48 protein-coding genes, 1 pseudogene and 1 riboswitch are annotated in these 50947 nt (G+C 50.1%); of the genes and pseudogenes, 18 read left to right on the top strand and 31 right to left on the bottom strand.

What is annotated here, in order from left to right:
- Both SPM24T3_RS25615 and SPM24T3_RS19960 read right to left on the bottom strand, forming a co-directional pair.
- Positions 1 to 927: pseudogene (locus SPM24T3_RS25615) on the bottom strand (hypothetical protein); the annotation flags it as partial.
- Positions 928 to 1243: 316 nt separating this feature from the next.
- Positions 1244 to 2137 carry a LysR family transcriptional regulator gene (locus tag SPM24T3_RS19960; RefSeq protein WP_009638625.1) on the bottom strand — a complete coding sequence of 298 codons (894 nt, stop codon included), beginning with the start codon at positions 2135 to 2137 and terminating at the stop codon, positions 1244 to 1246.
- Between the two features lie 99 nt (positions 2138 to 2236).
- On the opposite strand from SPM24T3_RS19960, the gene SPM24T3_RS19955 reads away from it, so the two are divergent.
- Together SPM24T3_RS19955 and SPM24T3_RS19950 are read left to right on the top strand one after the other, a co-directional pair.
- Positions 2237 to 2857 carry a glutathione S-transferase family protein gene (locus tag SPM24T3_RS19955; RefSeq protein ID WP_037379256.1) on the top strand — a complete coding sequence of 207 codons (621 nt, stop codon included), beginning with the start codon at positions 2237 to 2239 and terminating at the stop codon, positions 2855 to 2857.
- 12 nt (positions 2858 to 2869) lie between these two features.
- Positions 2870 to 3775, top strand: coding sequence for a pyridoxamine 5'-phosphate oxidase family protein (locus tag SPM24T3_RS19950; RefSeq protein ID WP_009638623.1), 906 nt, complete (start codon positions 2870 to 2872; stop codon positions 3773 to 3775).
- A 14-nt stretch (positions 3776 to 3789) separates the two neighbouring features.
- Here the strand turns inward: SPM24T3_RS19950 and SPM24T3_RS19945 are convergent, their stop codons facing one another.
- The gene (locus SPM24T3_RS19945; RefSeq protein WP_009638622.1) at positions 3790 to 4143 is read right to left on the bottom strand and encodes an MmcQ/YjbR family DNA-binding protein; all 354 of its coding nucleotides are present in this window, start codon (positions 4141 to 4143) and stop codon (positions 3790 to 3792) included.
- An 87-nt stretch (positions 4144 to 4230) separates the two neighbouring features.
- Positions 4231 to 4662 carry a secondary thiamine-phosphate synthase enzyme YjbQ gene (locus tag SPM24T3_RS19940; protein WP_009638621.1) on the bottom strand — a complete coding sequence of 144 codons (432 nt, stop codon included), beginning with the start codon at positions 4660 to 4662 and terminating at the stop codon, positions 4231 to 4233.
- 90 nt (positions 4663 to 4752) lie between these two features.
- Between SPM24T3_RS19940 and SPM24T3_RS19935 the strand changes: the two genes are divergently transcribed.
- Both SPM24T3_RS19935 and SPM24T3_RS19930 read left to right on the top strand, forming a co-directional pair.
- Positions 4753 to 5424 (top strand): TetR/AcrR family transcriptional regulator, encoded by a 672-nt coding sequence (locus SPM24T3_RS19935; RefSeq protein WP_009638620.1) that lies wholly within the window; start codon positions 4753 to 4755, stop codon positions 5422 to 5424.
- On the top strand, positions 5417 to 6412 hold the full coding sequence (locus SPM24T3_RS19930) for an MDR family oxidoreductase (RefSeq protein ID WP_009638619.1): 996 nt from the start codon (positions 5417 to 5419) through the stop codon (positions 6410 to 6412). Before SPM24T3_RS19935 ends, SPM24T3_RS19930 begins: the two co-directional genes overlap by 8 nt.
- Before the next feature lie 74 nt (positions 6413 to 6486).
- On the opposite strand, the gene SPM24T3_RS19925 is transcribed toward SPM24T3_RS19930, so the two are convergent.
- From SPM24T3_RS19925 to SPM24T3_RS19915, 3 genes are all read right to left on the bottom strand, one after another.
- Positions 6487 to 7686, bottom strand: a complete 1200-nt coding sequence (locus tag SPM24T3_RS19925; protein ID WP_009638618.1) for an amino acid aminotransferase — start codon at positions 7684 to 7686, stop codon at positions 6487 to 6489.
- Positions 7687 to 7867: 181 nt separating this feature from the next.
- A complete protein-coding gene (locus SPM24T3_RS19920) occupies positions 7868 to 8488 on the bottom strand; it encodes a YitT family protein (protein ID WP_009638617.1) in 621 nt (206 codons plus the stop codon).
- A gap of 257 nt (positions 8489 to 8745) precedes the next feature.
- A complete protein-coding gene (locus SPM24T3_RS19915; RefSeq protein WP_009638616.1) occupies positions 8746 to 9234 on the bottom strand; it encodes an Lrp/AsnC family transcriptional regulator in 489 nt (162 codons plus the stop codon).
- A 175-nt stretch (positions 9235 to 9409) separates the two neighbouring features.
- Between SPM24T3_RS19915 and SPM24T3_RS19910 the strand changes: the two genes are divergently transcribed.
- Positions 9410 to 10192, top strand: a complete 783-nt coding sequence (locus tag SPM24T3_RS19910) for a transporter substrate-binding domain-containing protein (protein ID WP_009638615.1) — start codon at positions 9410 to 9412, stop codon at positions 10190 to 10192.
- Between the two features lie 66 nt (positions 10193 to 10258).
- Here SPM24T3_RS19910 and alr read toward each other — a convergent pair whose 3' ends face one another.
- Together alr and dnaB are read right to left on the bottom strand one after the other, a co-directional pair.
- Entirely contained in the window at positions 10259 to 11338 is a 1080-nt protein-coding gene (alr, locus tag SPM24T3_RS19905; RefSeq protein ID WP_009638614.1) for an alanine racemase, read from the bottom strand.
- A gap of 45 nt (positions 11339 to 11383) precedes the next feature.
- Positions 11384 to 12793 carry a replicative DNA helicase gene (gene dnaB / locus SPM24T3_RS19900; protein WP_009638613.1) on the bottom strand — a complete coding sequence of 470 codons (1410 nt, stop codon included), beginning with the start codon at positions 12791 to 12793 and terminating at the stop codon, positions 11384 to 11386.
- Positions 12794 to 12997: 204 nt separating this feature from the next.
- Here dnaB and SPM24T3_RS19895 point away from each other — a divergent pair, with 204 nt between their 5' ends.
- Positions 12998 to 13987, top strand: coding sequence for a quinone oxidoreductase (locus SPM24T3_RS19895; RefSeq protein WP_009638612.1), 990 nt, complete (start codon positions 12998 to 13000; stop codon positions 13985 to 13987).
- Positions 13988 to 14364: 377 nt separating this feature from the next.
- Here SPM24T3_RS19895 and pspG read toward each other — a convergent pair whose 3' ends face one another.
- Together pspG and dusA are read right to left on the bottom strand one after the other, a co-directional pair.
- Complete coding sequence (gene pspG / locus SPM24T3_RS19890) at positions 14365 to 14607, bottom strand: envelope stress response protein PspG (RefSeq protein WP_009638611.1); 243 nt, start codon at positions 14605 to 14607, stop codon at positions 14365 to 14367.
- Between the two features lie 238 nt (positions 14608 to 14845).
- Complete coding sequence (gene dusA / locus SPM24T3_RS19885; RefSeq protein ID WP_009638610.1) at positions 14846 to 15901, bottom strand: tRNA dihydrouridine(20/20a) synthase DusA; 1056 nt, start codon at positions 15899 to 15901, stop codon at positions 14846 to 14848.
- A 268-nt stretch (positions 15902 to 16169) separates the two neighbouring features.
- On the opposite strand from dusA, the gene SPM24T3_RS19880 reads away from it, so the two are divergent.
- The 4 genes from SPM24T3_RS19880 (at position 16170) to SPM24T3_RS19865 (ending at position 17686) form a co-directional block, all read left to right on the top strand.
- On the top strand, positions 16170 to 16403 hold the full coding sequence (locus SPM24T3_RS19880; protein WP_009638609.1) for a hypothetical protein: 234 nt from the start codon (positions 16170 to 16172) through the stop codon (positions 16401 to 16403).
- Between the two features lie 11 nt (positions 16404 to 16414).
- On the top strand, positions 16415 to 16615 hold the full coding sequence (locus SPM24T3_RS19875; RefSeq protein WP_009638608.1) for a hypothetical protein: 201 nt from the start codon (positions 16415 to 16417) through the stop codon (positions 16613 to 16615).
- Between the two features lie 103 nt (positions 16616 to 16718).
- Complete coding sequence (gene zur / locus SPM24T3_RS19870) at positions 16719 to 17228, top strand: zinc uptake transcriptional repressor Zur (RefSeq protein WP_009638607.1); 510 nt, start codon at positions 16719 to 16721, stop codon at positions 17226 to 17228.
- Positions 17229 to 17269: 41 nt separating this feature from the next.
- Positions 17270 to 17686: a GFA family protein gene (locus SPM24T3_RS19865; protein ID WP_009638606.1), complete on the top strand. Its 417-nt coding sequence runs from the start codon at positions 17270 to 17272 to the stop codon at positions 17684 to 17686.
- A 189-nt stretch (positions 17687 to 17875) separates the two neighbouring features.
- Here SPM24T3_RS19865 and SPM24T3_RS19860 read toward each other — a convergent pair whose 3' ends face one another.
- From SPM24T3_RS19860 to SPM24T3_RS19845, 4 genes are all read right to left on the bottom strand, one after another.
- Positions 17876 to 18085 carry a CsbD family protein gene (locus tag SPM24T3_RS19860; RefSeq protein WP_009638605.1) on the bottom strand — a complete coding sequence of 70 codons (210 nt, stop codon included), beginning with the start codon at positions 18083 to 18085 and terminating at the stop codon, positions 17876 to 17878.
- Between the two features lie 135 nt (positions 18086 to 18220).
- Positions 18221 to 19582, bottom strand: a complete 1362-nt coding sequence (dinF, locus tag SPM24T3_RS19855; RefSeq protein ID WP_369699994.1) for an MATE family efflux transporter DinF — start codon at positions 19580 to 19582, stop codon at positions 18221 to 18223.
- Positions 19583 to 19719: 137 nt separating this feature from the next.
- Complete coding sequence (gene lexA / locus SPM24T3_RS19850) at positions 19720 to 20328, bottom strand: transcriptional repressor LexA (RefSeq protein WP_009638603.1); 609 nt, start codon at positions 20326 to 20328, stop codon at positions 19720 to 19722.
- A 103-nt stretch (positions 20329 to 20431) separates the two neighbouring features.
- Positions 20432 to 20800, bottom strand: a complete 369-nt coding sequence (locus SPM24T3_RS19845; protein ID WP_009638602.1) for a diacylglycerol kinase — start codon at positions 20798 to 20800, stop codon at positions 20432 to 20434.
- A gap of 128 nt (positions 20801 to 20928) precedes the next feature.
- Here SPM24T3_RS19845 and plsB point away from each other — a divergent pair, with 128 nt between their 5' ends.
- On the top strand, positions 20929 to 23409 hold the full coding sequence (plsB, locus tag SPM24T3_RS19840; RefSeq protein WP_009638601.1) for a glycerol-3-phosphate 1-O-acyltransferase PlsB: 2481 nt from the start codon (positions 20929 to 20931) through the stop codon (positions 23407 to 23409).
- Positions 23410 to 23485: 76 nt separating this feature from the next.
- Here the strand turns inward: plsB and ubiA are convergent, their stop codons facing one another.
- From ubiA to pgi, 4 genes are all read right to left on the bottom strand, one after another.
- Positions 23486 to 24364: a 4-hydroxybenzoate octaprenyltransferase gene (gene ubiA / locus SPM24T3_RS19835; protein WP_009638600.1), complete on the bottom strand. Its 879-nt coding sequence runs from the start codon at positions 24362 to 24364 to the stop codon at positions 23486 to 23488.
- A 28-nt stretch (positions 24365 to 24392) separates the two neighbouring features.
- Positions 24393 to 24926 (bottom strand): chorismate lyase, encoded by a 534-nt coding sequence (gene ubiC / locus SPM24T3_RS19830; protein WP_009638599.1) that lies wholly within the window; start codon positions 24924 to 24926, stop codon positions 24393 to 24395.
- Between the two features lie 100 nt (positions 24927 to 25026).
- Positions 25027 to 25434, bottom strand: coding sequence for a phosphate-starvation-inducible protein PsiE (psiE, locus tag SPM24T3_RS19825; RefSeq protein ID WP_009638598.1), 408 nt, complete (start codon positions 25432 to 25434; stop codon positions 25027 to 25029).
- 200 nt (positions 25435 to 25634) lie between these two features.
- Positions 25635 to 27284, bottom strand: coding sequence for a glucose-6-phosphate isomerase (gene pgi, locus SPM24T3_RS19820; protein WP_009638597.1), 1650 nt, complete (start codon positions 27282 to 27284; stop codon positions 25635 to 25637).
- A 272-nt stretch (positions 27285 to 27556) separates the two neighbouring features.
- A riboswitch (Lysine riboswitch) is annotated at positions 27557 to 27747 on the top strand.
- A gap of 108 nt (positions 27748 to 27855) precedes the next feature.
- On the opposite strand from pgi, the gene lysC reads away from it, so the two are divergent.
- The 4 genes from lysC (at position 27856) to SPM24T3_RS19800 (ending at position 31000) form a co-directional block, all read left to right on the top strand.
- Positions 27856 to 29250 carry a lysine-sensitive aspartokinase 3 gene (gene lysC, locus SPM24T3_RS19815; RefSeq protein ID WP_009638596.1) on the top strand — a complete coding sequence of 465 codons (1395 nt, stop codon included), beginning with the start codon at positions 27856 to 27858 and terminating at the stop codon, positions 29248 to 29250.
- A 116-nt stretch (positions 29251 to 29366) separates the two neighbouring features.
- Positions 29367 to 30302, top strand: coding sequence for a ketopantoate/pantoate/pantothenate transporter PanS (panS, locus tag SPM24T3_RS19810; protein WP_009638595.1), 936 nt, complete (start codon positions 29367 to 29369; stop codon positions 30300 to 30302).
- A gap of 130 nt (positions 30303 to 30432) precedes the next feature.
- Positions 30433 to 30714, top strand: coding sequence for a type II toxin-antitoxin system RelB/DinJ family antitoxin (locus SPM24T3_RS19805; RefSeq protein WP_009638594.1), 282 nt, complete (start codon positions 30433 to 30435; stop codon positions 30712 to 30714).
- The gene (locus tag SPM24T3_RS19800; protein ID WP_009638592.1) at positions 30692 to 31000 is read left to right on the top strand and encodes a type II toxin-antitoxin system YafQ family toxin; all 309 of its coding nucleotides are present in this window, start codon (positions 30692 to 30694) and stop codon (positions 30998 to 31000) included. Before SPM24T3_RS19805 ends, SPM24T3_RS19800 begins: the two co-directional genes overlap by 23 nt.
- Positions 31001 to 31053: 53 nt before the next feature.
- Here SPM24T3_RS19800 and SPM24T3_RS19795 read toward each other — a convergent pair whose 3' ends face one another.
- From SPM24T3_RS19795 to SPM24T3_RS19765, 7 genes are all read right to left on the bottom strand, one after another.
- A complete protein-coding gene (locus tag SPM24T3_RS19795) occupies positions 31054 to 32709 on the bottom strand; it encodes a Na/Pi cotransporter family protein (RefSeq protein ID WP_009638591.1) in 1656 nt (551 codons plus the stop codon).
- Between the two features lie 15 nt (positions 32710 to 32724).
- The gene (locus tag SPM24T3_RS19790) at positions 32725 to 33381 is read right to left on the bottom strand and encodes an HAD family phosphatase (RefSeq protein ID WP_009638590.1); all 657 of its coding nucleotides are present in this window, start codon (positions 33379 to 33381) and stop codon (positions 32725 to 32727) included.
- Positions 33378 to 34370 carry an ABC transporter ATP-binding protein gene (locus SPM24T3_RS19785; RefSeq protein WP_009638589.1) on the bottom strand — a complete coding sequence of 331 codons (993 nt, stop codon included), beginning with the start codon at positions 34368 to 34370 and terminating at the stop codon, positions 33378 to 33380. Before SPM24T3_RS19785 ends, SPM24T3_RS19790 begins: the two co-directional genes overlap by 4 nt.
- 2 nt (positions 34371 to 34372) lie before the next feature.
- Complete coding sequence (locus SPM24T3_RS19780; protein WP_009638588.1) at positions 34373 to 35158, bottom strand: ABC transporter permease; 786 nt, start codon at positions 35156 to 35158, stop codon at positions 34373 to 34375.
- 38 nt (positions 35159 to 35196) lie between these two features.
- The gene (locus tag SPM24T3_RS19775) at positions 35197 to 36036 is read right to left on the bottom strand and encodes an ABC transporter permease subunit (protein WP_009638587.1); all 840 of its coding nucleotides are present in this window, start codon (positions 36034 to 36036) and stop codon (positions 35197 to 35199) included.
- 28 nt (positions 36037 to 36064) lie between these two features.
- On the bottom strand, positions 36065 to 36862 hold the full coding sequence (locus SPM24T3_RS19770) for an alkaline phosphatase family protein (RefSeq protein WP_009638586.1): 798 nt from the start codon (positions 36860 to 36862) through the stop codon (positions 36065 to 36067).
- Positions 36863 to 37253: 391 nt separating this feature from the next.
- Entirely contained in the window at positions 37254 to 38312 is a 1059-nt protein-coding gene (locus SPM24T3_RS19765) for an ABC transporter substrate-binding protein (RefSeq protein WP_009638585.1), read from the bottom strand.
- A gap of 202 nt (positions 38313 to 38514) precedes the next feature.
- Between SPM24T3_RS19765 and SPM24T3_RS19760 the strand changes: the two genes are divergently transcribed.
- Positions 38515 to 39225, top strand: a complete 711-nt coding sequence (locus tag SPM24T3_RS19760) for a UTRA domain-containing protein (protein ID WP_009638584.1) — start codon at positions 38515 to 38517, stop codon at positions 39223 to 39225.
- Positions 39226 to 39402: 177 nt separating this feature from the next.
- Here SPM24T3_RS19760 and metH read toward each other — a convergent pair whose 3' ends face one another.
- Positions 39403 to 43086: a methionine synthase gene (metH, locus tag SPM24T3_RS19755; protein WP_009638583.1), complete on the bottom strand. Its 3684-nt coding sequence runs from the start codon at positions 43084 to 43086 to the stop codon at positions 39403 to 39405.
- A gap of 296 nt (positions 43087 to 43382) precedes the next feature.
- Between metH and iclR the strand changes: the two genes are divergently transcribed.
- Positions 43383 to 44225: a glyoxylate bypass operon transcriptional repressor IclR gene (iclR, locus tag SPM24T3_RS19750; RefSeq protein ID WP_037379251.1), complete on the top strand. Its 843-nt coding sequence runs from the start codon at positions 43383 to 43385 to the stop codon at positions 44223 to 44225.
- Here iclR and aceK read toward each other — a convergent pair.
- From aceK to aceB, 3 genes are all read right to left on the bottom strand, one after another.
- A complete protein-coding gene (aceK, locus tag SPM24T3_RS19745; RefSeq protein ID WP_009638581.1) occupies positions 44222 to 45991 on the bottom strand; it encodes a bifunctional isocitrate dehydrogenase kinase/phosphatase in 1770 nt (589 codons plus the stop codon). The genes iclR and aceK overlap by 4 nt on opposite strands.
- A 67-nt stretch (positions 45992 to 46058) precedes the next feature.
- On the bottom strand, positions 46059 to 47369 hold the full coding sequence (gene aceA, locus SPM24T3_RS19740) for an isocitrate lyase (protein WP_009638580.1): 1311 nt from the start codon (positions 47367 to 47369) through the stop codon (positions 46059 to 46061).
- A 32-nt stretch (positions 47370 to 47401) separates the two neighbouring features.
- A complete protein-coding gene (gene aceB, locus SPM24T3_RS19735) occupies positions 47402 to 49000 on the bottom strand; it encodes a malate synthase A (protein WP_009638579.1) in 1599 nt (532 codons plus the stop codon).
- Positions 49001 to 49216: 216 nt separating this feature from the next.
- Here aceB and SPM24T3_RS25610 point away from each other — a divergent pair, with 216 nt between their 5' ends.
- Positions 49217 to 49378, top strand: coding sequence for a hypothetical protein (locus SPM24T3_RS25610; RefSeq protein ID WP_157135343.1), 162 nt, complete (start codon positions 49217 to 49219; stop codon positions 49376 to 49378).
- Between the two features lie 52 nt (positions 49379 to 49430).
- Here SPM24T3_RS25610 and metA read toward each other — a convergent pair whose 3' ends face one another.
- The gene (metA, locus tag SPM24T3_RS19730) at positions 49431 to 50360 is read right to left on the bottom strand and encodes a homoserine O-succinyltransferase (protein WP_009638578.1); all 930 of its coding nucleotides are present in this window, start codon (positions 50358 to 50360) and stop codon (positions 49431 to 49433) included.
- Positions 50361 to 50947: the final 587 nt, after the last annotated feature.

The raw sequence follows: 50947 nt of genomic DNA, 5'->3' as shown, positions 1-50947 counted from the left end.
GTCAAGGGTGACATTTAGATTCTGTCCCCAAATTTTTGTATTAGGAACAAAGTTTGCAGTCGAAGAGGCAGAAGGAATACCCGTCGACCCGTTGCCCCCCTTTAAATACCAGGCGGTATCAACAGTAACGGTCGTATTAGATAAACTCAAAATTAGTCCACTATAGATAAGGCTCGAATTTGATGAATCAGTAACATCAATGATCTGGCCTGCCCGTAGGTGTGCGCTAACAGAACTTATGTCAGTGGAAGTAATTGTATTAGTCGTAAAGGTCGTATTAGAGGTTGAAAGTAATGCAGGAGGTCCTTCAATTTGTCCAAACATTAGAACGAAGTCTCGATCGGAATAATAACCGAGACCTGCTGCAGAACCCAGGCCCACAACCTGAGTTACTGGCTCATCAGACGTAGGGGCAACCACATTACTAAAGGATGCTACAACCCCTCTATCTCTTTCGCCATCAAGCCAACTCCAGGCTTTAACGGTCTGCTGTGGAAAAGCAAATTGCTTAGCCCCAAAGTAAGGGATCCTATTTTCGTTAGCCACTAATTTTACAGCGGTTTCCAATTTGGATGGGTCAAAAGCATCGCGAGTGCCACCAGCATCCATAAGGCTAATTGATTCAGCGTTTTTATCAGACTGGTTTCGTGCTGCAGCCCCATCATAAGGTTGCTTTACACCAATTAAAGCATCACCGTAGGAATCTGCGACCGAAGCAAGATTTGAACGTAGAACCGCATCACCAAGAATTGACCAGCCACCCAGTCCAATTCCTCCCGTTGAAGTTGCTGTTGTTGAAGCTGCCACAACTTTTGGATATGTGCCAGTCCAGGAATATAAATAGCTTCCATCAGTAATGATATCCGCAGTCGAACTCAGTGTAGCTCCTGCAGAAAAGGTATAAGTTGTAATCGCTGTACCCGCCATAATTCCACCTCTAACAGTTAGATTTAATTATCAAAAAAATATTACTCAAACATCTGGAAATATAATTCAGACAATTAACTTACATTTTGATGTGTTATCAAAACACTCTCGTGGCTTGCGAAGTTATTTAAAAAACATAACTAAGCAAGCTCTACCTACAAGTTAGAATGTTATTTGCGGACCGCGATAATAGTTTTATTAATTAATTTAAAAATAAAAAATTAATTTAACAATCATGATAATGATAATTTAACATCATGATTAATATGACCTGTTTTTTTATTTTATTTATACTCATAATTATTTGTTGAAACGACTACGCGTGAATTTGAGGTAAGTCATGTAATCTGGTGCGTATAAAGTCCCAAAAGGTTCTGACTTTAAACGGCATACGTTGAATATTTTGTACCACCAGCTGCACTGGGAGCGGCAAGGGTTCGAACTCAGGCAATAGTCTGACCAACGTGCCATCTGCCAATTCGTCGGCCACCTGATAGGATAGAAATCTGCCAATTCCTTTTGCTGATTTCACTGCCAGCACTCGGGTCTCAACATCATTAAACACCAAGTGAGGCGAAAGTCTGAGACGCGGCCCTTCTTCGTGCGCGCCAAACCGCCATTCGTTGAACGTATCGCTGCTGCTCAACACTATTTGGTGCTTTGCCAGCTCAGAGGGATGGCGCAGGTCAGGATACGCGGCCAAATATTGTGGACTGGCAATCATAACGAGACTAACTTGCCCCAGCCGCCGCGCAACCTTTGAGGAATCTTCAAGATGTCCGATACGTACGGCGACATCGATCCCCTGTTCAATCAGATCAAGATTTCTATCACTAAGCAGTAGTTCGATCTGAATCTCGGGATGTAAACTCTGGAACTCCATGACCAGCGGTGCAATATGTCGCCGGCCAAACAGTACCGGAGCAGTCACGCGCAGCAGTCCTTTAAGCTGAGTTTCAGCAGTATCTTGCACCGCTTCGTTATAGCTTTTCAAAATATTAGCCGCCTGCTCTGCCAGCCTTACTCCCGCCTCGGTCGGCGCTAAACTTCTTGTCGTTCGCTCCACCAACCTTGCACCAAATCGTTGTTCAAGCGAGGCAATTGCGCGTGTCACAGCGGGAGCCGAACGCCGGAGCCTGCGTGCGGCTCCTGCAAGACTGCCCTGATTCAGCACTTCAAGAAAAATAGCGAGTTCATCAAGGCGATCCATAAATTATTCCATTTAGTGAAATTATCAATTTCAATAATCCCTGATTCCTTTCATCTATTGCAAGAGTAATCTGGATGGAAACCTAAAGGGAGAAACCTGATGACTAGACTAAAACTTTATGGCACACCGCTTTCAGGACACGTTCATCGCGTCACGCTACTACTGAGAATGCTTGAGCTAGAGTATGAATTTATCGAAGCTGGAGCAGAATTACGGGCGACCGAGGAGTTCCGCCAGCTGAATCCGTGGGGACAAATCCCGGTGCTGGTCGATGGCGAAACGGTCATTGCCGACAGCAACGCGATTTTGATTTATCTGACGAAAACCTATGCCCCGGGCACTCATTGGCTTCCTGAAGATGCAGTAGCAGCGGCACATACGCAGCAATGGCTATGCAAGGCGGCAGGTGAGATTCGCTACGGGCCAGCTTCGGCGCGCCTGATTGCGCAGTTCGGCACGCCGGAAGATTACCCCGTTGCGGTGAAGGTCGCGAAAAAATTTATGCCTCAGCTCGAGCTACATCTGAGTCAACGCGAATTTTTGGTAATAAATCAACCTACGGTAGCCGATCTGGCCTGCTACAGCTATGTCGCTCTTGCTCCCGAAGGCGGGATTTCGCTCGAAGCTTTTCCCGCTATCAGACAGTGGCTGTTGCGTATTGAAAGTCTGCCGGGCTTTATCGCAACGCCGCCGCTGCCTTTGCCCGAGCCTGCTCAGTAACGAGGTGATGCGATGGAAATTTTCCACCCGGATGAGAAACGAGCACAGACGCTGGCCGGATTTATGGTCGGCTCAGCTGGAATTTACCCTTCCATGCCGCAGCAGCACCGTGATTTCTTCGCCGGGCTGCCGTCTTTTTATATCGCAACTCTGGATGACCACGGTTGGCCGGTAGCGACCGTACTCAGTGGTCCGCCGGGATTTATTAGCACCGTGGACAACAGCCATTTACGCATCAATGCTCCACGGCGCGAAGATTGTCCGGCGTTATCGGCATTACAACCTGGCAAAGAATTAGGGGCCTTGGGTCTGGATTTCAGCAATCGGCGCAGAAATCGGGTCAACGGCGTAATTAGCCGGATGGATAAAAATCGGCTTGAGCTTGCCGTTAAGCAAAGTTTTGGCAACTGCCCAAAATATATTCAACGTCGGAAAATCACACCACGCCAAAATGAATTCGAAGCAATTGATCATCTCAGCGGATTAGATAGTAAAGCGCGTGAAATGATCGCCTCAGCGGACACTTTTTTCGTAGCTACCCACGCCCATGCTGGTTCATCCACTGGCGGGGTGGATATTTCACACCGAGGCGGCAATCCCGGATTTGTGAAAATTGTTGGCGAGACCCTGTGGGTGCCTGATTTCAGCGGTAACCGCTACATGAACACCCTCGGCAATATGCTGGCAGAACCGCGCGCGGCACTGTTATTTCTGGATTTTGTGAATGGTGACGTATTGCACCTGCAGGGCCATACTGAGTTAAATTGGCAGGTTGATGCCCAGCACAAACTTGAGGGTGCCGAGCGCTTTTGGTGTTTGCATGTGACATCCGCATGGCGATTTCCCGGTTTGCTGCCGTGGCAAGGAAGCGATATAGAATTCTCGCCTGCAACACTCAGCACCGGGATTTGGGCCTAAGGGATCTTGCAACATTAGCTGGCAATCGCATGACGTTTTTCTTCGGGCAGGCTAGATAGAACAAGCTGATACGAGCTGTCAATTAACGCATAAAACTGCGAGTCTGGCAGATTGCCATCAAGCAGGACGCTGTTCCAGTGGGCCTTGTTAAGGCAATCACAGGCGATAATCTCTGGATGCTGATGGCGCAGATTCTCCGCCGTCTGATGACCCGTTTTTAATGAAATTGCCGGATGGCCTTTGATATCGCGCAGCATGGCAAACATCACCCCGGCAACCTTGATCTGGTTGGCCTGCCACTGATTTTCTGTGCTCTGCTGAGCCCCGGGTTTCGAGAGGCAATAATCAAGCAGTTGAGTATTATTCATCTTATTGACGCCTTGCATTGGAAATTGAGAAGGCAGTATATCTGGACAAAAAACACACAACTGCAACCCAGTTAACAAAATTCAGCGCTAGTTTGCCGAGGATGAACCGTTAAGGGTGATGACGATACGACGGGAACCCCCGTGATTGCGATGCTCGCAGAGATAAATCCCCTGCCAGGTACCGAGATTTAACCGCCCGTTACTGATTGGAATACTCACGCTACAGCCAAGCAGGCTGCTTTTGAGATGCGCTGGCATGTCGTCACTGCCTTCGTAATCATGCTGATACCAGGGCTCGTCCTCTTTTACCGCGCGATTGAAAAAGCCCTCAAAATCTTGCCGCACGGTGGGATCGGCATTTTCGTTGATGGTTAATCCGGCCGAAGTATGCTGGATAAATACGTGGCACAGGCCTATCGACAGCTGTCGAATCTCGGGCAGCTGCTGCAAAATTTCATCGGTGATCAAATGAAAACCACGAGTTCGTTGCTTCAGTTTGATCTCTTTTTGAAACCACATAGCGCTCTCCTTATTTGATAAAAATCAATGAAAGTATAAGTTCTTTTCTAGGTTTTTGATTTAACAAGACGATCGGTCTATATTTAACGGATGACCATTGAAGCCCCAAAACCACGCCGTGGTCGTCCGCCAAAAGCCGGGCGCGAAAACATTGATACTCGCGAAGCGCTGATCCGCTGCGGTACCGCCGTCCTTACCGAGCAAGGCTTTACCGCTGCCGGTATCGAAGGGATCTTGCGTCAGGTCGGCGTGCCAAAAGGCTCGTTTTATTACTATTTCGACAGTAAAGAGGCCTTCGGCCAGGCAATTATTGAAAACTACGCGCGTTTTTTTGCCTACAAACTGGATAAATACCTTCTCAATCAGAATGTTGCCCCACTCGAAAGGATTCAGGCTTTTGTCACAGATGCCGCACAAGGTATGGCGAAATACCATTTCCGTCGCGGTTGTCTGATCGGCAATCTGGGGCAAGAAGTCTCTAATCTCCCCACTGATTATCGCGAACGGCTTATCGCGATCCTGCGCAGTTGGGAGCAGCGAATCGAGCAATGTCTCGAGCTTGCCCGGCAGCAGAAAACTCTTGATCAACAGGCCGATTGCCATGCACTGGCAACCTATTTTTGGGCCGGATGGGAAGGTGCCGTGATGCGCGCCAAGCTCAACGGCAATGCCGATCCTTTAAATAATTTTATCACCCTCTTTCTGGCCGGGCTGCCTCGCCAACCCGACGTCAGCATTAAATCTGGAGTTCAAAATGTTTAAAGCTATCTTGATAGAAAAAACAGTTGATGGATCAAACGATCATTACCAGGCTACGCTAAAAGACGTTGAAGAAAGCCAGCTTCCAGCCGGTGAAGTCGTGGTCGATGTACACTATTCCACGCTGAACTATAAAGACGGACTGGCCATCACCGGCAGCGGTCCCATCGTGCGCAGCTTCCCAATGGTACCCGGTATTGATTTCTCCGGCGTGGTTTCAACAAGCAGTAACCCAAAATTTGCCGCTGGAAATCGCGTGCTGCTTAACGGCTGGGGATTTGGGGAAAAGGCCTGGGGTGGACTGGCGCAAAAAGTCAGTGTAGATGCGCAATACCTTACCCCGGTCCCTGCTGCGATAAGCCTGAAAGACAGCATGATCATCGGCACCGCTGGGTATACCGCCATGCTGGCAATTATTGCTCTGGAAAAAAACGGCCTGACGCCCGATAAAGGCACGGTGCTGGTGACCGGCGCTAACGGCGGCGTCGGCAGCTTCGCTATCTCCCTGCTTGCTCGACTGGGTTATCAGGTAGCCGCATCGACTGGCAGACCGGAGGAAGCAGAATATTTAACTCAGCTCGGAGCCTGTGAAATCGTTGATCGCAACTTATTAAGCGAACCGGGTAAACCGCTGCAAAAAGAGCGCTGGGCGGCGGCGATCGATTCAGTAGGCAGTCACACATTGGCCAACGTTTGCGCCAGCATAAAAGAAAGTGGCACCGTCGCAGCCTGCGGGATGGCACAGGGAATGGATTTCCCGGCCAGCGTCGCACCGTTTATTTTACGCAATATTACTCTCGCCGGAATCAACAGCGTGACTCGCTCAGCGGAGGAACGTCAGGTGGCTTGGGCACGGCTGGCCGAGTTAGTAGATCCTTCCCTGCTGACATCTATCAGTCAGGAAATTACGCTGGATGAAACCATTGAGGCTGCCCATCGGTTGATGAAAGGCCAGATTCGTGGACGTGTTGTGGTGAAAATTCAAGATTAGTTTAAAAGAAAAAGTCGGCGCAATGACGCCGACTTTTTTTGCCTTTTCCTGAACGGAAAAAGCGAGCTAAGCGTTTACTCGCCTGCTACTGCAGCAAACGCCGCCGCAACCTGCTCCACATTGTGGTGGTTCAGACCGGCGATGCAGACGCGACCGCTGGCAATCAGGTAGACGCCAAACTCTTCACGAAGACGGTCAACCTGAGCCGCGCTGAAGCCGGTATAGCCAAACATGCCGCGCTGTTGCAGCAAGTGGTCGAAATTACGACCCGGCAGAGATTTCTTCAGGCTGTTAACCAGCGTCTGGCGCATTTCGATGATGCGAGTACGCATGGTTTCAACTTCCGCCAGCCACTGGGCTTTCAGTTCGGCATCACCTAAAACGGTAGAAACCACTTTAGCACCGAAGTTTGGCGGGCTTGAGTAGTTACGGCGAACCGTTGCTTTCAGCTGCCCTAATACACGACCCGCGGCTTCGCTGTTCTCGCACACTACTGACAAGCCACCAACGCGCTCACCGTAGAGTGAAAAAATCTTGGAGAAGGAGTTGCTGACCAGCATGTTGACGCCGGCAGCAGCCATCGCGCGTATCGCATAGGCGTCTTGATCCATGCCTACGCCAAAGCCCTGATAGGCGATGTCGAGGAACGGGATTAGCTCACGCTGTTTAACCAGTTCGATAACCTGATCCCATTGGGCCTGACTCAGGTCAGAACCGGTTGGGTTGTGGCAGCACGGATGCAGCAATACGATGCTTTGCGCTGGCAGAGTGTGCAGCTTCTCGAGCATACCGGCAAAGTTTACGCCGAGTTTCTCACCATCAAAGTAGGGATAGGTGTGAACTTTGAAGCCCGCGCCAGAGAAGATTGCGACATGGTTGTCCCAGGTCGGATCGCTCACCCACACTTCAGAATTAGGGAAGTAGTATTTCAGGAAGTCAGCGCCCACTTTCAGCGCGCCAGAGCCGCCTACAGTTTGGATAGTCGCGATACGCTGCTGTTGTAAAGCAGAGTGTTCGGCACCAAACAACAGGCTCTGAATGCTGCTGCGGTAAGCGCCAAGACCTTCCATCGGCAAATAAACCGACGCAGTTTGCGCCACGGAATTCAACTGGTTTTCAGCGGCTTCGACTGCCCCAAGCTGTGGGATAATTCCATGATCGTCGTAATAAAGACCGATGCTCAGGTTTACCTTTTTCTCTCTTGGGTCGTTCTTGAAGCTTTCCATCAGCGACAATATTGGGTCACCGGCATAAGCATCAACATGTTGGAACACGGTATTTCTCCTTGGATTTCTTTTTCTTGGACAAGCGCCAGAATTCCCATTCTCCGGGGGATCTGTTATGTCGAAGCAGCGACGATTTACTGTTTTTTGTTATTTCTTAGACTAACAAATATTGCTCAAAAAAATCACTTTAATGTTGCGTTGTTGCGAGGCAAATTCAGGAATTTGCCACTTAAACGCTATAGCGCCCAGGGCGATGGTTCATGGCAATAATCAGATTGAGCACAAACGCGCCCATGATTGAGGCAATCAGCATGGGAATACTGACCACAAACAGCGATGCCAGCACAATCACAAAATCGACGCCCATTTGTAATTTGCCTGCGCGGATACCGTATTTATCCTGCAAATACAGGGACAAGATATTCATGCCACCGAGGCTCGCCTTGTGGCGGAACAGTACAATAAAGCCCATGCCCATAATCACGTTACCAAACAGCACCGCATAAAAAGGCTCAAGGTGATCAAAATGGATGAACAGCGGGTGCAGGCTGGTGAAAAGTGAGACTAATGCCACTGAGCTAAAGGTCTTGATGGTAAATGGCCATCCCATGCGGCGAATCGAGAGCCAATAGAATGGTAGATTGATGGTGAAAAATACCGCGCCAAAAGAATAGTGGGTCAGGTAGTGGATCAGGAATGCCAGACCCGCCGTGCTGCCGGTCAAAGCACCTGACTGGCGCAACATCATGACGCCAAACGAAACCATCAATGTGCCCATCAAGATAGCGAGCACGTCTTCAAGCCAGGTATGCCCAACCTGCGGCGGTGTAATGCTGTCTGTGTTATCCATAAAATTGCCTGTAAATTTTAAATATGAAAATACCGCGCAGGCTATGCGTGCCTGCTGGGGCCATGAATTTTCATAGATAATTAACGACAGGGCCAAATAAGGCAATCACTTTTGCACAACTCAACCGCATTTAATCAAAAAAATAATCATCTCACGCATTTATTCATTTTAAAGTGACATTTTCATGCATAAAGTCACCTTTTAACGCACCAAGTTAGTGAAATTGCACCAACTTGGAGCAGTATTATACAGGTGGCTTAAGCGGGTTTTTCAGCGGGTTCCATTGGCGAAGTTAACAGGCCATTTTCCTTGATACGATTGAGCACTACAGAGGTTTTAATATGCGCCACGCTTTTATGTACCGAAAGAATATGGCTGATTAAAGTACTTAAACCGGCTAAGTCTGCGACGGCAACCTTTAGAAGATAGTCTGCATCACCCGTGGTTTTATAGGCGTCAATGACGGCATCAACCTGTTCCAGCATCTGGTGGAAATCGCTAACATTTTCAGGTAAATGATTGATAAGCCTTATCTCAATCAGACCTATCATGCCCAACCCTAAAGCTTCAGGAGCCAAACGGGCGTGATAGCCCATGATCATTTGCTGCTGCTCGAGGCTGATCCTTCTGCGCGAACACTGCGATGCCGAAAGGCCGACAATTTCGCTGAGTTCCTGATTGGTCAAACGTCCATTAGCCTGCAGTAAGGTGAGGATTTTTAAGTCGTAATCGTCAATGCTATACATGGTTTATTACCTGCTTATAAATTTTATTACTTAACACACTATCAGTTTTTTATTAGCCAAACCGTTGCTTTGTGCGCTGACGGTGGCTTTTTGATCTCAAATCACTATTTTCCTTGCAATAACAATGCCTGATTGAGGAATATGAGGGTATAAAAGCCGCTGGCAAGGAAATCTGATGAAAAAAATACTCCTCTCTATCAGCCTATTAATGAGCACTACCACTGCGGCCCAGGCAGAAGGGAACTCATCTCACCTCGACAGAGTGATTCAGAAAGGATCGCTAAATGTCTGTACCACAGGTGATTACAAGCCGTACACCTATTTGCGTGCCGACGGGAAATATGAAGGCATCGATATCGCGATGGCAGAATCGCTGGCTGCCAGTCTGGGCGTGAAAGTTAACTGGGTGCCAACCACCTGGAAGACCATGATGGCAGATATGACTTCAAACCGTTGTGATATCGCGATGGGCGGGATTTCCGTCACATTGCCACGCCAGCAAAAAGCCTGGTTCGCCAACGTGCTGGATAAGGACGGTAAAATTCCGTTTGTCCGCTGTGAGAATGTTAAAAAATATCAAACCGTGCAGCAGTTAAACAAACCTGCCACTCGCCTGATCGAGCCGGCAGGTGGAACTAATGAAGCCTTCGTCCACGCCTACTTACCCGATGCGTATTTAACACTGTCTCACGATAATCTGGCTATTTTTCAGATGTTGGTCGATAAAAAAGCTGATGTGATGGTTACTGATGCTTCAGAAGCGCTGTTCCAGCAGAAGCATTATCCAAAGCTGTGTGCCGTGAATCCTGACAAGCCGCTACAGTTTGGCGAGAAGGCCTATCTGCTGCCAAAAGATGATATTAGCTGGAAGATGTATGTCGATCAGTGGCTGCATCTGAGCAAGGCCAATGGCGATTATCAGAAAATCATGGGTCAATGGCTGGCGAAACAATCCTGATGAAGGCGTTATAGATCAATAAGGCGCGGCTCGAAAGCTGCGCTTTATCGAGATTTTACCGCTGCGTCAATCGCCTAAGTAGATTCTGGCGACGCGGGATGTCAGGGTAGTGATCAACTCGTAGGCGCTAATGCCGGTGAAAGCGGCAATCCGTTCTACCGGCAATTCCGCGCCCCAAAGGATAGCCTCATCGCCGACTTTATCCTGCGCGTCCGGGCCTAAGTCTACAGAAATCATGTCCATTGAGACACGCCCGACAATTGGGACTTCGCGCCCGTTGACCAATACTGGCGTGCCGCTGGGTGCAGTGCGCGGATAACCGTCGCCGTAGCCAATGGCCACCACGCCCAGGCGAGTATCTCGGGTGCTGGTCCATATTCCACCATAGCCGACTGGCTCTCCCGCGCGATGCTCACGCACGGCAATCAGGCTTGAAGTCAGGGTCATGGCTGGCTGTAGACCAAAGCTGCTGGCCTCGGCAGTAGCCAATGGCGATACTCCGTAAAGGATGATGCCAGGGCGAACCAGATCAAGGTACGAAGCCGGCCACAGCAACACTCCTCCCGATGCGGCGATTGATTTCAACCCTGATTTACCCTGAGTTACCAACTGGAAACTTTGCATCTGCTTTAAGGTGTAGTCACTTTCCGGCTCATCGGCGCGGCTGAAATGACTCATTGAATTCACCGGCTGAATAACGTTAGCGCACTGCAAAAGACGCTGATAGAAAGATTCAGCATTTTCAGGTGCAACGCCCAGGCGATGCATGCCCGTATCAATTTTCAACCACACCTTGAGCGGAGCGGCCAATTCGGCATTTTCGAGCGCCTCAAGCTGCTCGGAACTGTGTACTGCCGTCTCAATTCCGTGCCTCACCAGCAGCGGCAAATCTTCGGCAGCAAAGAAACCTTCCAGCAATAATATTGGCTTTAGCACGCCACCTGCACGTAGCGCAAGCGCCTCGCCGAGCCGCGCAACGCCATAATAATCAGCATCCTGCAAACTGTGCGCAGCCTCAAGCAGGCCATGCCCGTAGGCGTTCGCCTTCACCACCGCGACCACCCGGCTCTGCGGAGCTATATTACGGATGCGTTGCAGGTTTTGACGCAGAACGCGGCGATCAATTACAGCCGTAGCCGCCTTCATCAGGTTTCCTTCTGGATGGGATCAAATTAAGCTAGCCTTAAAAAACTAGTCTTCGTCGTATTGTGGGCCGCCATAGTTATCGAATCGTGACCACTGCCCGTTAAACGTCAAACGCACTGTCCCGATCGGGCCGTTACGCTGCTTACCGAGGATGATCTGCGCGATGCCCTTCTCTTCGCTGTTATCGTGATAAACCTCATCGCGATAGATAAACATGATCAAGTCGGCATCCTGCTCGATGGAACCCGATTCACGCAAGTCGGAGTTGACCGGGCGTTTATCTGCACGTTGCTCCAGGCTTCGGTTCAGCTGGGACAATGCCACTACCGGCACCTGCAACTCTTTAGCCAGCGCCTTGAGCGAACGGGAAATCTCGGCAATTTCCAGAGTACGGTTGTCGGAAAGTGAAGGTACGCGCATCAGTTGCAGGTAGTCGATCATGATCATGCTAAGGCCGCCGTGCTCGCGGAAAATACGGCGCGCGCGAGAGCGAACTTCAGTAGGAGTCAGGCCTGACGAGTCATCGATATACATATTACGTTTTTCGAGCAGAATACCCATGGTGCTGGAAATACGCGCCCAGTCCTCATCATCAAGCTGACCGGTACGAATACGGGTCTGGTCAACGCGGGAAAGCGAGGCCAGCATACGCATCATTAGCTGATCGCCGGGCATCTCGAGACTGAAAATCAGCACCGGCTTTTCCTGCATCATCGCGGCGTTTTCACACAAGTTCATGGCGAAGGTCGTTTTACCCATCGACGGACGGGCGGCGACGATAATCAGGTCAGACTTTTGCAGTCCGGCGGTTTTCTTGTCGAGATCGCTATAACCGGTTGATACGCCGGTCACACCGTCATGCGGTCGCTGGAACAGCTCTTCGATACGCGCCACTGTGCTCTCGAGGATGCGGTCAACGCTCTTGGGACCTTCATCTTTGTTAGCCCGACTTTCGGCAATCTGGAATACGCGGGATTCGGCCAGATCCAGCAGGTCTTCACTGCTGCGACCTTGAGGATCGTAACCGGCATCGGCAATTTCGTTGGCGACCGAGATCATTTCACGCACTACCGCACGTTCGCGCACGATGTCGGCGTAAGCGCCGATGTTAGCCGCACTTGGGGTATTTTTGGATAATTCTGCGAGATAGGCAAAACCACCGACCGAATCCAGATCGCCTTTCTGCTCAAGAGATTCGGACAGGGTAATCAGGTCGATTGGCTTGCTCATCTCCAACAGGCGCTGCATTTCGGTAAAAATCAGGCGATGCGGGCGGCTGAAGAAATCATTGCTGACCACGCGCTCGGCAACGTTATCCCAACGTTCGTTATCCAGCATCAACCCACCCAGCACAGACTGCTCGGCTTCAATTGAGTGTGGCGGAAGCTTTAGCCCTTCCATCTGACGATCGCGGGGTTCGTGCGGTTTGTTGGTTGGTTTGTTGTTTCCGGCCATTGGTCAATACTTTCCTACTATGAATAACTGGCGTGACGACGCAGCCTGAGGGTCAGAGCGAACGCTAATAACGCGTCAGTATACCGAATTATAATCTGTTGTGATGCCTCATTTCCAAACGGTCTTAGCAGCAGCACACCCCGACTGGATCGGCTCAATCAATTAGCGTAGGGTAAAAATCAGACCCCATTGCGAGGAACAATAATGGCCAAGCGTATTCAATTTAGCACCACAGGCGGACCAGAAGTTTTGGAATATGTGGATTTTACACCCGTTGACCCAGCTGCGAACGAAGTCCAAATCGAGAACAAGGCTATTGGTATCAACTATATCGACACCTATGTTCGCAGCGGTCTTTACCCAACGGCTTCGCTGCCGTCCGGGCTGGGAACCGAAGCTTCCGGCGTAGTTGCTAAAATTGGCGCTGATGTTAAGCACCTGAAAGTTGGCGATCGTGTGGTGTACGCACAGTCATCATTGGGTTCTTACAGCGAATTTCACAATGTTCCGGCGTTCAGAGTCGCCGTGCTGCCAGATAGCATCAGCTTTGAGCAAGCCGCAGCTTCATTCCTGAAAGGCCTGACGGTTGAGTATCTTTTCCGCCAGACTCATAAAGTCAAAGCGGGGGATACTATTTTGTTCCACGCAGCCGCCGGTGGTGTTGGGCTGATTGCCTGTCAATGGGCCAAGGCGCTTGGCGTTAAGCTGATTGGTACTGTGGGTTCCGATGAAAAAGCCGAGCTGGCGAAAGCCCACGGTGCCTGGGAAACGATTAACTATCAGACAGAGAATATCGCCGAGCGCGTCAAGGAACTGACCGGTGGCGAGAAAGTTGCGGTAGTTTATGACTCGGTGGGTAAGAGTACCTGGCCAGCTTCGTTGGATAGCCTTAAACGCCACGGCCTGTTAATCAGCTTCGGTAATGCTTCTGGCCCGGTTACCGGCGTTGATTTAGGGATCCTGAACCAGAAAGGTTCGTTGTTTGTGACTCGCCCTTCCCTGAACAACTACGTTACCAATCAGCAGGAACTGGAAGCAGCCAGCGGCGAGCTGTTTGGTTTGATTTCTAGCGGTGCAATCAAAGTGGATGTCAAAGAGCAGCAGAAATTCCCACTGTCGCAGGCAAGCAAAGCGCACGAAACGCTGGAAAGCCGAGCGACCAGCGGCTCAAGTCTGCTGATCCCAGGCAAATAAGGCCGTCTGCGCTTTAGATGCAAAGAGGGCTCCGGTTAGGGAGCCCTCTGATGCTGTTCCTGCGTCAATCGTGTGAGTTCAGAACGGTACTGCCTGTAGGTTACTGCAAGGTTAACCTGGGGGCGATGTCGCTTGAGCGACTATTTTTTACCTCACCAGATCGGATGAAAATTTTTCGCCATCGACGATACGTCCATCCTAGCAGCGACCTATGTTAAAAAATATGATTAATTCACAGCAAAGGCATTTTATAGTTCAACCTGTGATCAAGCCCACATAAGTAAAAGTTATGGCAGCATGATTACATTCGGTCGCTCGCCTTTTTATTTTCTATCGCGCTGATAAGCATGGTGTTTATATTTTAAACGCGCGATCAATCAAATTCGCGGGAAACGTCTGCGCTTATAGCGAGGTTTCTCGGGCTGTTTCACTGCACGATAAATCCATACCACCGCGACGGCCAGAACCAGCCAAGGCAACATTTTTATAACAATTGCCAGAAACCCGCCCAGCATCATGACGGCAAATGCAACGACCAGTGCAGCGAGCATCCCGAGCAGTGAAATTCCTGTCAGCAACAGCATAAAGAAAAAGCCGAGCACAAAGAGTATTTCCAACATAACTTAACTCCTCAAACCACAATCAAGCTGGAATCTGCCAGCCTCAGGCCAAATTCGGCACTGAAAAAAATTAAAAATAAAAAATGTTATATACAGGGAACTATCAAGAAACGTGCCAGAGAGGCAGGGATTTTAACTTTCTGATATTCAAAGACTTATTAAACCCGCCGCGATTGGCGGGTTTGGGAATTTAGTCAGGCAGACTAACTTTTGGTGAATTCGACAGGGACTTCGAGGTTCAGGCTTCGCTGGTTGCCATTTGCGGACGCGTTACCATCGCCAGCGCTTTCTCAACTACGTCGACGCCTGCTCCCGGCTTGTGCGCATTCTCACTTAAATGCCTACGCCACTGACGCGCTCCCGGTATCCCCTGGAAAATACCGAGAATATGGCGAGTAATGTGCCCCAGATAGGTTCCATTGGACAACTCGCTTTCAATGTAAGGATACAGCGCACGGATCACTTCTGGCCCAGTGAGCACTGGAGACTGGCTGCCAAACAGCTCGCGATCGACGTCCAGCAACATTGAAGGGTTTTGATAGGCTTCGCGGCCAATCATGACTCCGTCCATATGCTGCAAATGCTGTTTGGCATCTTCAAGCGACTTGATACCGCCATTGATTGCTATCGTCAGGTGCGGAAAATCGCGTTTAAGTTGATAAACACGCGGGTAATCCAATGGCGGCACCTCGCGGTTTTCCTTCGGGCTCAAACCAGATAACCAGGCCTTGCGCGCGTGAATAATAAAAGTGTCGCATCCGCCACGCTCGGAAACCTGCTGCACGAAATCACACAAGAACTCGTAGCTGTCCTGATCGTCGATGCCGATGCGCGTTTTTACCGTTACCGGGATGGAAACCACATCACGCATGGCTTTGATGCCATCGGCAACCAAAGCTGCTTGCCCCATGAGGCAGGCGCCAAACATGCCGTTTTGCACGCGGTCTGAAGGGCAACCGACATTCAGGTTGATTTCATCATAGCCGCGCTGTTCGGCTAGCCTGGCGCAGGTTGCCAAATCTTGCGGATTACTACCACCCAGTTGCAACGCCACGGGATGTTCCTGGCTGCCAAAAGCCAGGTAATCGCCTTTACCGTGAATGATCGCGCCAGTAGTCACCATTTCAGTGTACAACAGCGCTTCACGACTCATCAGACGATGAAAATGGCGGCAGTGGCGATCGGTCCAATCCAGCATGGGCGCAATGGAAAACCGCTGTGCTGAATAAGGTGCAGAACTTCCGTCCTGGCGGCCGACGGGTGGAGCTGAGGATTCTGGTTTATTTTCGAGCATTTTTATCTATTTAGGCTAATTGACGCTTTCTCCGTACACCATGCAGTACACAAAATCATGGTGTACGTGGATACCGGAATTAGCTGAAGTATTCCCTACTATAACATAGATGAGCCTGACGTTGGGATGCTGCCAATAAAGGTTTTAGATCCAAGGAATGATTCCACCTATTTATTTAAGGCAATTGCGATAATACTCAGAAGAATTAACAAACCTGAGTAATAAAAAATATCACATCGTTAAAAAACATTTTTATTAAGAGGCCGGGATGAAAGAACCAGAAGAATATATTCTCACCCGATTTACTCAATGTGATTATTTCACAGCGGGCAAGTTTTATCCGGTATGGGCCAAATTTGGTTTTGTCTGTCGCATTATCGACGATGACGGCGTGCCAAGACTCGTTGTTGCTCCTGGACGCGGCGTTTGCGCACATCTTGGTACCGATGGTGAATGGCAACCGGTCAAAGCATTGAATATAAAACCTCTCCCTCGAGACTAGTGAGGATATTTATGAACGCTTTTGATAAATACATGAATGAAATAGTCACCACCGAAATGGGCGCTATTATTTTACGCCGACAGCTTTACTCAATCCCCAGAATTCGTTTTGCCAAAGAGGATTTCGAAGCTGGATATATTATCGGCTATGAAAGAGCGTTACAGAAATGTGGCCATTCCCGACAATCCTTAGATAAACTTATCGCAAAATAATTACCCTGTAAACTTTGAGGAAGATAAGTAACTGAGGCGTAGCGCTCGGCGATCGCCAAGAAGCGTGATAAAATCGTGTTTCTATTTATGCAGAGACGTCGCGATGAACTCAACCAATACGGAAACTCTCCTCACTCAAGCCGAGCACTTATGCCAGCAACGTAGCGTTCGGCTAACCCCGCAGCGGCTTGAGGTATTGCGTCTGATGACCGAGCAACCGGGTGCAATCAGCGCGTATGACCTCCTCGACCTTCTGCGCAAAACTGAGCCGCAGGCTAAGCCGCCGACCGTTTATCGCGCGCTGGACTTCTTGCTTGAGCAAGGTTTTATCCATCGCGTTGAGTCTGCTAACAGCTATGTGCTTTGCCATCATTTCGAAGAACCTAGTCATACCTCGGCGCTGTTTATCTGCGATCGCTGCGGTCTGGTGACAGAAAAAACCACCGACGGCATTGAAGAACGACTCGCCAAACTGGCAAAGGATTCTGGATTCGCCCTGCGTCATTCCGTGGTTGAAGCCCATGGACTTTGTGCTGAATGCGCGGTTGTTGAGTCTTGTGAAAGTCATGACCATTGCGAACACGATCACAGCATTGCGGTCAAAAAGCGTTAAAGCTTCTACTCTATAAGTGTTGAGACTTTTTAGAGGGATTTATGGACAAACTATTTAATGCCAGCTGCCATTGCGGTGCCGTAAAATTCAGCGTAAAACTCACCGACGGCTTCAACACCATCAGGCGTTGTAACTGCTCGCTATGCCGAATGCGCGGTGCAGTCGCGGTTTCGGCCCAGTTAGGCGATATCACTTTTCTCGGCGGTGAAGATAAACTCACCGAATATCGCTTTAACACCCAGGCAGCCAAACACTTTTTCTGCTCGATTTGTGGAATTTATACCCACCACCAACGACGTTCCAATCCTTCTCAATATGGCATCAACGTGGCGTGTCTTGAAGGGGTCTCACCTTTCGATTTTCCTGAAGTTCCTGTAATGAATGGCACGACACATCCTACTGATACCAAGGCTGGAGCATTGATTGCAGGTTATCTGCGTTATAGCGAGTCGGATTAGTGCAGCGACAAAATCAGGCATGCGAAATGAGTCGATTTACAAAGGAATGAAGGTAATTCGAAGAAGGTTTGCGAAGTGTTTAGATATAAATGAATTAGTTGGGTACATCCATGTACCCTGCATCCTGAAAAGCGCCTTGGGTAGGAGCAGCTTTAATTCACAGGATGCAGATTCGGGGGGAATTGGCACTTACCAGTGGTATTTGTGATCCGATTCCCAGGACTTAACTTCCTTTTCAGCCTCTTCTTTCTGATATCCGTATCTTTCTTGAATCTTCCCGACAAGCTGATCGCGTTTACCTTCAACTACTGTCAGGTCATCGTCGGTCAACTTACCCCATTTCTCTTTAACTTTACCTTTAAACTGCTTCCAGTTACCGTCTGCCTGGTCCTTATTCATAATAAATTCTCCTGTTTAGCTTAGGTTTTACTGCATTTGATAAATGCTTATCAACATCACTAATTCTAGTCGATGGTTTCGACTATGCAGGGAAATTTAGAGATATAGGCCACAACTCGGATTAATCTAAAGCATTTAAAACCAGCTATCGCGTTGCCAATGTCGCCGCCAGATCCAGCCTAAAGCCAAACCGCGTAACCCGAGGAATACCGTGACACCCAACCAAAGCACATGATTGCCCAACAGCGGCAAAGTCAGGAGGGCAAGTCCATATCCCGCTGCCGCCACCGCCATGCTGTTACGCATTTCCCTGCCACGAGTGGCTCCAACAAACATACCGTCCAGCAGATAGCACCAGACCCCGATCAGCGGCAATATGACCTGCCAACCAATATAGCGATCGGCGAGCGTTCGCAGTTCAGGCAAAGAGGTTAGCAGATTGACTATCTGCACCCCCGCCAGCGCATAAATCAGAGCAAAAGCCAATGCGACCAGTCCTGCCTGGCGACAAGCGGCATGCCAGACATGAAGCAAGCGGCTCTTGTCACGCGCGCCAAAAGCTTCACCGGAATGAGCTTCAACCGCATAGGCGAAACCATCTAACGCAAAGGCGGTAAAGGTTAACAGGTTCATCAACACCGCGTTAACCGCCACGATTTGGCTGCCGAGACGGGCACCAATAATAGTCAGCGAGGCAAAACAGAGCTGGAGCAGTAAGGAACGCAGCATGATGTCGCGATTTAGCGCAATCAGCTGGCGAAGGTTGCCGCGCCATGCTTGTTTCAGCAATATCCAGCCGATACCGCGTCTTCTCATGACGATAGACACCAGCCAAAGGCCTAACGCCAGGGTCGCGTACTCAGAGCAGGCAGTAGCAACGGCAGCACCTTTTACGTTCCACCCCAACCCCACAACCAACCACAGGTCGAGGATCACGTTTAGTAGGTTACCGGCAATCAGCATAATTACAGGAGCCCGAACGTATTGAATACCCAGCAACCAGCCGAGAATCACCAGATTGGCCAACGACGCGGGTGCGCTATACCAGCGAATCGACAAGAATATTTTTGCCTGTTTAAGTACTGCCTCATTGCCGCCGACGATATTCAGGGCAGCGGAAATCAATGGGTGACGAAACAGGAATATCAATGTCCCGGCTATCAGCGCCAGCAGGAAAGGCTGCACGAAAGCGCGAGCCAGTAAAAGATTGTCTTTCGCCCCTAATGCCTGAGCGGTTAATCCGGTGGTGCTCATTCGCAGGAACAACAGCAGCATAAACAGGAAGCTAGTGACCATTGCGCCGACTGCCACGCCGCCGAGATAATCAGGGCTATCAAGATGCCCTATCACCGCGGTATCTACCAGCCCCAAAAGAGGCACGGTGATATTGGAGAAGATCATCGGCAGAGCTAACAGCCACAGCGCCTTATCTGCCGGGCTGAGGAAGGTTTTTTTAAGTGCAGCGAGTGAAAAAAGCGAGTGCATAGCGTCCTTCATAAACAAGATCGCCCCAATTAAGGGGCGATAGACAAAACTGCCAGGCTATTTTGTAGAAGCTATAAATTTGCCGAATCTATTAACGCTTATCGTCAAACTCATGCCGACAGCGAGCATTGCAAACTTATTTTTTAATCTTAAGACCAGTCGCCATTGCGGATTACGCCGACGGCTAAACCCTCAATGCTGAAATTTTGTTGGCGCAAATCGACAATAATCGGTTCGAAATCGCTATTTTCTGGCAGAAGCTGCACCGTGTTACCCTGCCTTTTGAGGCGTTTAACGGTAACTTCATCGTCAATGCGCGCGACAACAACCTGACCGTTGCGAGCTTCCTGCGTTTTATGAACCGCCAGCAGATCGCCGTCAAGGATACCAATATCTCGCATCGACATACCACTGACGCGCAGCAGGAAATCGGCATTGGGTTTGAACATTGCCGGATCAACCTGGTAATGAGCTTCGATATGCTGGGTTGCCAGCAGAGGTTCTCCGGCGGCAACGCGGCCAACTAGCGGCAGACCTTCCTCTTCTTCCATCAGCAAGCGAATGCCGCGAGAAGCACCTGAAACTATCTCAATCACCCCTTTACGCGCCAGAGCTTTCAAATGCTCTTCTGCTGCGTTAGGTGAGCGGAACCCCAGACGAGTGGCAATCTCTGCACGGGTTGGCGGCATACCGGTGGTGGAGATATGATCGCGAATAAGGTCATAGACCTCTTGTTGTCTGGCCGTTAGTGCTTTCATTCCGCCCCCTGGTTGTTTATACAGTCTAGCTGTGAGTATATACAGGTAATGGTGGAATGAAAACCAAAGAGTGAACAAAAAGCGACATTGAAATACTTATAAATTATAACCATCGCGGCAGCAGGATTACCGCCCAGGTAAAGATTGCAAAACCGATGGCGATAAACACCGCTGCAGAACCCATATCTTTGGCGCGACCGGAAAGCTCATGGATGTCTGGACCGATGCGATCGATAGCAGCTTCAACGGCGCTGTTCAATAATTCGACAAGAATTACCAGAACCAGCGATCCGACCATTAAAATACGCTCGACGCTACTCACATCAAGGTAAAATGACAGTAAGATAGCAGGGACCACAACGAGAGCTTCCTCTCGAAAAGCGGCTTCATTCTTCCATGCCGCTTTTAATCCTTTTAAAGAATAGCCCGCTGCCTTATATATACGGGTGAATCCAGTGACCTGATTTGGCATTATACTTTACGTCTTAAGTTTGTTTATAGGCATTTTAGCCTGATTTCGTTGTTCTATCACCACAGATCTCATACCAGCTTTCTGGTATCCTTGCGGCGACTTGCTAACAAGAGGCTTTACGTTTTTTTATGTCAGGATGGCGTAGACTTTATTATACCTTGCTGAATTTACCGCTTTCTTTGCTGGTAAGAAGCAAGGTCGTTCCTACAGATCCGGTGACGGAGTTGCGTTTAGATCCAACTCGTCCAATTCTGTACGTTTTGCCTTACAACTCTAAGGCCGACCTTCTCACTCTGCGAACCCAGTGCCTGGCGCAGAATCTTCCCGACCCGCTAATTCCCCTTGAAATCGATGGCGTGCATCTGCCAAGCCACGTTTTCGTCAGCGAAGGTCCTCGCGTATTTTCCTATTATCATCCGAAACAGGAATCAGTAAAACTGTTCCACGATTACCTGGATCTGCATCGTAATAATCCAAATCTGGATATTCAGATGCTGCCAGTTTCGGTCATGTTTGGTCGCGCTCCGGGTCGTGAAGGTCAGGAAACGCCACATTTGCGCGTGTTGAACGGCGTGCAGAAATTCTTCGCGGTGTGGTGGCTGGGGCGTGACAGCTTTGTGCGCTTTTCCAATACCGTTTCTCTGCGTGATATGTCCATCCAGCATGGCACAGACAAGACGATAGCCCACAAATTGGCTCGCGTCGCGCGCATGCATTTTTCCCGTCAGCGACTGGCTGCAGTAGGTCCACGCCTGCCCGCTCGACAAGACTTGTTTAACAAGTTGCTGGCCTCGAAAGCCATCGAAAAAGCGGTGGAAGACGAAGCGCGCAGCAAGAAAATCTCTCACGACAAGGCACAGCAGAATGCCATCGACTTGATGGAAGAGATTGCCGCCGACTTCAAATATGAAGCCGTTCGCCTGTCCGATCGCGTTCTGGGCTGGACCTGGAACCGCCTGTATAAAGGCATTAATGTACACAATGCCGAGCGCGTGCGTCAGTTGGCTCAAGATGGTCAGGAAATCGTTTATGTGCCCTGCCACCGTAGCCATATGGACTACCTGCTGCTGTCTTACGTGCTTTACCATCAAGGGCTGGTTCCCCCACATATTGCTGCGGGTATCAACCTGAACTTCTGGCCAGCCGGTCCTATCTTTCGCCGTCTTGGGGCGTTCTTTATTCGCCGCACCTTTAAAGGCAATAAACTTTACTCCACGGTATTTCGCGAATATCTCGGTGAACTGTTCAGTCGCGGTTACTCGGTAGAATACTTTGTCGAAGGCGGGCGTTCGCGCACTGGCCGGTTGCTGGAACCCAAAACCGGCACCCTCGCCATGACTATTCAGGCCATGCTGCGCGGCGGTTCACGCCCTATCACTCTGGTACCGATTTATATCGGTTACGAACATGTGATGGAGGTGGGCACCTATGCCAAAGAGCTGCGCGGGGCAACGAAAGAGAAAGAAAGCTTCCTGCAGATGATCAATGGATTGCGCAAACTTCGCAACCTGGGTCAAGGTTACGTAAACTTTGGCGAGCCGCTGCACCTGACGCCTTATTTGAATAAAAAGGTCCCTCAGTGGCGCGACTCGATTGACCCTATCGAGGCGCACCGTCCAAGCTGGCTAACGCCAACCGTGCAAGACATCGCCGACAAAATCATGGTGCGCATCAACAATGCTGCAGCAGCCAACGCCATGAACCTGTGCTCAACCGCGTTGCTGGCTTCGCGTCAGCGCTCACTGACTCGCGAGCAACTGATTGAGCAGCTCAATTGTTATCTGCAACTGTTGCGCAATGCGCCTTACACTGCTGACTCGACGGTGCCTGACCTGACCGCTGACCAGCTGCTGGATCACGCCCTGAACATGAACAAGTTCCAGGTCGAGAAGGACAATATTGGCGATATCATCATTCTGCCGCGCGATCAGGCAGTGCTGATGACCTATTACCGCAATAATATTCATCATTTGCTGGTCATGCCTTCGCTGCTCGCGAGCATCGTGTTGCATCATAATACGGTGAGCAAGACTGAGGTGCTGCGTCAGGTCGAGCTTATCTATCCAATGATTAAAGCCGAACTGTTTATGCATTACAGCAAAGAACAGCTTCCGGCGTTGCTTGAAGTGTTGAGTGCCGAGTTGGTGCGTCAGGAGCTTATTCTGATCGACGGCGATCAATTGATGTTGAATCCGTTACGCAGCCGCCCTCTCCAGTTGCTGGCTGCGGGCGTGCGCGAAACTTTGCAACGCTTCGCAATCACCCTTTCGCTACTCAGCAACAACCCGAGCATTAGTCGCGGCGCGCTGGAAAAAGAAAGTCGGATTATGGCGCAGCGTTTGTCCGTGCTGCACGGTATCAACGCGCCGGAATTCTTTGATAAAGCAGTGTTTACTACACTGGTAGGCACATTGCGCGATGAAGGTTATATCAATGATATTGGTGATGCTATCCCGGAGCATACCTTCGAGATTTACACCATCCTCAGAGATCTGATTACGCCAGACATTCGTTTGACTATCGAAAGCGCTGGCATGCCGTCGGAGCTGCCGCTGGCGACCGAACCCCCCGTCGAAGCCAAGATAGACGTCAGAGATACTGACCACTAATTACGGCTTTTTACGCTGAAATAAAAAACCCCGGTAAGCTCAACGTTTACCGGGGTTTTTCTTATGTAGCCGGAAGCTATGCGGCGCTCATCGTCAGACTAAGCAAGATACCGATAAACATCACCATGCCGACATAATTGTTATTACGAAAAGCCTGAAAACACTGGTCGCGCTCGCGTTTTGCAGTCATCTTTTGCTGATGGACAAACAGGCAGCCGGCTAATAACAGCGACCAGTAGAATGGCGCGCCAAGATGAGTCAAATGCCCTACCAGCGCCATCAATACCAGCGTAGCCAGCTGCAACAGCCCGATGATCAGGTTGTCATTGCGACCAAACAGAATGGCGGTAGACTTCACACCAATCTTTAGGTCGTCGTCGCGGTCAACCATTGCATACTGAGTATCGTAAGCCACGGTCCAGCAGAGATTTGCGATAAACAGCAACCAACAGCTCAGCGGCAGCGACTCGCTTACCGCCATAAATGCCATCGGAATAGCCCAGCCAAAAGCCGCACCGAGCACCACTTGCGGCAGGTTGCTAACACGTTTGACGAAAGGATAAACCCACGCCAGCGCTAGCCCAACGACTGAAAGCATAATAGTTTTGCCGTTTAGCAACAGCACCAGGCAGAACGAGGCCAGCACCAGCGCGCCAAACAACTTCTTGGCCTGTCCGCTGGTCACGGCGCCACTCGCCAGAGGGCGTGCAGCGGTTCGTTTAACATGACCGTCTACTTTCCTGTCGGCGTAATCATTGATAACGCAGCCCGCGGCGCGCATGAAGAAAACTCCCAATACGAACACAATCAGGATCTTGATGGGGGGCTTACCGTCGCTGGCCAGCCACAGCGCCCACAGCGTCGGCCACATTAATAACAGTGAGCCAATCGGCTTATCTATTCTCATCAAACGGCAGTAGTCACGCCATTGTCCCTGCTTTGCAGTCTCTATCAACCTATTGTTCTCCCTTGATATAATGTGATTACGCCTTGCCCGTTTCGGCTTTATTGGATGATTGATAAACGGGTGAAGCAGTTAAAAAGATTTCAGTGAGCAGCAGAGGCTTATCAGAAAGTCGCAGGCGTGAACGTCTGGCCCAGTGCTTTGCCTGCTGTCCAAGATGAATATAGTCACGGCTAAGTTGATTTCCACTGAACAAATAACGCCCCAGCGGCAAGGTGCCAAGATCGACCAGTGCGTGATCGGGGCCGGTCAGTGTTTCTACCGGGATCACTGTTCGGCCCAGCAACCATGGAACCTCATCGCCAAACAGCACCACTTCGCGCAGCCAATAACGCTCGCTTGGCGGCAGCTGTGCAGCCTCTTCATCGCTGAGCTCTTCTCGGCTGATAAATCCCTCACGCTGCGGAGTCACACTGACTTTTGCACAGTGCTGCTCAAAACGACGGGTCATCGAGCCCATTTCCAGCAGCCAGCCTACAACCTCGGGAGGGACGTCAGAAGAGTATTCAAACCAATGAATAGCATCAGGAAAAGGAACAATTGACTCAGACATCGATACACTCCGAGTGGGTAGCAGGCTCTACCGAATAAAGGAAATCAGGAGGGTATTCTAGCGCAGATTACCCCGGCGGTAATCCCGCCGGGGAGAAGTTTTACTCGCGTTTCAGGCGTTCGCCGTTTGCAAGATAGAGGGTAACCACCAGCACCAGGATCGCCACGGTATAGAGCAGAGTGTCTACCGGGCTTTTATGGTCGACAATAATAAAGCGAATGATCGCGGTGATGCCGATGTAAACAAAGTAACGCAGCGGAAAGTGGTAACCCGAAGAAAAATACTTAACAATCAGGGCAATAAACTCGAAATACAGGAAGTAAATGACAATACCTTCAATCAGCATATAGGAAGAAGATTCGTCATTGTTAACGAAAAGTACCAGCGCCAGATGATAGGTTTCCCGGCCTAGAAAGAGCATCAGGATCGCCGCCAGCCCCAGTAAAAAAACGTTTAAGATTCGCTGCATAATAACTGCAACCATCGTTGACTTGTGTGACCCTGCCATGTGATGTACATCCCACTTTTAATGTTGAATGGCAGAAGAATACCACAGGGTTTAGGTCGGAAAAGGCAGATATTCGGAAGGTTACACAATTTTTTATTATGGGGTCTTTAGTATAGAAAAGGGCCAACTGACAAGCAGTTAGCCCTTATTACTTCAAACGGTTACTTCGACAAATGCAGCATTATTGCCGATTGTCGTGCTTAACCGCGCCAGTTTTTGAAGCGGTTGATCAAACCGTTGGTAGAACTGTCGTGTCCGCTAACCTTCTCATCGCTCTCCAGCTCCGGCAGGATACGGCTCGCCAGCTGCTTGCCTAATTCTACGCCCCATTGGTCGAAGGTGTAGATATTCAGGATAGCGCCCTGAGTGAAGATTTTGTGTTCATATAGCGCAATCAACGCACCCAGGCTGTAAGGGGTAATTTCGCGCAGCAAAATGGAGTTGGTCGGGCGATTGCCCTCAAACACTTTGAAAGGTGCCACGTGTTTAACGTCTTCAGGCTTTTTACCCTGCGCCGCAAACTCTTCCTCTACAACTTCCAGCGATTTACCAAATGCCAGCGCTTCAGTTTGTGCGAAGAAGTTAGACAGCAGTTTGGCGTGGTGATCGCTTAACGGATTGTGGCTGATTGCCGGAGCAATGAAGTCCGCAGGAACAATTTTGGTGCCCTGATGAATCAGCTGATAAAACGCGTGCTGACCATTGGTGCCCGGCTCGCCCCAGATAATTGGACCTGTTTCATAAGTTACCGGGCTACCGTTACGGTCAACATATTTACCGTTGGACTCCATATTCCCCTGCTGGAAATAGGCCGCGAAACGGTGCATGAATTGATCGTATGGCAGAATCGCTTCAGTTTCAGTGCCGTAGAAATCGTTGTACCAGATGCCGATCAGCGCCAAAATAACCGGTAAGTTTTTCTCGGCCGGAGTTTCTGCGAAGTGTTTGTCCATCGCGTGCGCGCCGCTCAGCAGTTTTTCGAAGTTCTCGAAACCGACTGACAGGGCAATCGACAGGCCAATAGCGGACCACAGAGAATAACGACCGCCGACCCAGTCCCAGAACTCGAACATGTTGTCGGTATCAATACCAAACTCGGAAACGGCTTTACCGTTGGTAGACAGCGCCGCAAAGTGTTTGGCAACGTGTTGGTCATCACCCGCTGTTTTCAGGAACCAGTCGCGCGCGCTGTGGGCGTTGGTCATGGTTTCTTGAGTAGTGAAGGTCTTGGACGCCACCAGGAACAGCGTGGTTTCAGGGTCCAGCGGTTTCAACGTTTCGGCAATGTGGGTGCCGTCAACGTTGGAAACGAAATGCATGTTCAGATGGTTTTTGTAAGGACGCAGCGCCTCGGTCACCATGAACGGGCCAAGGTCGGAGCCGCCGATACCAATGTTGACGACATCAGTGATTGGCTTGCCGGTGTAACCTTTCCAGCTTCCGCCGATCACGCGCTCGGTGAAGCCTTTAATTTTTGCCAGTACCGCATTGACTTCTGGCATGACGTCTTTGCCATCAACCACGATTGGCGTGTTGCTGCGGTTACGCAGTGCAACGTGCAATACAGCGCGGTCTTCGGTGCGGTTGATTTTTTCGCCCGAGAACATCGACTTGATAGCTTCTTGCAGCTCGGTTTCTTTGGCTAGCGCCTGCAGTTTGCTCAGGGTTTCTTCAGAGATGCGATTCTTGGAGAAGTCCACCAGGATTTGATCTTCAAAGGTGGCTGAAAACTTGGAGAAACGGTCGCTATCTTCTGCAAACAGTTGACTAATCGTTACATCTTTAACTTTATCGAAATGCTGCTGCAGGGATTGCCAGGCAGCGGTTTTAGTTGGATTGATATTTTTCATAGCAATGCTCTTAGGCTGAGAATGTAAGGTGACATCTTGACTATTTTTTAGCGCAACTGCCTTGATTGTATCTGGTATTTTAATAGATGAGATGCATTTATTGCGTTTCTTGCAATAGGCAGCAACAGTTGGCTTTGAAGCCTAATAGTCAAATACCGCAATGAATAATAGATGACAATGCTGCAAAATGTGAGAGAGATGGCTTCTGATCGTTGACAGATGACACAGAACCCGTTATTTCTAAGCGCCTAACTTATACGCGTCCGCGCGTATGGGCCAGAAGAGGCGCGTCGCCCAGGCAATGTATCGGAGGAACCGTATCCTGCGAAGGTGCATTATGGGGTGCGACGCCGAGGTCAGACACCCAACGGTTGGGAAAAGATCGACTACAGGGGCTGAATCCCCTGGGTTGTCACCGCTATAGCTCACAGAGCTATTGGCATGGTGGGGCGCTTCTGGGTGTATCGTAGCATTTCTACGCCTGCTCCCGTTTCCCGCTCTACCCTTGTGCCAAGGAATATGCAATTAAAAAGGCCGTCTTAAGAAGGGCGACCCTGACACGAGGTTTCAAATGAATCAAGCAGCACCCCGCAACGCAGACTTGTCGCCACTGAGCAACACGGTCATCGCCAAATTTGGTGGTACTAGCGTGGCGGACTTCGAAGCCATGAACCGCAGCGCCGATGTGGTGCTATCCAATCCAGACGTCCGCGTCGTGGTCTTATCCGCTTCTGCCGGGGTGACTAACCTGCTGGTTGAGCTGGCCGAAGGCGTAGACAACGATCGTCGCGTATTCTTGCTGAGCGAAATTCGCCGCATTCAACACGCTATTATCGATTGTCTGGATCAGCCTGCGGTAATCCACGAAGAAATCGAACGTATGCTGGAAAATATCAGCATGCTTTCCGAGGCGGCAAGCCTGGCGACCTCAACCGCACTGACCGACGAGCTGGTCAGCCACGGTGAGATGATGTCCACCCTGCTGTTTGTTGAAATTCTGCGCCAGAGAAATGTTTCTGCCGAATGGTTCGACGTGCGTAAAATCATGCGCACCAATGACCGGTTTGGACGCGCCGAACCAGACACGCAGGTTCTGCTGGAACTGGCAACGCAACAACTTCTCCCTCGCCTGCAAGAAGCGCTGATTATTACTCAGGGCTTTATCGGTGCCGAGCCGAAGGGGCGCACAACAACTCTGGGCCGCGGCGGCAGCGATTACACTGCGGCTCTGCTGGGTGAAGCGTTGCACGCTTCTCGTGTCGATATCTGGACCGACGTACCAGGAATTTACACCACAGACCCGCGTCTGGTGCCGGGTGCAAAACGCATTGATCGCATTGCCTTTGAAGAAGCTGCCGAAATGGCCACCTTCGGCGCTAAAGTGCTGCATCCTGCGACTCTGCTGCCAGCGGTTCGCCGCGGCATTCCGGTATTCGTCGGTTCAAGCAAAGACCCGTCAGCTGGCGGTACGCTGGTGTGTGATACCACCGAGAACCCGCCACTGTTCCGCGCGCTGGCTCTGCGTCGCAAGCAAACGCTGCTGACCTTGCATAGCCTGAGCATGCTGCATTCACAGGGTTTTCTGGCTGAATTGTTTAACATTTTGGCCCGCCACAATATTTCCGTGGACCTGATCACAACTTCAGAAGTCAGTGTTGCGTTAACTTTAGATACCACCGGTTCCACATCTTCAGGCGATAGCCTGTTGACCACCTCTCTGCTGACCGAGCTTTCCTCACTCTGTCGCGTCGAGGTTGAAGAGAATCTTGCGCTGATCGCTATTATCGGCAACAAGCTTTCACAGGCCTGTGGCGTCGGTAAAGAAGTCTTTGGCGTTCTGGACCCGTTTAACATTCGGATGATTTGTTACGGCGCAAGCAGCTATAACCTGTGCTTCCTGGTTCCCGGCGATGACGCCAATCAGGTGGTTCAGAAACTACATCACAACCTATTCGAGCAGGACTAATCGATTTACGATTCCAGCGAGTAGTGTGAATAAGCCGGGTCGAAAGACCCGGTTTTTTTTAACTAAAAAAACACAACATCCATAATAAAACGATAAAATACAGAGGGTTTCCCTGCATGTTAGCTAAAATCACACGCCTGTTTCCATTATGGGCAGTTTTACTGGCGGTTGCCGCCTATTATACACCGACGACATTCACTCCTATCGGCCCACACGTCAGCACCCTGCTGATGCTGATTATGTTTGCGATGGGCGTAACGCTGGAATTTGGCGATTTCAAACGCGTACTTTCCCGCCCTGCGCCAGTCGCAGCTGCCACGTTCTTGCATTATTTGGTGATGCCGCTAGCCGCGTGGTTACTGGCCAAACTGTTCCACATGCCTGACGATCTGGCTGCCGGGATGATTCTGGTTGGCAGCGTGGCCAGCGGAACTGCATCCAACGTGATGATTTATCTAGCCAAAGGCGACGTGGCGCTGTCCGTGACTATCTCTTCCGTTTCAACGTTGGTTGGCGTATTCGCCACGCCGTTGCTGACTCGCTTGTATGTTGACACTCATATCAAGGTCGACGTGGAAGGCATGCTGCTCAGTATCCTGCAGATTGTTGTGGTGCCGATCCTGGCCGGCCTGATTGTTCATCACCTGTTTACCAAAGTCGTCAAACGTATCGAGCCTGTTCTGCCGCTATTTTCCATGGTGTGCATTCTGGCCATCATCAGTGCGGTGATTGCCGGTAGCCAAAGTCTGATTGGTTCCGTGGGTCTGGTAGTGGTCATCGCGGTTATCATGCACAACGCCATCGGCCTGCTCAGCGGCTATTGGGGTGGCAAGTTGTTTGGCTTCGATGAAACGACCTGTCGCACCATCGCGCTTGAAGTCGGAATGCAGAACTCCGGCTTGGCCGCGACTCTGGGCAAACTGTACTTCTCCCCTTTGGCCGCATTGCCGGGTGCAATATTCTCCGTGTGGCACAACCTTTCAGGCTCCCTGCTTGCTGGTTACTGGTCGGGTCGTCCGGTGAAAAATGATGAAAAGAACGCGCATAAATAATCTCGCGTTTGAGCAATGAAAAAAGGGTCACGAGAATATCGTGACCCTTTTTGTTTTAATTTCATATTAAGCCAGCATTGCTCAAATAATAATCTGTGGGTACAATGTACCCACAAAAGGAGTCATAATTATGCAAACCAGCATCAAGACAAGAATCTCAGAAGATTTAAAAAATGAGGCAATGCACGTGTTAAACGAATGTGGTTTAACAGTGAGTAGCGCAATCCGCATTTTTCTGGAACAAGTAGTGCAAAGCAAGGGTCTGCCTTTTGAAGTCAAGCAACGCCCGTCAGCCACTACCAAACAGGCCTTGGCCGAAGCGCGTCAAATGGAGTTGAACGCAGAAAATCGCTACGAATCAGTAGAGATGATGATCAAAGGATTGAGCGATGAAGGAAAACAAGAGAAGTAAACTTCCAAGAAGAGTTGAATATACCCGTACCTTTGCCAAAGCCTGGGAACGCTATAACAGAGCGGGCAGGCGAAATATGAATAATATGACAGAGGTCATGAAGCTCCTTTTCATTGGCTCGGCATTACCCGCAGAATTCCTCGATCATTATCTACTGGGGGGCGATTGGGATAATGCAAAGGAGTGTCATATTGGCGGTGACTTTTTGCTTATTTACCGGGTTGATGAAAAACAGAACTTACTAACATTTATCAATTTAGGCACTCATAGCGAACTGTTTGAATGAAAAAAGGGTCACGAGAATATCGTGACCCTTTTTGTTTTTACGCGGCCAGAAGCTTATTTTGCCAGCCCAGGTAGATCGTCGAGATCTTCGCGTTCATCTTCTTTCTCGTCTTTATCGAGCACGTTATAGGCCACCGCGCAGAACAACGAGTTGAGGCGTTTCATGTCACCAAGCAGGCCAAGGTGCAGCGAGCTGGTTTCAATACTTTGAACGTTATGCTGATGCAGCCTATCAACGTGGGCATGGGCATATCGGCGGTCGAGCAGGCGAAAACGGTGCTTTGAGCGGCGTAAACGCTTAGCGCTGGTCATATCGCTGGACAGGAAAACAGAGAGACTCAGACGTAGGTTATCCACCAGCTTCTCATGCAGGCTATCAAGCTCCGATAGACCTTCCGCAGAGAATGCGCGGCGGGCGTCGTGCGATTTAGCGGCAATATCGCCAGTCATACGCTCGATGATATCTCCAGCCTGCTCCAGGTTTAGCGCCATCTCGATAATTTCGGCCCAGCGACGGGAATCATCCTCGCCTAAATCTTCTTTGTGAATCTGAGCCAAATACAGTTTGATGGCGGTGTATAGCACGTCTACGTCGTCATCAAGCCGGCGAACCTCGCGATCATTAGTGATTTTTCCATGCATGACTTCATGCTGAAGAATAAGCATATGTTCAACCACATCGCCCATTCGCAAAGTTTCACGCGCCGCATTGGCAAGGGCCAGTGAAGGAGTATCGATGGCGCTGACGTCCAGGTGACGCGGACGAAGACGCGGGTCATCCTCGGGCACATCGGCAATCCACAGCTCACAGATTCTGGCCATCATTCCGGCCGTTGGCACCAGCGCCAGACAGCGGATCAGGTTGTAAAATACGTGGAAATAGATCACCAGTTCTTCGTCGGGAATGCCGATTTTCGCCAGTAGCCCGGTGAGCGGCCCGATAAACGGCAACACAATGACACAGCCGATCAGCTTGAACAGCAAACTACCTAACGCCACCCGGCGTCCGGCGGCATTTTGTTTACTGGCATTGATCATTGCCAGAATACCGCTACCGAGATTGGCTCCGATAACCAGACAGAGTGAAACTTTTAGCGAGATAACACCGGTTGCGGCCAGCGTGGCGGTCAGCAGCACCGCGGCAAGGCTTGAGTAACTGATGATCGCAAAAACTGCTCCGGTCAGCGCATCAAGAATCGTATCGCCGGTCAACGACGAGAACAGTACTTTGACCCCGGAGGCCTGAGTAATTGGCGTCGCGGCAGCCACAATCAGCTCCAGCGCCAGCAAGATTAGCCCAAGACCGATCCCTACACGGCCCATTTGACCGGCGCGCGTTTGTTTCCGACTCAGGAAGAACGACACACCGACGAAAATCAGCAGCGGGGAAAGCCAGGAAAGATCGAAGGTCAGCACACGCGCCATCAGCGCTGTCCCGACGTCTGCACCGAGAATAATCACCAGCGCCGGCGAAAGTGCCACCAGTCCCTGAGCCACAAAGGAAGTGACCAGTAATGCAGTGGCGTTGCTGCTTTGTACCAGCGCGGTCACGCCGATACCCGAAACAAACGCCAGCGGTTTTTTTTCTACACTACCACTGAGGACGCGGCGCAAATTGGCACCAAACACGCGCATGATCCCTGTACGCACAATGTGCGTACCCCATACGAGTAATGAAACCGCTGAAAGCAAATGAAGAAGAGTTAACACTAAACAAGAACTCCTTTAGCGCCAGGCGTGTATAGACCATCCTGCCTGCCTGGCGTGTTGGAGCAGGATGGCATCCGGATTAATGGCACAGGGTTTGCCCACTTTAGCCAGCAGCGGCAAATCGTTGTGCGAGTCCGAATAAAAACTGGCATTGGCAAGCAGGCTATCGTCCTGTTCGAGAAGGGTCATCAGCCGCGTCACCTTTCCTTCACGAAAGGTCAGTACGCCTTGAGTAAAGCCGGTAAAAAGACCTTCACGAGTCTCGACTCCGATAGCCAGCGTTTCGTCAATTCCCAGATATTTAGCAATTGGAGCAACCAGATGTTCACCAGAAGCAGAAATTACAATCGTTCGATCGCCTTTCGCCTGATGCTCGGCCAGGCATTTTCGCGCATCGGCGTAAATCCTTCCGGCAATCACTTCCTCAACAAACCGCTCAACCATCGCGGCCACATCATCTTCGCTGCGACCTTTAAGCGGAGTTAGCGTCCAGTTCATGTATTCCGTCATGTCCATTTGACCCACGGCATACAGGCGCATCATTTCGGCGTCTTGTTGCAGGAAATCGTCAGGATCGCTAACCCAGCCCTGCTTGACCATAAAAGCTGACCACAGGCTGGAACAATCACCATGGATCAGAGTTTCATCAAGATCAAATAGCGCCAGATTCATGCAACTTCTCTCAAGGTATCAAGATCTAACTGTAGACCAATATCGGTGCCATCGGCATACAGAGACTCAACGGAGCGGTTTAAAACATCCACCGATAACTCGACATTGTGAGCCATAACACGATAACGAACGACGTTACCTAGCAGGCTGTGATTCAGGATACGGGCGGGAATTCCCTGATTTGGCGCACAAAGCGCAATCGACTCCGGTCTGATGGCGACCTGGGAGGGATAACTTTGCCCGGTCAAGGTATGTGCCTGTTCGGCGGTCAGCAGGTTATAGCTGCCAATAAAACCGGCTGCGAAAGCATTGACCGGTGCAGTATACAATGTTTCGGCGTCGCCATTCTGTACGATTTGTCCTTTATTCATTAAAACAATACGATCCGACATGGTCAGCGCCTCTTCCTGATCGTGAGTAACGAAGATGGCGGTCAGGTTCATTTCGCGTTGAATACGGCGGATTTGTTCGCGTAAATGTTTACGAATACGGGCGTCGAGCGCTGATAAAGGCTCATCGAGTAACAGCAGGCGCGGCTGTGTGACCAGCGAACGGGCCAGCGCCACACGCTGACACTGCCCACCGGAAAGCTGATGCGGATAGCGGCGGGCAAACTCGTTTAGCTCAACCAGCGCTAACACTTCAGCCACGCGGCGGGTCGTTTCACTGGCAGAAATGCGTTGCATTTTCAGGCCAAAAGCTACGTTCCCCTCAACCGTCATGTTGGGAAACAGCGCGTAGCTCTGAAACACCATGCCAATCCCGCGTTTTTGCGGCGTAAGTGGAACAATGTCCTGACCCTGAATCAAAATTTGCCCGCTGTCGACCGAAGTCAGCCCCGCGAGACAGCGCAGCAGTGTAGACTTTCCGCAGCCGCTCGGACCAAGCAGCGTAACGAACTCGCCCTCTTTGGCGCTAAAATCAATATTATTGAAAATCTGCGTCTGGCCGTAATGTTTGTTGAGTTGGGTGACTTGCAAATAGGACATGATTAGCGCTTCCCTTTATTCATTGCGTTAGCCACCCAGGTAAATGCCAGGACAACCACGAAATAGGAGATAACCAATGCGCTGGTGAAATGGCCACTGCCATTGCGCATATTGTAGAGATAGACCTGCAATGTTTCATAGCGGCTGCCGACCAGCAGGTTAGCGAACACAAACTCACCAATTAAAAACGAGAACGAAAGTAGCACGGCGATAGTCGCGCCCTTGCGCAAATTTGGCAAAATCACCAGCAACGCGGCTTTCCAGGTGCTGGCACCGAGCAAATGGGCGGCGTCCATTAGGTCACGCATATTAATGGCCTGAATATTGTTGGATATGGCCCGATAGATAAACGGCAGCGCGATAGTGAAATAACAGCCAATCAAAATCCAGGGCGTGCCGGTCAGTTCAAACGGTGGCGCAGAGTAGAGCTGCATCAGGCCCACCGAAGAGACCACTGGCGGTACAGCAAACGGCAACAGGATCAGCACGTTCATCAGTGCATCTAGCCTTGGGAAATAGTAAGCAATCACAAACATAAGTGGCAGGATCAGTACCAGCGAGAACACCAGCGTACCCAGACAGATCAACAGTGAATGCCCCAATGCCACCAGAAAACGCGGATCGCTCCATAGCGAGACAAGCCATTTCATGGTGAAGCCGCTCGGCAGAATGGTTGCTCCCCAGTCCTCCACCAGCGCATAAATCAGCGTTGCGGCTAGCGGTAACATCAGAACAATAAACAGCACCCAGACAATCAGGCGGTGATAAATACTTTCAGCGCGCGACATATTTTTCCTCCAGGCCAGTGATAGTCAAAAAATTAGCCTTAGCGAACATTGACATAGCTCCTGCGCAACAGCCATTGATGCACCAGCGTGATGACCGCCATTAACAGCACCAGCAATATCGCCAGCGCGCTACCCATGTTCGGATCGAGGGAAATATCGCCCGAGACCAGCGCGGCGATTCGCACAGGCACGACGTTAAAGTTGCCAGTGGTCAAGGCGTAGACTGTGGCATAAGCCCCCAGCGCGTTAGCCAGCAAGATAACAAAGGTGCCCATTAAAGCCGGGGCCAACACCGGTAATCCGATGTAGCGCCAAAAGCGCCATTTGCCTGCGCCGAGCAGCGCCGCCGACTCTTTCCAGTCTTCTCGCAGCCCGTCAAACGCCGGGTAAAGCAGCAGAACGCCCAATGGGATCTGAAAATAGGTATAAAGCACGATCAAGCCATCTCTGGAGTACAGATTGAAGCTACTCATCAGACCATATTTTCTCAGGATTAACGTCAGGGTACCGTTTAGGCCGAGCAGAATCACAAAGGCAAAGGCCAGCGGCACTCCAGCAAAATTGCTGGTCATATTGGTAAATGACATCACAAAATCATGCAGCTTGGTCGGGCCCAGCTGGCGAAGTGAGTAACTACCAACCAATGCGATCAGCAGACCATAAATGCTTGACCAGAAAGAGATATCCAGTGAGAACTTCATCGCTTGCAGATAGAACGGCGAGGTCAGAATATCGCTGTAATTGCCGAATCCCCAGGCTTCATAGGTATCGCTATAAAAACTGCTTACAGCGACCCAGACCAGCGGCGCAAGCTGAAAAGCGATAAAGAACACCGCGAAAGGCAGCACAAAAAGCAGAGCAAGCCACTTAGCTTTCATCCGTTATTCCCCATCTTCTCGACCCGAATCAGGCCAGTAAATCCGCGCAGTGTGGCTTGTCATGGCTGACATTAAGCAACTCACAGACGGTGCCACAGAGTTCAGTTTGCAGCGGCGCGGCGTCTTTGAAACTGAAGGCGTTACCAAACACAAACATCGGGACCTGACGCTCTTCTGGCAGAATCCCGCCGTGGCTGCGATCGTTGTTCATACCGTGATCGGCGGTGACGATCACCTGATATCCAGCCTCGAGCCAGGCGCCGAGATAGTGCGACAAAATACCGTCAGCGACACGCGCCTTGTTGCGATACTGCATCGAATCGAGACCAAACTTATGGCCCGTATCGTCAATATTCATCGGATGAATTAGCAAAAAGTCTGGATCATGTTTTAAACGCAGGCTTTCGGCGTCATCAAACAGATGTGAATCGGGATAGGTATCGTCGTAATAGAAATGACCGTGCTGAATCGCCAGACTCTTATCGTCGGTATGGCGATCGCGTGCCGGAGTAAACGGCGTGCGGTTATAAAGCTCACTAACCCAATGGTAGGCCGCCGCCGCAGTCGTTAAACCGGCGTCGCGGGCATAATGGAAAATACTGCGCCCAGTCGATAAGCGGTCTACATGATTATGTACGATACCGCTCAGCACGGGCGTCACGCCGGTAAGAATGCATTCATACAGCGGGCGTGACAGTGACGGTAGTTCGCATTCCAGTTGATACAAGCGCCCGCGTCCCGCAGCGCACTGTGCCTGTAAATATCCCATTGCTTCGCGGGCAACCTGATAATTCAGGCCGTCCAGTACCACCAGAATGCTCTTCATTACGTAATACCCTGATAAAAGTTCATGAAATTCAATGCATGGAAAGAGCTTTAAATTTTTCATCGATGAACGAACGATTCATTTCTTTTCCCGATGAAAGATCCCTCATTCTTTTTACAAAGGAGAGAAAATCAATCCTCTAAAGATTTCGCGCCTCGGGAAGGCGGCAAGCAGGCGTAATCCCCGAGAGCTTACACAAGTCAATGACTGGGGTAAGCCCACTCTGCCAACGCGCCTGAGGCACGAAAGATAACGATTAAAATCAATCCTCTAAAGATTTCGCGTCTCGGGAAGGCGGCAAGCAGGCGTAATCCCCGGGAGCTTACACAAGTAAGTGACTGGGGTAAGCCCGCGCTGCCAACGCACCTGAGGCACGAAAGATAACGAGGATTTATTGTTGGAGATTGATCATGACTTGCTCTTGCCAAAGCCTTGGAAGCGTTTTGGCGCTCTTGTTCCAGGCTTCTGGATCAGCAATCGGATGCGCGTTGGCGTATTCACTGTTAGGCAACAGCTTGGCTTTTACGTCATCCGGCAACGTCAAGTGTTCGGCACGGATTGGACGCGCATAACCACGGGCCAGATTGATTTGGCCGGCATCGGAGAAGATATATTCACGAGCCCATTTTGCCGCGTTTGGATGCTTACCGTATTTGTTAATGATGGTGGAATAACCCGAAGTGATACTGCCGTCTGATGGGATCACCACGTCAAAACGAGTTTTATCAATCTGGTCACGATAGTTAAGACCGTTGAAGTCCCAGACTACGCCAACCTGAACTTCGCCTTTTTCCAGCGAGGCAATAACCGGGTCGGTGAGGCTCAAACGCCCTGCCTTCGCCAGCTTGGCAAAGTAATCCAGACCCGGCTTAAGGTTTTTCTCGTTACCCCCCATGGCATAAGTGGCCGCAAGAACGCCATTAGCTGCCTGCGCCGCAGTACTCACGTCGCCGATAGTCACTTTATATTTGCCTTTCATCAGGTCAGCCCAGCTGTGTGGTTCGTCTTTAACCTGAGATTTATCAATGATAAAGGCGATAGTACCAGTATAAGCCAGCACCCAGTTACCGTCCTTGTCTTTGGCCCAGGCAGGCACCTGGTCCCAGGTACTTGGTTTATAAGGCAGAGTTACGCCCTCTTTCACCGCTATTGGACCAAATGCCGCCCCCACATCACCGATATCTGCACTGGCGTTGCTTTTTTCTGCCAGAAATTTAGCAATTTCCTGCGCGGAACTCATGTCAGTATCGCTATGCTTGATGCCGTATTTAGTATTCAAATCATTCCAGGTATCTTTCCAGTTTGCCCACGAATCAGGCATGCCAACGCTGTTCACGGTGCCTTCAGCTTTAGCGGCTTTTTCAAGACTGGCCAGAGATTCGGCAGCAAACGCGGTAGTCGTTGTCATAACGAGCGCGGTGGTTAACACAGAAGCGAACAACTGTTTCATAACTGATGCTCCAGATGATAGTGTGTGTGAGTGCTGGTCTAGTCCAGCAAGATCCAAGCCAATCTAACGATCGTTTGTGATAATTATATGACAGCGTGATAAAGCAGCATTTTTAAGCGAATAGCTGTTAACAAGTGCACAAATCTTCAACCTTTAATTGCCATAGTGGTGCAAAAATGCACTGAAATGAGGCTGAATATTGATGAGTGAATCCCAGACCACTGTTGCAACTATTTGCCAAACATTGAGTGAAAAAATAACTGCCGGACTTTATTCAGCCGAGGGACGCTTGCCCTCGGAAAGAACGCTGAGCGAGCAGTTTTCCACTACCCGTATTACTCTGAGAGAGGCGCTAAGCCAGCTTGAGGCACAGGGGCTTATCTATCGCGAAGTGCGCCGCGGCTGGTTTATATCGCCGCCACGTATTCTTTATAATCCGCTTCAGCGCAGTCATTTCCACGCGATGGCAAAAGAGCAGGGGCGAATCGCACAAACCGAGCTTATCGACGCCAGCCAGATTAAAGGCAGTGACAGTCTGTGCCAGAAGTTAAATTTGCCACCGCAAAGTGACATCTACTGCATCCGTCGACTGCGCTACATTGATGGCCGGGCTGTGCTGTACGTTGAACATTATCTAAATCCACAGTTCTTTCCAGATATCATTAACGACGATCTCACCCGATCCTTGACCGATCTGTACTTGTCTCGCTATGGGATAAAATATGGCCGTGTGCGTTTTGATATGGTGCCGACACGATTACCCACAGAAGCTTCTAACGCACTGAAAGTTACGTCGGGAAGTCCGGCGTTAGTGATCACGCGAATCAACCGCGATCAACAGGATCGGATCATTGACTGCGATCTGGAATACTGGCGCTACGATGCCTTGCAGATTGATGTTGAGGTAGGGTGAAGCAATACGAAATAGATAAGGATTTGCTGGGGAGCCCAAGATGGCAGCTCCCCTCCCTAACCCTCTCCCGTTCGCGAGAAAATATTTATCCCCTCCCAAATTGAAGCACTACTCAGTCTCATACCAAATTGAAGAAGTGCTTAGCGCTTCACAAAATGGGTAAGTCACATAATTAGGTTAATCAGCATCATAACCAAGATTAGGTGCCAGCCAGCGCTCAACTTCAGTTATTGGCATACCTTTACGCGCTGCGTAGTCTTCAACCTGATCGCGCTGGATTTGCGCCACGGCGAAGTATTTGCTTTCGGGATGACTGAAATACCATCCAGAAACGGCAGCACCAGGCCACATGGCGAATGACTCAGTCAACTGCATACCGGTGTGGGTTTCGACATCCAACAGCTTCCAGATTTGTCCTTTCTCAGTGTGCTCCGGGCAGGCCGGATAACCGGGTGCCGGGCGTATTCCCTGATAGTTTTCACGAATTAATTCTTCATTACTGAGGTTTTCATCTGCTGCAAAGCCCCAGTGAAGCTTGCGCACCTGCTCATGCAAATATTCCGCAAAACCTTCAGCCAAACGGTCAGACAGCGCTTTAATCATGATTTTATTGTAATCATCGTGCTTCTTGTCATAGGCCTCGGCCAAGGCATCCTCTTCCAAACCACCGGTTACGGCAAAGGCTCCCATGTAATCAGCTTTGCCGCTGGACTTCGGTGCGACGAAATCAGCCAGGCAATAATTGGCGAAATCCGTTTTCTCGGTTTGCTGGCGCAGATGGTGGCTAACAACCAGCATTTCTTCTCGGCTTTCGTCGCGATAAATTTCGATATCATCATCAACTCGATTAGCCGGGAATAAACCAAATACGCCGCGCGGATTAAGCGATTTGTCGCGTGAAAGCTTATCCAGTAAGTCGTTGGCATCCTGGAACAAGCGCTTGGCCTCTTCGCCGACCACTTCATCTTCAAGAATACGTGGATATTTTCCTGCCAGCGACCAGGTCATAAAGAATGGCGTCCAGTCAATGTACCGACGCAATGTTTCAATGCTGGCCTCAACCTGATGAATGCCTAAATGCCTTGCTACCGGCGGCGTGTAGCTCTCCCAATCAAGCTGGCTAGCATTGGCTCGGGCTTTTTCCAGGCTTACCGGCGGAGTACGCGGTTTCTTGCGCCCATGCTGGATACGCACCGTATCGTACTCTTTGCGTGTTTTCTCGATAAACGCATCGCGCTGCTCATCGGACAACAAGGCGGAAACTACACCAACAGAACGGGAAGCATTCTGCACGTAAGTGGTTGAACCTTTATAGTTCTGCTCGATTTTCACCGCAGTGTGGGCTTTAGAGGTAGTTGCACCGCCTATCAGCAGTGGAATAGTGAAACCGCGACGCTGCATCTCTTTCGCCACATTGACCATTTCATCCAAAGACGGCGTGATCAGTCCAGAAAGCCCGATAATATCGACGTTTTCTTCAATGGCGGTTTTAAGAATTTTATCGGTTGGGACCATAACGCCTAAGTCGATGATTTCATAGTTGTTGCACTGCAAAACCACTCCGACGATATTTTTTCCGATGTCGTGAACGTCGCCTTTTACTGTTGCCAGCAAGATTTTACCGTTAGTTTTACCCTTCTCTTTGCTAGCCTCAATGTACGGCTGAAGATACGCCACCGCCTGCTTCATCACGCGGGCAGATTTTACCACCTGCGGCAGGAACATTTTTCCTTCACCAAACAAATCACCAACGACATTCATGCCATCCATTAATGGCCCTTCGATCACTTCGATAGGTCTTGCTGCCAGTTGACGCGCTTCTTCGGTATCCAGCTCGATAAATTCGGTAATACCTTTCACCAATGAGTATTCGAGACGCTTTTTAACTTCCCAACCACGCCATTCAGCCTGTTGTTTATTCGCTTCGCCATCGTCTTTGCTACCGCGATATTTCTCGGCCAAATCGAGCAAACGCTCGGTACCGTCCTCACGCCGGTTAAGAATCACATCTTCAACCGCGTCACGTAGTTCGGTGCTTAAATCGTCGTAAATCGCCAGCTGACCAGCGTTAACGATGCCCATATCCATGCCGTTACGAATCGCGTGATACAAGAACACGGCATGAATTGCTTCGCGCACCGGGTCGTTACCACGGAACGAGAAGGAAACGTTGGAGACGCCACCAGAAATCAGCGCGTGTGGCAACTCGGCTTTGATGTCGGCACAGGCCTCGATAAAGTCGACGGCGTAGTTGTTATGCTCTTCGATACCGGTCGCCACAGCAAAGATATTCGGGTCGAAAATGATATCTTCCGGTGGGAATCCGACCTCTTCGGTCAATAACTTGTAAGCACGGCGGCAGATTTCAATTTTACGAGCACGAGTATCCGCCTGCCCTACTTCGTCGAAGGCCATCACCACCATCGCGGCGCCGTAGCGGCGAACCTTGCGAGCGTATTTGAGGAAAGCCTCTTCCCCTTCTTTCATGGAGATCGAGTTAACGATGCCTTTGCCCTGGATGCATTTAAGGCCTTTTTCGATGACGTCCCATTTTGAAGAGTCAATCATGATCGGCACGCGGGCAATATCAGGCTCACCGGCAATTAGATGCAGGAATTTCACCATGGCGGCTTCGGCATCGAGCATGCCTTCGTCCATGTTGATATCAATAATTTGCGCGCCACTTTCAACCTGCTGACGAGCAACCGCCAGTGCTTCGAGATACTTCTCTTCTTTGATTAATTTTTTGAAGCGCGCGGAGCCGGTCACGTTGGTGCGTTCACCGACGTTAACGAAAAGCGTCTGTGCGTCAATGGTTAAAGGTTCTAGACCGGCAAGGCGGCAAGCCACCGGGATTTTTGGCAGTTGGCGAGGTGGCACGCCTTCAAGCACTTTAACCATGGCCGCGATGTGTGCTGGCGTGGTGCCACAGCAGCCGCCAACGATATTCAGAAATCCTGATCTCGCCCACTCACCGATATGCTCGGCCATTTCTTTGGCTTCGAGATCGTACTCACCAAAAGCGTTGGGCAAGCCGGCATTAGGGTGCGCGGTGACGTAGCATTCGGAGATACGCGACAGCTCGGCCACGTATTGTCGCAGCTCGTCAGGGCCCAAAGCACAGTTAAGGCCAAAGGTCAGTGGTTTAACGTGGCGCAGCGAGTTATAAAAAGCCTCTGTGGTCTGCCCTGAAAGCGTACGCCCGGAGGCGTCGGTGATGGTGCCGGAAATCATGACCGGCAGCAGCACGCCCATCTCTTCAAACACGGTTTCCACGGCAAAGGTCGCAGCTTTGGCGTTTAAGGTGTCGAAGATCGTTTCCACCATGATCAGATCAACACCGCCTTCAATCAATGCACGGGTCGATTCACGGTAAGCTTCCACCAGCTGATCGAAAGAGACATTGCGAAACGAAGGATCATTGACGTCCGGTGAGATCGAGGCCGTGCGGTTGGTCGGACCTAACACCCCGGCGACATAACGCGGCTTGTCTGGAGTGCGTGCGGTCCATTCATCAGCACAAATACGTGCCAGACGCGCAGCTTCGTAGTTTATCTCGGCTGACAGTGATTCCATATGGTAGTCGGCCATGGCGATTGGCGTGGCATTAAAGGTGTTGGTTTCGAGTATGTCGGCACCGGCTTCAAGATAACCATAATGAATAGCGGTGATCACTTCTGGTTTAGTCAGTACCAGAAGGTCATTATTGCCTTTGAGATCGCTTTCCCAGTCAGCAAAACGTGTGCCGCGGTAGTCCTCTTCTTCCAGACGATAGCTTTGGATCATAGTACCCATGCCGCCATCCAGGACTAAGATCCGCTTTGCCAGCTGCTCATGTAGTGCGTTTACTCGATTTGTCACTTTCACCTCATCACTTGCAATCTGCTTCTACCAACACAATTTGGCCTGACTATGTGCTCATTCTATACGTATTTACTGTACTAAAATCCGGCAATCATCCTAGCATACCTCGGCTATGGGCAGGATTGGCGACAACGTGAGACTTTTTCATCAATTCCTCGAGCTTTATTCCAAACTGTCTGCAACACATCGGATGAGCGCAAAAGTTGTTTGCGATCCATACTGTAAAAACGAAAACCAATTCCAAAATAATATTTTAAAGCCGGTATCTTAGGCAACGCTGAAAGGGATGCATCATGGTGACCTCTTCTGCTCCGGCAGGAAAACGCGCAAAAAAAGTTAAAAGTCCGTCGACCAGTGCCAGTGCTGCCACTGGTCAGGTGCAATCCCTCACTCGAGGATTAAAACTGCTTGAATATATTGCGGAAGCTCAGGGGAGCGTGGCGCTAACTGACTTGGCGCAGCAGGCAGGATTGCCTAATTCAACGACACATCGGTTGCTGACAACCATGCAGCAACAGGGCTTTGTTCGTCAGGTCGGTGATTTGGGGTTGTGGACAATTGGCTCTCACGCCTTTGTGGTCGGCAGCAGTTTCCTGCAGAGCCGTAACTTATTGGCGATGGTGCATCCGATGCTGCGGCGATTAATGGAAGAATCGGGCGAAACGGTGAATCTGGCCGTGCTGGATCACAGTGACTATCAGGCGATCATCATCGATCAGGTGCAGTGTAACGCTCTTATGCGCATGTCGGCACCGATAGGCGGCAAGCTGCCAATGCATGCCTCAGGAGCAGGTAAAGCGTTTTTGTCGACTCTGCCGGAAGACCGCCTGGTCAAGATGCTGCATAAAATTGGTTTGCACAGCTATACCCCGATGACGCGTACCTCACCGGTCAATCTCAAGCAAGAATTGGCTGACACGCGTAAGCGCGGTTATGCCTTTGATGATGAAGAACATGCGTTAGGATTGCGCTGCGTGGCGACCTGTATTTATGACGAGCATAACGATGCCTATGCGGCAATTTCTATTTCGGGCCCAGTATCGCGGATAACCGATGACCGCGTAACCGAACTTGGGGCCTTAGTCATCCATGCAGCGAAAGAAATTACGCAAGCTTACGGCGGAGGCAAACACTAATCGGTAATAGGCAACTGCATCGGCAGCGCCTTTGAGTACGAGTGGCGCTGCATATTTCGATGGATAAACCGTTGCTTGCGACGGTAGGCAAACACGTCTTCGACATGCCCGGCCTGAATACGCTTTTGCAGCCCGCGCCAGTAATCAGCGCAAAAAAGATCACCGTGCAGAGCATCAAAGTATGGCCGCAAGCGTTTGTCGCTACAGAGAAAATAGCGAAACTCTTCTGGAAAAACGTCGTTGTCGGCAACGCTGTACCATGGGCCGTTTGCCAACTCATCTTCCGGATAAAGGGCCTTGGGTAAATCACGGAAGTTTATTTCGGTCATGTAGCAAATTTCGTCGTAATCATAGAACACCACGCGACCGTGGCGAGTGACGCCAAAATTTTTAAACAGCATGTCGCCAGGGAAAATATTTGCCGCTGCTAATTGCTTGATTGCATTACCATACTCTTCGATTACTTCGTGTAGCTGTTTTGAATTTGCCTGGCCGAGATAGAGGTTTAGCGGGGTCATGCGGCGTTCAATATAGAGATGGCTCAGGGCAATGCTATCACCAAGATCCTGGATTTTGTTGCCAGCTTCTTTCTGTAGCTCTGCCATCAGCTCAGGACAGATACGATCTTTGGGCAGAACGAAATGTTCAAACTCTTGAGTATCGGCCATACGGCCTACACGGTCGTGCTCTTTAACTAGCTGATAGCATTCGCGTACTCGCTGTTCAGTCACCTGTTTTGGCGGTGCAAAACGATCTTTGATAACCTTAAATACCCTATCGCTGCCGGGAAGGGTAAATACCAGCATCACCATGCCTTTCACGCCCGGAGCAATAATAAAGGGATCGCTGCTCGAAGCCATGTAGCGCAGATGCTCACGGTAACATTCTGTTTTTGCATGTTTTTGACAACCAATCGCACTATAAAGCTCAGCGGTTGTTTTTGAAGGTAGAACTTCCCGCAGCCATTCAACCAGCGCGCCGGGATGAGGGGCATAAACCATAAAATATGAACGAGCAAAGCCGAAAACAATGCTGGCATCATCATGCTCGGTCAGGCAAGTATCCACGAACAGTTTTCCGTGCTCATCCTGATGAATAGGCAGCAAAAAAGGGTGAATCTTGCCAGGTAATCGAATCTTGCCGATTATCCATGCGGCTTTGTTGCGATAAAAAAGCTCGGTGACGATTTCAAACTCAATTTGATCCATTGAGTCTTCGGGAAAGTTTTCAGCCAGCACATCGGATATGGCAAGAGTGTCGCGATGAATGTCCTGCCACGTCAGGCGCAGTGGCAGCTCAATCAATAATTTATGCAGCATATTCAAAAGGTCAGCACGAGGATTAATTCTTCGAGCCAAAGGACGGGAGAGGCATTTTCCGCTATCGGGATGCTGTTCGCTGAAAATAAACAGCCGATCCTCGATTAACTCACGATGTTTGAAGATGCGGCAATAAACCGAGTTGAAAAAGCTTTCTGCTATTTCTCCGCGAGGATAATCCGGCAACAATTCGCTGTAACAGCGCTTAACGCGGGCGGTAAATGTCGCGTCATAAAAATAGGGGACAGTAATGCATTTAAGCTGACTCACAACCAGTCCAACGTGATGGTCATAAAGATGAATGCGCTGCTTCATCGCCTGCTGCACGGACAGCCAGTCAGCCTGCTCAAAACGCTGCTGTGCGCCGGAAGTGATTTCCAAAAAACGTCCATACTGCGCATCGAAACCTTGCAGGATAGTTTGGGCAATCAGCAGTTCGGTTTTCATCGTTCAGCTCCGATCGCAGTAAAATTGCATGAAAAAGGCCCGCATAAAGCTACGGGCCATTGCGTTTTCAGGAAAACTGCTGCTCTTCCGTAGAGCCGGTCAACGCCGTGACCGAGGAACGCCCACCCTGGATAATAGTGGTGACTTTGTCGAAGTAGCCGGTACCGACTTCCTGCTGATGAGAGGCGAAAGTATAGCCTCGCGAAACAGCGTCAAACTCTGGCTGTTGCACCTTGTCGACATAATGCTTCATGCCTTGACCCTGCGCGTAGGCGTGGGCAAGGTCAAACATGTTGAACCACATGCTGTGGATCCCCGCCAGAGTGATGAACTGATACTGATAACCCATTGCAGCCAACTGCTCCTGGAAAGTCGCAATGGTTTGATCATCTAGATTTTTCTTCCAATTGAACGATGGAGAACAATTGTAGGCCAGCAGTTTTCCAGGGAAACGCTGATGGATGGCCTCGGCAAATCGTTTAGCCAGAGCCAGGTCTGGGGTGGAAGTTTCACACCAGACAACATCAGCATACGGTGCGTAAGCCAGGCCGCGCGCTATCGCCTGCTCGATACCAGCATCGGTACGGAAGAAACCTTCGTGAGTGCGCTCGCCGGTAATGTAAGGGCTGTCGTATGGATCGCAATCGGAGGTGATCAAGTCTGCCGCATCGGCATCAGTTCGCGCCACTAAAATGGTCGGCACGCCCAGCACGTCAGCAGCCAAACGTGCAGAAATCAGTTTTTGCACCGCTTCTTGCGTCGGAACCAGAACCTTACCGCCCATATGACCGCACTTTTTCACTGCTGCCAGCTGATCTTCAAAATGCACCGCCGCGGCACCGGCTTCAACCATCGCCTTCATCAGCTCGAAAGCATTAAGCACGCCGCCAAAACCGGCTTCTGCATCGGCAACAATCGGCAGGAAATAGTCGGTGTAACTCGGATGGCCAGGTTCAATATTGTTTGCCCACTGGATCTGGTCAGCGCGGCGAAAAGTATTATTAATACGTGTTACCACTTCCGGCACCGAATTCACCGGATAAAGTGACTGGTCGGGATACATGCTCGATGCAGTGTTGGCATCAGCTGCTACCTGCCAGCCGGAAAGATAAATCGCCTCAATCCCGGCTTTCGCCTGTTGCAGTGCCTGCCCACCGGTCAACGCCCCCAAACAGTTGACGTACCCCTTGCGGGAAGCGCCATGCAGTAGATCCCACAATCTGGCCGCTCCCAACTGGGCAAGCGTGCATTCAGGACTAATAGAACCGCGAAGGCTGATAACTTCTGCCGCGCTATAAGGTCGCGTGATGCCTTCCCAGCGTGGCTGTGACCAACTTTCTTCGAGTTGATGTATCTGTTGGCTACGAGTAATTTTCATAGTTGTGACTCCGGTTTTGTAGGGGGACAAAATCAAGCCAGCAGCGCGTAGCCCGGCAGCGTAAGAAAGTCGATTAATTCATCTTGTGTCGTGATCTTTTCCATTAGCGCAGCCGCTTCCTGAAAACGTCCGGCGCTAAAACGTTGTTCTCCCAGCTCTTGCTGGATCACCTGTATCTCTTCTGCCAACATCTGGCGAAACAGGGTTTTGGTAACCTGCTGGCCGTCGTCCAAGGATGTACCGTGATGGATCCATTGCCAGATAGAAGTCCTCGAGATTTCAGCAGTAGCGGCATCTTCCATCAGTCCATAAATCGGAACGCAACCGTTGCCAGAGATCCACGCCTCGATGTACTGCACGGCTACGCGAATATTGGCGCGCATACCCTCTTCAGTGCGCGGGCCGGTGCCAGCCGCAAGCAGCTGTTCGGCAAAAATGGGAGCATCCTGCTCACGTGTGACTTCGAGTTGATTAGCACGCGCGCCCAGTGCCTGATTAAATACCGCCATCGCGGTATCAGCGAGGCCAGGATGCGCAATCCAGGTACCGTCATGCCCGTTGCTGGCTTCCAACTCTTTATCTTTAATGACTTTATTGAGCACCCACTCATTACGCTGCGGGTCTTTGCTTGGGATAAATGCCGCCATTCCACCCATCGCAAAAGCGCCGCGTCGGTGACAGGTTTTTATTAATAAACGCGAGTAGGCATTCAGGAACGGTTGTTCCATGGTCATTACTTGGCGATCAGGCAACACGCGATCAGGATAGTTTTTCAATGTCTTGATATAACTGAATATATAGTCCCAGCGCCCGCAGTTAAGCCCAACAATATGTTCGCGAAGGTGGTAGAGGAACTCATCCATCTGGAACACCGCTGGCAGGGTTTCGATCAGCACGGTGGCTTTGATAGTACCGCGCGGCAGGCCGACGCTATCCTCGGCAAAACTGAATACTTCGCTCCACCATTGCGCTTCTTTGTAGGACTGCATTTTCGGCAGATAAAAATAGGGGCCGCTCCCCTTGGCCAATAGCGCCTGATAGTTGTGGAAGAAGTACAAGGCAAAATCAAACAGGCCACCGGGGATGGGTTCTCCTTGCCACAGGACATGCTTTTCAGGCAGATGCATTCCTCTTACACGACAGACCAAAACAGCGGGATCGGGCTTAAGTTGATAAATCTTGCCTGCTTCATTGGTGTAGCTGATGGTTCCGCGCACGGCATCGCGCAGATTAATTTGGCCTTCAATCACTTTTTTCCAATCCGGTGCCAATGAGTCCTCAAAGTCAGCCATAAAAACTTTTACATTGGCATTCAACGCATTAATCACCATTTTTCTTTCAACCGGTCCAGTGATCTCTACTCGACGATCGCGCAGGTCGTCAGGAATATTTTGGATCTGCCAATTGGTATCACGAATGGAATTAGTTTCCGAAATAAAATCAGGCAATACACCTCGATCGATACCAGCTTGAATTACCTTTCTTTCGGCGAGCAGCTGGTTGCGTTTGTGTGTGAATTGGCTCACCAGATCGGATAAAAAGTCTACTGCCTGTTCAGTCAAAACACTGGCAGTCTGCTGTGAAGATGGCAGCGTAAAGTCGAGTGAACTGCGTGTTATCTGTTGTGTCATCAACAATCTCCTGATTTATCAAGGTACTCAGCCTTAACTTATCTGAGCACGACGCAACGATCTTGGCCGTGTTACCCGACATCTCAAGGATCGTTTCTAACAACACGATCTGACAGGTTATTTAATAGCCAGTAGAGTTAAGAGTAATCAATAAAAAAATAAAATCAAAAACGATTTCCATTTTTATTCGAAATAAAAATAAACACGTTTTTATACATGGAATTAGAAGATAAATTATTTTTTGAAAAACAGGATGAGATTCCATTAATTGCATTTTTTGCGAGAAGAACGTTGATGAAGCGTGGTATTGGGATCCAGGATTACAAAAAAGAAAACGGCCAACTTAATGGCCGCTTTAAAACTTGGGGGATTGCTTAAAGATCAGTTCAACAGCGGTGAATGCCCCACAGAGAACCAATCACTTGAGAGTTCATTCCAGCGTAGGGTTCATATGGCGCAGGTCGAATGGCGTAATCTGGTAAACGTAGTAGTTGAGCCAGTTGGTGAACAACAGGTGCCCATGGCTGCGCCAGCTAGCTTTAGGCGCCAGTTCTGGGTCATCTTTTGGGAAATAATTGTTTGGCATATCAGGTGACAGGCCAGCGGCCAAATCCCGCAGATACTCGCCCGCCAAAGTCCCGGCATCATATTCGGGATGACCGGTGACAAAGGCCATACGTTTGTCTTTGGTGGCAAACAAATAGGCACCGGCATCTTCTGACTCAGCCAGAATATCCAAATCGCTGTACTTACGCAGTTCCTCAATAGGGAAATCGGCATAGCGAGAATGAGGTGCCAGGAATGATTCGTCAAAACCACGAGTCAGCAATGCCAGTGGCTGCAAGGTTTGATGCGAAAAAACGCCTGAGATCTTGGTCTCACGGGTCATTTTTGGCATGCCGTAAAGCACGTTCAATGCAGCCTGCACCGCCCAGCAAACAAACAGCGTTGAAGTAACATGTTCTTTTGCCCAATGCACGATACGTTCTATCTGCGGCCAATACGCAACGTCACAGAAATCGACCAGACCCAGCGGAGCACCAGTGACAATAAGTCCGTCGTAGTTATCATGCTGGATGTCTTCAAAATCGCAGTAAAAGTTATTCAAATGCTCGGCAGGCGTGTTTTTTGACTCACGGCTGTCGATACGCAATAGCTGCACGTCTATCTGCAATGGGGAATTAGAAAGCAGACGCAGGAACTGGTTCTCCGTCTCGATCTTCTTCGGCATCAAATTGAGTATCAGCACCTTGAGTGGACGGATTTCTTGAGTTTTTGCACGCGAAGACGTCATCACAAACACGTTTTCATTGCGCAAAAAGTTCACGGCTGGTAACTCATCTGGGACCCGAATTGGCATAACAACTTCCTCACTACATCCGCTTATACGTTTAGACATCTAGATGCCCGAAGATAACGCGTTTCAACCAGTATGTCGAGCTTGCATGTGCAAGGTGAAAATTATTCAGCTTAATGCCAAATTCTCATAACGATAGGTTATTTGTAGGATTGGAAAGTGGGATTTTTGGCATAAAAATAAGGAGTAGAGGCATTGTATTTAGCTATAGTCAGAAGGAAAACTCGTCTTAAAGTGATCTAATTTTAAGCACATAGGGATAATTTTTTGCAGTCTAGAGTTAGTTAAATGACCCTGAAAGGGCTGACGCGACTGTTTTCAGCGCTTTTTTGCCCCTCCTCTCGTGCTCGCAGCGCCTTTTATCACCCAAAGGGAAGCCGCTGACCGCAGTTTTCGCCCTCCGCAACAGCAAAAAGGCCCCTGTCGTCAGACAGGGGCCCTCTTTTTTTGCGTTCCTGACCGGCTCTTGACCCGCCCTCGCGCTTTTTTTCTTAAATCATCGACAGCAAAAAACCCCGGCTCGCGCCGAGAACCGCCCTATAGCAGGCAAACAAAAAAACCCCAGTCTTTCGACTGAGGTTTTTCCGTTT

The sequence above is a fragment of the Serratia sp. M24T3 genome (assembly GCF_000257645.1).
GTDB lineage: Bacteria > Pseudomonadota > Gammaproteobacteria > Enterobacterales > Enterobacteriaceae > Rouxiella.
This window is presented reverse-complemented; position numbering and strand designations above follow the sequence as displayed.

Bases quoted from the DNA above. Each gene is read 5' to 3' on its own strand.
- SPM24T3_RS19960 (WP_009638625.1), bottom strand. From the start codon at position 2,137: ATGGATCGCCTTGATGAACTCGCTATTTTTCTTGAAGTGCTGAATCAG.
- alr (WP_009638614.1), bottom strand. From the start codon at position 11,338: ATGAAGGCGGCTACGGCTGTAATTGATCGCCGCGTTCTGCGTCAAAAC.
- lexA (WP_009638603.1), bottom strand. From the start codon at position 20,328: ATGAAAGCACTAACGGCCAGACAACAAGAGGTCTATGACCTTATTCGC.
- SPM24T3_RS19930 (WP_009638619.1), top strand. From the start codon at position 5,417: ATGTTTAAAGCTATCTTGATAGAAAAAACAGTTGATGGATCAAACGAT.
- SPM24T3_RS19955 (WP_037379256.1), top strand. From the start codon at position 2,237: ATGACTAGACTAAAACTTTATGGCACACCGCTTTCAGGACACGTTCAT.
- zur (WP_009638607.1), top strand. From the start codon at position 16,719: ATGAACTCAACCAATACGGAAACTCTCCTCACTCAAGCCGAGCACTTA.
- pgi (WP_009638597.1), bottom strand. From the start codon at position 27,284: ATGAAAAATATCAATCCAACTAAAACCGCTGCCTGGCAATCCCTGCAG.
- SPM24T3_RS19770 (WP_009638586.1), bottom strand. From the start codon at position 36,862: ATGAAGAGCATTCTGGTGGTACTGGACGGCCTGAATTATCAGGTTGCC.
- SPM24T3_RS19920 (WP_009638617.1), bottom strand. From the start codon at position 8,488: ATGGATAACACAGACAGCATTACACCGCCGCAGGTTGGGCATACCTGG.
- iclR (WP_037379251.1), top strand. From the start codon at position 43,383: ATGGTGACCTCTTCTGCTCCGGCAGGAAAACGCGCAAAAAAAGTTAAA.
- SPM24T3_RS19785 (WP_009638589.1), bottom strand. From the start codon at position 34,370: ATGTCCTATTTGCAAGTCACCCAACTCAACAAACATTACGGCCAGACG.
- SPM24T3_RS19880 (WP_009638609.1), top strand. From the start codon at position 16,170: ATGAAAGAACCAGAAGAATATATTCTCACCCGATTTACTCAATGTGAT.
- SPM24T3_RS19865 (WP_009638606.1), top strand. From the start codon at position 17,270: ATGGACAAACTATTTAATGCCAGCTGCCATTGCGGTGCCGTAAAATTC.
- pspG (WP_009638611.1), bottom strand. From the start codon at position 14,607: ATGTTGGAAATACTCTTTGTGCTCGGCTTTTTCTTTATGCTGTTGCTG.
- SPM24T3_RS19940 (WP_009638621.1), bottom strand. From the start codon at position 4,662: ATGTGGTTTCAAAAAGAGATCAAACTGAAGCAACGAACTCGTGGTTTT.
- SPM24T3_RS19765 (WP_009638585.1), bottom strand. From the start codon at position 38,312: ATGAAACAGTTGTTCGCTTCTGTGTTAACCACCGCGCTCGTTATGACA.
- dnaB (WP_009638613.1), bottom strand. From the start codon at position 12,793: ATGGCCGGAAACAACAAACCAACCAACAAACCGCACGAACCCCGCGAT.
- SPM24T3_RS19875 (WP_009638608.1), top strand. From the start codon at position 16,415: ATGAACGCTTTTGATAAATACATGAATGAAATAGTCACCACCGAAATG.
- SPM24T3_RS19910 (WP_009638615.1), top strand. From the start codon at position 9,410: ATGAAAAAAATACTCCTCTCTATCAGCCTATTAATGAGCACTACCACT.
- lysC (WP_009638596.1), top strand. From the start codon at position 27,856: ATGAATCAAGCAGCACCCCGCAACGCAGACTTGTCGCCACTGAGCAAC.
- aceA (WP_009638580.1), bottom strand. From the start codon at position 47,369: ATGAAAATTACTCGTAGCCAACAGATACATCAACTCGAAGAAAGTTGG.
- SPM24T3_RS19760 (WP_009638584.1), top strand. From the start codon at position 38,515: ATGAGTGAATCCCAGACCACTGTTGCAACTATTTGCCAAACATTGAGT.
- SPM24T3_RS19775 (WP_009638587.1), bottom strand. From the start codon at position 36,036: ATGAAAGCTAAGTGGCTTGCTCTGCTTTTTGTGCTGCCTTTCGCGGTG.
- SPM24T3_RS19780 (WP_009638588.1), bottom strand. From the start codon at position 35,158: ATGTCGCGCGCTGAAAGTATTTATCACCGCCTGATTGTCTGGGTGCTG.
- SPM24T3_RS19845 (WP_009638602.1), bottom strand. From the start codon at position 20,800: ATGCCAAATCAGGTCACTGGATTCACCCGTATATATAAGGCAGCGGGC.
- SPM24T3_RS19805 (WP_009638594.1), top strand. From the start codon at position 30,433: ATGCAAACCAGCATCAAGACAAGAATCTCAGAAGATTTAAAAAATGAG.
- SPM24T3_RS19800 (WP_009638592.1), top strand. From the start codon at position 30,692: ATGAAGGAAAACAAGAGAAGTAAACTTCCAAGAAGAGTTGAATATACC.
- plsB (WP_009638601.1), top strand. From the start codon at position 20,929: ATGTCAGGATGGCGTAGACTTTATTATACCTTGCTGAATTTACCGCTT.
- dinF (WP_369699994.1), bottom strand. From the start codon at position 19,582: ATGAAGGACGCTATGCACTCGCTTTTTTCACTCGCTGCACTTAAAAAA.
- ubiC (WP_009638599.1), bottom strand. From the start codon at position 24,926: ATGTCTGAGTCAATTGTTCCTTTTCCTGATGCTATTCATTGGTTTGAA.
- SPM24T3_RS19860 (WP_009638605.1), bottom strand. From the start codon at position 18,085: ATGAATAAGGACCAGGCAGACGGTAACTGGAAGCAGTTTAAAGGTAAA.
- dusA (WP_009638610.1), bottom strand. From the start codon at position 15,901: ATGCTCGAAAATAAACCAGAATCCTCAGCTCCACCCGTCGGCCGCCAG.
- SPM24T3_RS19945 (WP_009638622.1), bottom strand. From the start codon at position 4,143: ATGAATAATACTCAACTGCTTGATTATTGCCTCTCGAAACCCGGGGCT.
- SPM24T3_RS19790 (WP_009638590.1), bottom strand. From the start codon at position 33,381: ATGAATCTGGCGCTATTTGATCTTGATGAAACTCTGATCCATGGTGAT.
- SPM24T3_RS19950 (WP_009638623.1), top strand. From the start codon at position 2,870: ATGGAAATTTTCCACCCGGATGAGAAACGAGCACAGACGCTGGCCGGA.
- metA (WP_009638578.1), bottom strand. From the start codon at position 50,360: ATGCCAATTCGGGTCCCAGATGAGTTACCAGCCGTGAACTTTTTGCGC.
- aceK (WP_009638581.1), bottom strand. From the start codon at position 45,991: ATGAAAACCGAACTGCTGATTGCCCAAACTATCCTGCAAGGTTTCGAT.
- SPM24T3_RS19935 (WP_009638620.1), top strand. From the start codon at position 4,753: ATGACCATTGAAGCCCCAAAACCACGCCGTGGTCGTCCGCCAAAAGCC.
- SPM24T3_RS19895 (WP_009638612.1), top strand. From the start codon at position 12,998: ATGGCCAAGCGTATTCAATTTAGCACCACAGGCGGACCAGAAGTTTTG.
- psiE (WP_009638598.1), bottom strand. From the start codon at position 25,434: ATGGCAGGGTCACACAAGTCAACGATGGTTGCAGTTATTATGCAGCGA.
- SPM24T3_RS25610 (WP_157135343.1), top strand. From the start codon at position 49,217: ATGGAATTAGAAGATAAATTATTTTTTGAAAAACAGGATGAGATTCCA.
- panS (WP_009638595.1), top strand. From the start codon at position 29,367: ATGTTAGCTAAAATCACACGCCTGTTTCCATTATGGGCAGTTTTACTG.
- SPM24T3_RS19915 (WP_009638616.1), bottom strand. From the start codon at position 9,234: ATGTATAGCATTGACGATTACGACTTAAAAATCCTCACCTTACTGCAG.
- aceB (WP_009638579.1), bottom strand. From the start codon at position 49,000: ATGACACAACAGATAACACGCAGTTCACTCGACTTTACGCTGCCATCT.